This is a genomic window from Methylophaga sp. SB9B (assembly GCF_004832235.1).
Taxonomy (GTDB): Bacteria; Pseudomonadota; Gammaproteobacteria; order Nitrosococcales; family Methylophagaceae; genus Methylophaga; species Methylophaga muralis.
Genome location: NZ_SSXS01000013.1, coordinates 27705 through 85375 on the forward strand (window position 1 = coordinate 27705; position 57671 = coordinate 85375).

General features: G+C 43.7%; 60 protein-coding genes and 3 pseudogenes. 14 read left to right on the top strand and 49 right to left on the bottom strand.

Annotation, left to right across the window (positions count from 1 at the left end; translation table 11 throughout):
* Window positions 1–272: hypothetical protein (locus E8Q33_RS15735; RefSeq protein WP_211116174.1), on the top strand; the 272-nt coding region annotated here is incomplete at its 5' end.
* 63 nt (window positions 273–335) lie between these two features.
* Here the strand turns inward: E8Q33_RS15735 and E8Q33_RS12880 are convergent.
* The 4 genes and pseudogenes from E8Q33_RS12880 to E8Q33_RS12895 all read right to left on the bottom strand — a co-directional run bounded on the left by E8Q33_RS12880 (window position 336) and on the right by E8Q33_RS12895 (window position 3300).
* Window positions 336–776, bottom strand: coding sequence for a YqaA family protein (locus tag E8Q33_RS12880; protein WP_136555227.1), 441 nt, complete (start codon window positions 774–776; stop codon window positions 336–338).
* Window positions 777–788: 12 nt separating this feature from the next.
* Window positions 789–1984, bottom strand: a pseudogene (locus E8Q33_RS12885) (NAD(P)/FAD-dependent oxidoreductase).
* Between the two features lie 56 nt (window positions 1985–2040).
* Window positions 2041–2703 (bottom strand): toluene tolerance protein, encoded by a 663-nt coding sequence (locus E8Q33_RS12890; RefSeq protein ID WP_069295073.1) that lies wholly within the window; start codon window positions 2701–2703, stop codon window positions 2041–2043.
* A gap of 21 nt (window positions 2704–2724) precedes the next feature.
* A complete protein-coding gene (locus E8Q33_RS12895; RefSeq protein WP_069295074.1) occupies window positions 2725–3300 on the bottom strand; it encodes an isoprenylcysteine carboxylmethyltransferase family protein in 576 nt (191 codons plus the stop codon).
* 300 nt (window positions 3301–3600) lie between these two features.
* On the opposite strand from E8Q33_RS12895, the gene E8Q33_RS12900 reads away from it, so the two are divergent.
* Entirely contained in the window at window positions 3601–4131 is a 531-nt protein-coding gene (locus tag E8Q33_RS12900; RefSeq protein WP_211116175.1) for an NlpC/P60 family protein, read from the top strand.
* A 121-nt stretch (window positions 4132–4252) separates the two neighbouring features.
* Complete coding sequence (locus tag E8Q33_RS12905; RefSeq protein ID WP_136555229.1) at window positions 4253–4750, top strand: tetratricopeptide repeat protein; 498 nt, start codon at window positions 4253–4255, stop codon at window positions 4748–4750.
* A gap of 21 nt (window positions 4751–4771) precedes the next feature.
* Here E8Q33_RS12905 and E8Q33_RS12910 read toward each other — a convergent pair whose 3' ends face one another.
* Window positions 4772–5077, bottom strand: a complete 306-nt coding sequence (locus E8Q33_RS12910; RefSeq protein ID WP_136555231.1) for an MGMT family protein — start codon at window positions 5075–5077, stop codon at window positions 4772–4774.
* A 138-nt stretch (window positions 5078–5215) separates the two neighbouring features.
* Here E8Q33_RS12910 and E8Q33_RS12915 point away from each other — a divergent pair, with 138 nt between their 5' ends.
* The 3 genes from E8Q33_RS12915 to E8Q33_RS12925 all read left to right on the top strand — a co-directional run bounded on the left by E8Q33_RS12915 (window position 5216) and on the right by E8Q33_RS12925 (window position 7398).
* On the top strand, window positions 5216–5653 hold the full coding sequence (locus E8Q33_RS12915; RefSeq protein WP_069297070.1) for a DUF3617 family protein: 438 nt from the start codon (window positions 5216–5218) through the stop codon (window positions 5651–5653).
* A 269-nt stretch (window positions 5654–5922) separates the two neighbouring features.
* A complete protein-coding gene (locus tag E8Q33_RS12920; RefSeq protein ID WP_069297071.1) occupies window positions 5923–6870 on the top strand; it encodes a trypsin in 948 nt (315 codons plus the stop codon).
* Between the two features lie 102 nt (window positions 6871–6972).
* Window positions 6973–7398 (top strand): MAPEG family protein, encoded by a 426-nt coding sequence (locus tag E8Q33_RS12925; protein ID WP_069297072.1) that lies wholly within the window; start codon window positions 6973–6975, stop codon window positions 7396–7398.
* 6 nt (window positions 7399–7404) lie between these two features.
* Here E8Q33_RS12925 and E8Q33_RS12930 read toward each other — a convergent pair whose 3' ends face one another.
* Window positions 7405–7959, bottom strand: coding sequence for a hypothetical protein (locus E8Q33_RS12930; RefSeq protein WP_136555233.1), 555 nt, complete (start codon window positions 7957–7959; stop codon window positions 7405–7407).
* 174 nt (window positions 7960–8133) lie between these two features.
* Between E8Q33_RS12930 and E8Q33_RS12935 the strand changes: the two genes are divergently transcribed.
* Complete coding sequence (locus E8Q33_RS12935; protein WP_211116176.1) at window positions 8134–8667, top strand: gamma carbonic anhydrase family protein; 534 nt, start codon at window positions 8134–8136, stop codon at window positions 8665–8667.
* On the opposite strand, the gene E8Q33_RS12940 is transcribed toward E8Q33_RS12935, so the two are convergent.
* A complete protein-coding gene (locus E8Q33_RS12940; protein WP_136555234.1) occupies window positions 8664–9509 on the bottom strand; it encodes an HDOD domain-containing protein in 846 nt (281 codons plus the stop codon). The genes E8Q33_RS12935 and E8Q33_RS12940 overlap by 4 nt on opposite strands.
* Before the next feature lie 421 nt (window positions 9510–9930).
* Between E8Q33_RS12940 and E8Q33_RS12945 the strand changes: the two genes are divergently transcribed.
* Window positions 9931–11154, top strand: coding sequence for an HD-GYP domain-containing protein (locus E8Q33_RS12945; RefSeq protein ID WP_136555236.1), 1224 nt, complete (start codon window positions 9931–9933; stop codon window positions 11152–11154).
* 43 nt (window positions 11155–11197) lie between these two features.
* Here the strand turns inward: E8Q33_RS12945 and E8Q33_RS12950 are convergent, their stop codons facing one another.
* From E8Q33_RS12950 to E8Q33_RS12970, 5 genes are all read right to left on the bottom strand, one after another.
* On the bottom strand, window positions 11198–11959 hold the full coding sequence (locus E8Q33_RS12950) for an ABC transporter permease (protein ID WP_136555238.1): 762 nt from the start codon (window positions 11957–11959) through the stop codon (window positions 11198–11200).
* Complete coding sequence (locus tag E8Q33_RS12955) at window positions 11956–12903, bottom strand: ABC transporter ATP-binding protein (protein ID WP_245652162.1); 948 nt, start codon at window positions 12901–12903, stop codon at window positions 11956–11958. Before E8Q33_RS12955 ends, E8Q33_RS12950 begins: the two co-directional genes overlap by 4 nt.
* A 156-nt stretch (window positions 12904–13059) precedes the next feature.
* Window positions 13060–13911: a hypothetical protein gene (locus E8Q33_RS12960; protein WP_136555240.1), complete on the bottom strand. Its 852-nt coding sequence runs from the start codon at window positions 13909–13911 to the stop codon at window positions 13060–13062.
* A 4-nt stretch (window positions 13912–13915) separates the two neighbouring features.
* Window positions 13916–14293, bottom strand: coding sequence for a hypothetical protein (locus E8Q33_RS12965; RefSeq protein WP_136555242.1), 378 nt, complete (start codon window positions 14291–14293; stop codon window positions 13916–13918).
* A 174-nt stretch (window positions 14294–14467) separates the two neighbouring features.
* A complete protein-coding gene (locus tag E8Q33_RS12970) occupies window positions 14468–14758 on the bottom strand; it encodes a hypothetical protein (RefSeq protein ID WP_069296961.1) in 291 nt (96 codons plus the stop codon).
* Window positions 14759–15070: 312 nt separating this feature from the next.
* Here E8Q33_RS12970 and E8Q33_RS12975 point away from each other — a divergent pair, with 312 nt between their 5' ends.
* Window positions 15071–15841: a DeoR/GlpR family DNA-binding transcription regulator gene (locus E8Q33_RS12975; RefSeq protein ID WP_136555244.1), complete on the top strand. Its 771-nt coding sequence runs from the start codon at window positions 15071–15073 to the stop codon at window positions 15839–15841.
* A gap of 29 nt (window positions 15842–15870) precedes the next feature.
* Here E8Q33_RS12975 and E8Q33_RS12980 read toward each other — a convergent pair whose 3' ends face one another.
* The gene (locus tag E8Q33_RS12980; protein WP_247870096.1) at window positions 15871–18189 is read right to left on the bottom strand and encodes an aminotransferase class III-fold pyridoxal phosphate-dependent enzyme; all 2319 of its coding nucleotides are present in this window, start codon (window positions 18187–18189) and stop codon (window positions 15871–15873) included.
* A gap of 132 nt (window positions 18190–18321) precedes the next feature.
* Between E8Q33_RS12980 and fabG the strand changes: the two are divergent.
* Window positions 18322–19100: pseudogene (gene fabG, locus E8Q33_RS16210) on the top strand (3-oxoacyl-ACP reductase FabG).
* A 54-nt stretch (window positions 19101–19154) separates the two neighbouring features.
* Here the strand turns inward: fabG and E8Q33_RS12990 are convergent.
* From E8Q33_RS12990 to E8Q33_RS13040, 11 genes are all read right to left on the bottom strand, one after another.
* Window positions 19155–19463 (bottom strand): DUF3144 domain-containing protein, encoded by a 309-nt coding sequence (locus E8Q33_RS12990; RefSeq protein WP_136555246.1) that lies wholly within the window; start codon window positions 19461–19463, stop codon window positions 19155–19157.
* 151 nt (window positions 19464–19614) lie between these two features.
* The gene (locus E8Q33_RS12995; protein WP_136555248.1) at window positions 19615–20931 is read right to left on the bottom strand and encodes a type II toxin-antitoxin system HipA family toxin; all 1317 of its coding nucleotides are present in this window, start codon (window positions 20929–20931) and stop codon (window positions 19615–19617) included.
* Window positions 20925–21254 carry a helix-turn-helix transcriptional regulator gene (locus E8Q33_RS13000; protein ID WP_069296955.1) on the bottom strand — a complete coding sequence of 110 codons (330 nt, stop codon included), beginning with the start codon at window positions 21252–21254 and terminating at the stop codon, window positions 20925–20927. The genes E8Q33_RS12995 and E8Q33_RS13000 overlap by 7 nt, the downstream gene beginning before the upstream one ends.
* 260 nt (window positions 21255–21514) lie before the next feature.
* Window positions 21515–21937: a GFA family protein gene (locus E8Q33_RS13005; RefSeq protein WP_136555250.1), complete on the bottom strand. Its 423-nt coding sequence runs from the start codon at window positions 21935–21937 to the stop codon at window positions 21515–21517.
* A gap of 166 nt (window positions 21938–22103) precedes the next feature.
* Window positions 22104–22475, bottom strand: coding sequence for a glyoxalase/bleomycin resistance/extradiol dioxygenase family protein (locus E8Q33_RS13010; RefSeq protein ID WP_136555251.1), 372 nt, complete (start codon window positions 22473–22475; stop codon window positions 22104–22106).
* Window positions 22476–22786: 311 nt separating this feature from the next.
* Window positions 22787–23674: a CHAD domain-containing protein gene (locus tag E8Q33_RS13015; protein WP_168800212.1), complete on the bottom strand. Its 888-nt coding sequence runs from the start codon at window positions 23672–23674 to the stop codon at window positions 22787–22789.
* A 189-nt stretch (window positions 23675–23863) separates the two neighbouring features.
* Window positions 23864–25198, bottom strand: coding sequence for a diguanylate cyclase domain-containing protein (locus E8Q33_RS13020; RefSeq protein WP_136555255.1), 1335 nt, complete (start codon window positions 25196–25198; stop codon window positions 23864–23866).
* A gap of 209 nt (window positions 25199–25407) precedes the next feature.
* The gene (locus E8Q33_RS13025; protein ID WP_136555257.1) at window positions 25408–25701 is read right to left on the bottom strand and encodes a hypothetical protein; all 294 of its coding nucleotides are present in this window, start codon (window positions 25699–25701) and stop codon (window positions 25408–25410) included.
* Between the two features lie 11 nt (window positions 25702–25712).
* A complete protein-coding gene (locus E8Q33_RS13030; RefSeq protein WP_136555259.1) occupies window positions 25713–26402 on the bottom strand; it encodes an NAD(P)H-binding protein in 690 nt (229 codons plus the stop codon).
* Window positions 26403–26455: 53 nt separating this feature from the next.
* Complete coding sequence (locus tag E8Q33_RS13035; protein ID WP_136555261.1) at window positions 26456–27352, bottom strand: DMT family transporter; 897 nt, start codon at window positions 27350–27352, stop codon at window positions 26456–26458.
* Window positions 27353–27681: 329 nt separating this feature from the next.
* Window positions 27682–28290 (bottom strand): phosphatidylglycerophosphatase A, encoded by a 609-nt coding sequence (locus E8Q33_RS13040; RefSeq protein ID WP_084003077.1) that lies wholly within the window; start codon window positions 28288–28290, stop codon window positions 27682–27684.
* Window positions 28291–28340: 50 nt separating this feature from the next.
* Here E8Q33_RS13040 and E8Q33_RS13045 point away from each other — a divergent pair, with 50 nt between their 5' ends.
* Window positions 28341–28724 (top strand): aldo/keto reductase, encoded by a 384-nt coding sequence (locus E8Q33_RS13045; protein ID WP_256369467.1) that lies wholly within the window; start codon window positions 28341–28343, stop codon window positions 28722–28724.
* 9 nt (window positions 28725–28733) lie between these two features.
* Here E8Q33_RS13045 and E8Q33_RS13050 read toward each other — a convergent pair whose 3' ends face one another.
* The 6 genes from E8Q33_RS13050 to E8Q33_RS13075 all read right to left on the bottom strand — a co-directional run bounded on the left by E8Q33_RS13050 (window position 28734) and on the right by E8Q33_RS13075 (window position 34033).
* A complete protein-coding gene (locus tag E8Q33_RS13050) occupies window positions 28734–29864 on the bottom strand; it encodes a phage tail sheath subtilisin-like domain-containing protein (RefSeq protein WP_136555265.1) in 1131 nt (376 codons plus the stop codon).
* Window positions 29865–29971: 107 nt separating this feature from the next.
* The gene (locus tag E8Q33_RS13055) at window positions 29972–30967 is read right to left on the bottom strand and encodes a GGDEF domain-containing protein (RefSeq protein ID WP_136555267.1); all 996 of its coding nucleotides are present in this window, start codon (window positions 30965–30967) and stop codon (window positions 29972–29974) included.
* 264 nt (window positions 30968–31231) lie between these two features.
* Entirely contained in the window at window positions 31232–31375 is a 144-nt protein-coding gene (locus E8Q33_RS16815; protein ID WP_136555269.1) for a methylated-DNA--[protein]-cysteine S-methyltransferase, read from the bottom strand.
* A 44-nt stretch (window positions 31376–31419) separates the two neighbouring features.
* Window positions 31420–32235 carry an outer membrane protein gene (locus E8Q33_RS13065; RefSeq protein WP_136555271.1) on the bottom strand — a complete coding sequence of 272 codons (816 nt, stop codon included), beginning with the start codon at window positions 32233–32235 and terminating at the stop codon, window positions 31420–31422.
* A 255-nt stretch (window positions 32236–32490) separates the two neighbouring features.
* The gene (locus E8Q33_RS16585) at window positions 32491–33168 is read right to left on the bottom strand and encodes a PAS domain-containing methyl-accepting chemotaxis protein (protein WP_069296865.1); all 678 of its coding nucleotides are present in this window, start codon (window positions 33166–33168) and stop codon (window positions 32491–32493) included.
* A 289-nt stretch (window positions 33169–33457) separates the two neighbouring features.
* Window positions 33458–34033, bottom strand: coding sequence for a CatB-related O-acetyltransferase (locus tag E8Q33_RS13075; protein ID WP_069296866.1), 576 nt, complete (start codon window positions 34031–34033; stop codon window positions 33458–33460).
* A gap of 770 nt (window positions 34034–34803) precedes the next feature.
* Here E8Q33_RS13075 and E8Q33_RS13080 point away from each other — a divergent pair.
* A complete protein-coding gene (locus E8Q33_RS13080; RefSeq protein ID WP_069296867.1) occupies window positions 34804–35172 on the top strand; it encodes a hypothetical protein in 369 nt (122 codons plus the stop codon).
* A gap of 146 nt (window positions 35173–35318) precedes the next feature.
* Here the strand turns inward: E8Q33_RS13080 and E8Q33_RS13085 are convergent, their stop codons facing one another.
* Both E8Q33_RS13085 and E8Q33_RS13090 read right to left on the bottom strand, forming a co-directional pair.
* Window positions 35319–36170: a PA4780 family RIO1-like protein kinase gene (locus E8Q33_RS13085; RefSeq protein WP_136555275.1), complete on the bottom strand. Its 852-nt coding sequence runs from the start codon at window positions 36168–36170 to the stop codon at window positions 35319–35321.
* Between the two features lie 125 nt (window positions 36171–36295).
* Window positions 36296–36637, bottom strand: a complete 342-nt coding sequence (locus E8Q33_RS13090; RefSeq protein WP_069296869.1) for a Fis family transcriptional regulator — start codon at window positions 36635–36637, stop codon at window positions 36296–36298.
* A gap of 63 nt (window positions 36638–36700) precedes the next feature.
* Between E8Q33_RS13090 and E8Q33_RS13095 the strand changes: the two genes are divergently transcribed.
* Window positions 36701–37069 (top strand): DUF3144 domain-containing protein, encoded by a 369-nt coding sequence (locus tag E8Q33_RS13095; protein WP_247870098.1) that lies wholly within the window; start codon window positions 36701–36703, stop codon window positions 37067–37069.
* A 117-nt stretch (window positions 37070–37186) separates the two neighbouring features.
* Here E8Q33_RS13095 and E8Q33_RS13100 read toward each other — a convergent pair whose 3' ends face one another.
* The 5 genes from E8Q33_RS13100 to E8Q33_RS16235 form a co-directional block, all read right to left on the bottom strand.
* Window positions 37187–38608 (bottom strand): diguanylate cyclase domain-containing protein, encoded by a 1422-nt coding sequence (locus tag E8Q33_RS13100; protein ID WP_136555277.1) that lies wholly within the window; start codon window positions 38606–38608, stop codon window positions 37187–37189.
* A gap of 232 nt (window positions 38609–38840) precedes the next feature.
* Window positions 38841–39359: a lytic transglycosylase domain-containing protein gene (locus E8Q33_RS16225; RefSeq protein WP_247870099.1), complete on the bottom strand. Its 519-nt coding sequence runs from the start codon at window positions 39357–39359 to the stop codon at window positions 38841–38843.
* A gap of 47 nt (window positions 39360–39406) precedes the next feature.
* Complete coding sequence (locus E8Q33_RS13105) at window positions 39407–40687, bottom strand: hypothetical protein (RefSeq protein WP_247870100.1); 1281 nt, start codon at window positions 40685–40687, stop codon at window positions 39407–39409.
* An 82-nt stretch (window positions 40688–40769) separates the two neighbouring features.
* Complete coding sequence (locus E8Q33_RS16230) at window positions 40770–40967, bottom strand: thioredoxin family protein (RefSeq protein WP_247870110.1); 198 nt, start codon at window positions 40965–40967, stop codon at window positions 40770–40772.
* On the bottom strand, window positions 40964–41107 hold the full coding sequence (locus E8Q33_RS16235; RefSeq protein WP_247870101.1) for a hypothetical protein: 144 nt from the start codon (window positions 41105–41107) through the stop codon (window positions 40964–40966). Before E8Q33_RS16235 ends, E8Q33_RS16230 begins: the two co-directional genes overlap by 4 nt.
* Before the next feature lie 166 nt (window positions 41108–41273).
* On the opposite strand from E8Q33_RS16235, the gene E8Q33_RS13115 reads away from it, so the two are divergent.
* On the top strand, window positions 41274–41804 hold the full coding sequence (locus E8Q33_RS13115; protein WP_247870102.1) for a cupin domain-containing protein: 531 nt from the start codon (window positions 41274–41276) through the stop codon (window positions 41802–41804).
* Between the two features lie 420 nt (window positions 41805–42224).
* Here the strand turns inward: E8Q33_RS13115 and E8Q33_RS13120 are convergent, their stop codons facing one another.
* The 12 genes and pseudogenes from E8Q33_RS13120 to E8Q33_RS13175 all read right to left on the bottom strand — a co-directional run bounded on the left by E8Q33_RS13120 (window position 42225) and on the right by E8Q33_RS13175 (window position 57377).
* On the bottom strand, window positions 42225–42542 hold the full coding sequence (locus tag E8Q33_RS13120; protein ID WP_211116180.1) for a TIGR02450 family Trp-rich protein: 318 nt from the start codon (window positions 42540–42542) through the stop codon (window positions 42225–42227).
* A gap of 126 nt (window positions 42543–42668) precedes the next feature.
* Window positions 42669–43433 (bottom strand): hypothetical protein, encoded by a 765-nt coding sequence (locus E8Q33_RS13125; protein WP_136555279.1) that lies wholly within the window; start codon window positions 43431–43433, stop codon window positions 42669–42671.
* A 145-nt stretch (window positions 43434–43578) separates the two neighbouring features.
* Entirely contained in the window at window positions 43579–45063 is a 1485-nt protein-coding gene (locus tag E8Q33_RS13130; RefSeq protein ID WP_136555281.1) for a restriction endonuclease subunit S, read from the bottom strand.
* Complete coding sequence (locus E8Q33_RS13135) at window positions 45057–47078, bottom strand: N-6 DNA methylase (protein ID WP_136555283.1); 2022 nt, start codon at window positions 47076–47078, stop codon at window positions 45057–45059. Before E8Q33_RS13135 ends, E8Q33_RS13130 begins: the two co-directional genes overlap by 7 nt.
* A gap of 180 nt (window positions 47079–47258) precedes the next feature.
* Window positions 47259–48752, bottom strand: coding sequence for a lysine--tRNA ligase (lysS, locus tag E8Q33_RS13140; protein WP_069296144.1), 1494 nt, complete (start codon window positions 48750–48752; stop codon window positions 47259–47261).
* Between the two features lie 11 nt (window positions 48753–48763).
* Window positions 48764–49840: pseudogene (prfB, locus tag E8Q33_RS13145) on the bottom strand (peptide chain release factor 2).
* 87 nt (window positions 49841–49927) lie between these two features.
* The gene (locus E8Q33_RS13150) at window positions 49928–50770 is read right to left on the bottom strand and encodes a peptidoglycan DD-metalloendopeptidase family protein (RefSeq protein WP_136555285.1); all 843 of its coding nucleotides are present in this window, start codon (window positions 50768–50770) and stop codon (window positions 49928–49930) included.
* Window position 50771: 1 nt separating this feature from the next.
* Window positions 50772–51347, bottom strand: a complete 576-nt coding sequence (locus tag E8Q33_RS13155; protein WP_069296142.1) for a YqaA family protein — start codon at window positions 51345–51347, stop codon at window positions 50772–50774.
* Complete coding sequence (locus tag E8Q33_RS13160; RefSeq protein WP_136555287.1) at window positions 51344–52006, bottom strand: protein-L-isoaspartate(D-aspartate) O-methyltransferase; 663 nt, start codon at window positions 52004–52006, stop codon at window positions 51344–51346. Before E8Q33_RS13160 ends, E8Q33_RS13155 begins: the two co-directional genes overlap by 4 nt.
* Window positions 52003–52755: a 5'/3'-nucleotidase SurE gene (surE, locus tag E8Q33_RS13165; protein ID WP_136555288.1), complete on the bottom strand. Its 753-nt coding sequence runs from the start codon at window positions 52753–52755 to the stop codon at window positions 52003–52005. Before surE ends, E8Q33_RS13160 begins: the two co-directional genes overlap by 4 nt.
* Window positions 52756–52878: 123 nt before the next feature.
* Window positions 52879–55680 (bottom strand): formate dehydrogenase subunit alpha, encoded by a 2802-nt coding sequence (fdhF, locus tag E8Q33_RS13170; protein ID WP_136555290.1) that lies wholly within the window; start codon window positions 55678–55680, stop codon window positions 52879–52881.
* Window positions 55680–57377 carry an NAD(P)H-dependent oxidoreductase subunit E gene (locus tag E8Q33_RS13175; protein ID WP_136555292.1) on the bottom strand — a complete coding sequence of 566 codons (1698 nt, stop codon included), beginning with the start codon at window positions 57375–57377 and terminating at the stop codon, window positions 55680–55682. Before E8Q33_RS13175 ends, fdhF begins: the two co-directional genes overlap by 1 nt.
* Window positions 57378–57671: the final 294 nt, after the last annotated feature.

Sequence of the window (57671 nt, forward strand, 5' to 3'; positions counted from 1 at the left end):
CTAAAACGTGGATTCACATTGATCCACATAACGGGGCGGTCATTGAAAGCCTTGATCAAAACCGTCGAATAGCACGCTGGCTATTTAATCTTTTGCATAGCTGGGATTGGCAGCCGTTACTGGAGCGCCCGATTTTACGGGAAAGTCTAATTACCCTATTCAGTCTTGGTGGACTGATTATTTGTATCAGCGGTACTCTGATAGGCTGGCGCAGACTAAGAAGAAAAACACGAAAATACCAAGATAAATCAAAGTCGTTTAATACAACGTAATTTAGATCGCGCGTGGCAAAAATCCTTCCAAGCTTGCGCTATCAGGAATACAGCAAAGTCTTTTCAACCAACTTGCAGAGCAAGATAACTAATCACCACATAACGTAATAACTTGCCTGCGCTAACAATAATGACAAACCACAGTAGCCGGATTCGTAAAATACCGGCTATCACTGTCAAGGGATCTCCAATTATTGGTAACCATGCGAAAAACAACGATAACAATCCATATTTTTTAAAGCGTAATTCTGCTCGCACAAAATCATCTTCAGACATTCTCAGCCATTTTTTTATCACACCTATACTGGCCCAATAGCCGAGTGCATAGTTTGTCAGTGATCCCAACACATTGCCTATCGTGGCAATGACAACAATATTCGTTGGAGAAAACCCGCGGATTAATAACGCTGTGAGCACCACTTCAGAACTCAGTGGCAAAATCGTTGCGGCTAAAAAAGCTGAGACGAAAAGCCCCGTGTAGCCGAGGTTAGTAAAAAAATCCATTGGTATTATAAATCAAACAAACTGTCCGGCGGCATGGCCTGAAGCCCATGCCCACTGAAAATTGTGCCCACCCAAATGCCCTGTGACATCGACGACTTCACCAATGAAATACAAGCCCGGATGCTCCTTGCTTTCCATGGTTTTGGAAGATAACGCATTGGTATCAATGCTCCCAGAGTCACTTCGGCGGTTCGATAACCTTCAGTACCCGAAGGTTTAACTGTCCAGGGCTGGCAATGCGAGACGATCTGTTCAATATCACTATCAGAAAGCTGACCCACAGGTTTGTCTTCAATCCATTGTTCACACCAAAGCTGTGCAACGCGGCGGGTCAGTTTCTCGGCCAGTATGGTTTTCAGAGCAGTCTTGGATTTTTCACGGCGCATTTCAGCTAAGTACGCGGTTAGATCAATTCCGGGAAACATATCAATTTTCAGCGACTCTCCGGGCTGCCAATAACTGGATGCCTGAAGTATGGCCGGACCACTTAAACCGCGATGGGTAAACAGAATATTCTCACGAAATGAACATGTATCCGTTTCGGTAATGCTATCCAACGAAATACCACTTAACTCTGCAAGCGGTTTGAGTTTGTGATCATCCAATACCACAGGGACTAACCCCGCCCGAGTTGGTAATAATGGAATATTTAACTTTCTTGCCAGTTCAAAACCAAAACCGGTAGCACCCATTTTTGGAATAGACAGTCCACCAGTTGCAATCACCAGCGAGTCACACTGCAATTTCCCTTGAGGTGTTTGCAGCAATTTGTATTCGCCGGTTTCCAATACTTGAACCGGCGTATCAGTTTGAATGGTGACACCTGCCGACTCACACTCGGCAAGCAACATTTGTACAATTTCTTTCGATGATTCGTCACAAAATAATTGGCCTAACTTCTTTTCGTGATAGGCAATCTGATGACGTTCAACCATTTCGATAAAATGCCAGGGGGTATATCGGCTTAAAGCAGATTTAACAAAATGCGGATTGCTGCAAATAAAGTTTTCCGGCCCAGAGTACATATTGGTGAAGTTACAACGTCCACCACCAGACATCAGGATTTTTTTACCGACCTTATTAGCATGATCGAGTACCAACACGCTTCGACCTCGCTGACCGGCAGCTATTGCACACATTAATCCGGCTGCACCAGCACCAAGGATAATTACGTCGTATTGATTGGAAGGTTTATTTAAGGTCGTCATGTGTGGGCATTTTACGCAAAAATGCCCAATCAGACTGAGAAGTTGAGCTTAAGAAACTAGGTGGAGATCACTTTACCGATAATACGATCGATCCAACTCAGTTCACGCAGCGGTAAATCAGCAGAATGTCGATAGCCTTTGATAAGCGCCTCGATCAAATCCCCATGATTTACCCACTCTTGCGGATAACGGAAAAAATGCCGCCAATTGCGCCGTCTCGCCCAACGACTTAAAGACCAGGAATGAAAACGCATATCAAGAATATCAATCAAACCAAATTCCATTCCGCTGACGATAATATTGCCAGGATGAATTGAGCGGAAATAAATGCCCCGTCGCTGAACTCTCGCCAAAAATACGCCTAAGCGGTACATCAAATTGGCATCCGCTTCGTTAGAGTTGACGATATCGCGTAAAGTGCGACCAGGCAAAGGTGAATAAATTGCTACTGTATGGCCTTCGCCAACAATGCGGTGCAAAGATTTTACTTTGAGCGTTGGAATATCAAGTTGTTCCAACTGATAAGCATTCCGAGCAAATTTAACCGCTGCTGGCGCGATAAGCTCTCTATTAAAAAAACGTTTGCGATAAAAATACTTTAAGTATTCACCATCAGACAATACCGCCACTTTGGGACCTTTTTTGTCTTTCTCGATCACCGTGGCTGTTTCCATCATGGAAACTAAGGCTTCACGAGAAAGTGGGCGGATATTAAGCATTATTAGTTTCCAAACCGTCTTTTATTGCTGATGTTTTAAACGAAAGCGCGGCAATATATCACCTGTTTGGGACATATACTCAAGATAATGTTCCCCATATTTCTCCAGACCTTCTTCTTCATCGCGTGGCACCCTTAAGCTATAAACCAACGCAAAGGTAACCAGACCTGCCAAACCCGCTAACCAATTCTGCGATAACAATAACTGCGCTAATGCCAGAACTAATAACGCTGTATAGAACGGATATCTTATAAACCGGTATATACCTCGGCCAACAAATTTTTTCTGTTGCTGAGCAATGCCGCGATAATCACGTGCAGCCCTGTAAAGCAGCCATACTCCGAGAAGGCCACAAATAGTACCTAACCATGCAATTTCATCGTAATAAGCCAGATCAGCAAACTCCATCCATGGCAGTGTCGCATCAATCAACGGAATACTTACCATTGAAACCAGTGTAATAATCGTCAGGGTAAGAACTTCCCCATCCCATTGATTATTATTTAAAAAGCGCCAGCGACTATTGTTTGAAAATAATGCAAGCGCCGCCCCGGCGATGAAGATTATTAATACTAATTCAGAAAGTTGATCAGTCATTTCCCTACCTTTAATTTTGTCAGTAACCCGTAAACTACTGCTGCGTATGAACAACAAACAGAGTCTCGCAGTTAATAACTTATCTAAAGCTTATGGCAATATTATTACCATAGTATCTATACAGACCAAAATATGTGCATATTTCTCCGAAATTAAACCTTCATTTGGTGTAATTAAAGTGCATATCTTTTCTTCGATATCTTGGATAAAGCGGTTAATTCATGAAAATAATCTTTAATTTTAGAACTTTATAGTTTTTAATCTGTTTTGAATTAAGTGAGAAAAAAAGCCATATAACCAATGACTGAAACATATCGTTTATTTTTTATTACGCCACACTGGCGTTTTTTATTGTTGTCATTGCTGGCCGTCATGACGGGCTGTAGTACAACTCCGCCAGTTCAGACTACTACAACAGACCGTGCCCAGCTCCCCAAACCGACAGTTGAAGCTTTTTATTACGATGAAATCCAGGCCATGCTGCTGCTTTATCAACAACATGAAGCTTGGCAAGGCACACCTTATCGCCTTGGTGGAGTGAGTCGTTCTGGGATTGATTGTTCCGCTTTTGTGCAAATCACCTTCCGCGAATTGTTTAGCGTGGATTTACCTCGAACCACCGATCAGCAATTAAGAGTGGGTCAACCGATTAATCGAGCTCAACTACAATCCGGCGATCTGGTGTTCTTTCGTAATGGGCGACATGTCGGTATTTATGTGGAAGATCACAAATTTTTACATGCTTCCACCACTCGCGGGGTAATGATTTCCAGTTTAAAAAACACTTATTGGTCTCGAAACTTCTGGCAGGCGGTCACAGTACGTCGTTGAGATAGCTTCGCTAACTACTGGTTGCTGATATCATAAGCACGATTTCGCATTCGATAGCCGAAAATTTCAACTGGTTTAAACGGCTTTATATGCGATCACTCATTATCAGCGGAAAACAACTGTGACCAAAACTGCAGCATTGTCTCAAAAAGAGTATCTGGAAAAATGTAAAAGCGCTGCCAGCAAGGGCAATGCAATTGCACAAAACACTTTAGGTTTTCTTTATCTCAACGGACAAAGCGTTGAACAGGATTATCAGCAAGCAGCAAAATGGTTTCGTCACGCTGCCGACAATCACTATGCACCTGCCCAGTTTAACCTTGCCATCATGTACAAACTTGGCCAGGGTGTTGAGCAAAATCACACTGAATCGATTAGATGGATGCAGCTTGCTGCCAACCAAGGTTATGCAGAAGCACAAAGTAATCTTGGCAATATGTATTACCAAGGTTTAGCAGTGATGCAGGATTATCAAATGGCTTATATGTGGTGGTCTTTAGCTGAACAAAATGGTGTTGAAGATCTTCAACATATCAAAGCCGTTTTAATCAAAAAAATGACCGAAGCCGAAATTAATCAGGCCGAACAATCTATTAAACAATGGCGAAACAAGCAATAATCACCAAGCCAAAATCGTTAATTACCAACGATACTTCGACAGATTGATTTTATTGCTATTAAATTCAATCCCTTCTGTTTGCAGTAAGCTTTTTTGCCGTTGAAAAGCTGCACTTCCAACCGGAAAAGCAATTTCACCTTTGGCATTAATCACCCGATGCCAAGGCAATTCAGAATCATCGGGAAGTTGTTTTAATGTCGTGCCCACGTAACGCGCATGACTTGGATAGCCACAAAGTATGGCAATTTGACCGTAGGTCGCGACTTTTCCCTCAGGAATTAATGCCACCACCTGCCAGATAATTTCGTTAAGTGTTAACTGATTCAAATGACTTTTCTCACTCTCTATCGTTTAACTGCAAGCTTAAAATCTTTCTCATTGAGCTGTTGTCTATTGAACTCAACGACAAGTTTCATCACACTGACAGCTACGCCAGTCTCCGCACTACGTTAAGGAATATTAATCATGCTAAATGTTTTTCGTTCATCCATGTTTTTTGTCAGTGTCGTGCTGTTTAGCAGCAACGCTTTGGCAGAGAAGCCTAATTTGCAACCCGGACTTTGGGCATACACCAGCAGTACGACCATTGAGGGCCCGATGAATATGCCACCGCAAAAGAACAGTAATCAGGAATGTCTGACACAGGCACAACTGGATAAAGGCATCGATGTGTTGAATATTCCGAAAAGTTGTAATGTGACACAGGCTGATATCAAACGTGACCGGGTTGATTATGCCGCGTCCTGCAACATGGAAGGCATGACAACGTTGTTTAAAGGCTATGCCACCTTCCATGGAAATCGTCTCGACGGCAAAATGAGCAGCGATATGAATACGCCGCTCGGCCCGATGGTCATGAAGACCGACTATCAAGGTGAACGAGTTGGTGAATGTTCACCTTAAGCTATAGATAAATAAAACGAATGTTTTAGCCATTCTGATTTTATTGTCAGGACAAACACCCCATTTTCAACACAATCTGCTTGAAATGGGGTGTTTTATTATCCGCATGGCAAACTATTTAACAGGCCATTATCGATAGCTTAAATAAACTCTTCCGTCGTTTCCTCTTCGTATTAAAATCACTCAACCCATTGAACTTTTTGCTAAAACAAATGCCTTTTGCTATAGCTGGTTGAATTCCAACTTTCCGGTTTCAGGGAGGTGGTTTGATGTGGCGTTTACTGTCGATATTGTTTGGCTGCATTTTCATGATGCCAGTTCACGGCGTTATCCATGGTGAACCTATGCCCATTGAGCAGGTTTCAACAGGCCAACTTCATGTTGAGCAACTCAAATGGTACGGCGGCACCAACACTCAGGTGACTGAACATGATGAATGTAGTTCGGTTGTGGTTGGCACTCACCCCCTCACTGTTTTAACTGTTTCCCATTGTTTACGTGATTCAAAAATAAACCCGATTACCCGAACTCCCGTGGTCAAAATCTTTTTAGGTAGACCCGTTCCGGCTATACGTGCTGCACTTTATAATCGGTTTAATGATGTTGAAAACAATCTCGCTGCCGATCTGGCTGTTTTGATATTTGATGGTGATGCACCCGAAGGCATTGAGGCGATTCCTGTCGTTAATTCGCTAAGTGCTTCTCAAGCTTTGTTATGCGGCTATGGTCGTGGTATTGATGATCATCAGATTGAGAATCCACGTTGCGCCGTCAAACCGCTGTTATCCGCTGAAGAAGACTTTTATCAGTTTGTCCCACAATTTTATGAACAACTCGATCCACTATTACACCTGCAATTTCGTGCCCAGTTTTTAGCTAAACACGCGATGATAAGCTCCCCCTCAGCATTGCTAGCAGTAAGTCGGGTGCAAAATGAGCGCTATCAATTTGAGTTACCGATGCCAACTCGAGGAGATTCCGGCGGGCCGTGGATCGTTAATCTGCAAAATGGCCAGCAAGGCGTAATCGCTCTGACCAGCTTTGTCGAAACCTTCTATCGTAAAAATAAACAATGGCCTTTTTTTAACGAAAATCGTGCTCCGCTGATGGATTTTCCTTATGCCGCCTTTGGGGTTCGCTTGGATACCGTGGAAGCTCAAGCCTTATTTACTCGGGCGCGACTTGAAGGCGCAGATATCCATATGTTGTCAGAGTGACATTGCCAACCAGACAATATCTTGCAGGCTATTAAGGCTTACAGCCTTGCGCCAAAAATCAATGCTAAGCTATCACTAAACTTACCGTAAAGAGAGTAAAAAATGACACTCGCAAATATCTATCAGCTGACTTTTTCCGGCTTGTTTTTCATCTTGCTGACCTTACTGGTGCAATGGTTTATTGCCAGTAAAACCAAAGCCTCACAAGCCGGTGCCATACCTGGCAAGATTGCTGAAAATCTTAGTCATGATTCGTTTGTGTTCAGAGCTCACCGCACTTTTATGAACTCATTGGAAAATTTGCCACTGATGTTGGGCACCACCTTTATGGCTATTTTAATCGGCACTAATGCATTATGGACCGGCGTGTTTATCTGGATTTTTGCCATTGCCCGAATTATGCATATGGCTTTGTATTACGCCATTGCTACCGAAAAAAATCCCAGTCCAAGAACCGTGTTTTTTATGATTGGCCTGCTGGCTAATGTAGCCTTATTACTGCTATGTGGGTTTGAACTGTTTAGCTAAATTCACTTAGTTAATATTGCCTTCGCCAGGACTGTACTTCGTAGAAACCACACTATTGGCAATAAGCGTGTCACATTTCAAAACACCGGAAACATCAGTCAATGGTGTATCTACTTTTAGATTAGATGCCGCCAAACTTAATCGATTGGCTTGCAGCGATATTTTGCTAGCTGAAATACTGATTCCACCATCTGCGGTGAAAGTCACTTGTTGCCCAAAGCTGGTGACAAAAGTTAACGAATTATTCTCCAATGCGAGTGTGATCTCAGTTTCGGCATTTAAGGCAATTTTTAATGAACTATTCTGCTGTTCGGCATCGAATGTCGCTGACTTTTTCCGATGTATCAGCAGCGCGTCAATCTTTGAATCATCTGCTAAATACATCACTTCATCACCTATCAAATGAATAGCTTTTATTTCCACAGCACCCAGCAGAAGATTATTTACCTTGGCCCATAATTGTTCACCGGTGGTAATTGTTTGGACTAGTACGCGTCCTTGTTGTAATGGGTCATCGATAGATACCACCAAACCGCGATGTAACGCTAAACTGCTTGCCATATCAGACTCCTAGTTTTGATAATCCAGTTATCGTGAATCATAGGCTTTTTCAGATAAAAGCAAAGACATCACCCAAGCTTTTTCGATTGAATCCATAAGCTCCATTTTTTATCAGCAGACAATCGCATAGGGTTTGAAATAGAATTTTCATAACACTTAACAGTGAGAAATGCAGTGATACGAACTTTTCGAGGTAAACAACCCAAATTAGGCGAACGTGTTTGGGTCGATGACAGTGCTGTCATTATTGGTGATGTTGAAATCGGTGATGACAGCTCGGTGTGGCCACTGGTATCTATTCGTGGCGATATGCATCAAATCCGCATTGGCGCTCGTACCAGTATTCAGGATAACTCGTGTTTGCATATTACTCATGCCAGTGAGTTTAATCCGCAAGGACATCCTTTAACCATCGGTGATGATGTCACGGTGGGTCATATGGTGATGTTGCACGGTTGCACCATTGGTAGTCAGGTGTTGGTGGGAATGTCGTCGACCATTTTGGATGGTGTAACAGTTGAAGATAAAGTGGTTATAGGTGCCGGCTCATTAGTGCCGCCGGGAAAAAAACTTGAATCCGGATATCTTTATCTTGGCTCTCCGGTTAAACAAGTTCGGCCGTTAACTGAGGCCGAACTAAATTATTTTCACTATGCTTGCCAGAATTATGTGAAGTTAAAAAACGAATATCTGAATAAAGATGATTAAGCCGCCAGCTGTTGGAGTCGTTCGCTGATTTGCCCTTTCTTAGTTAATAGTTTCTGGATATCTGTCGATTCGAACTCAACAATCTCGATGCATGACTGAGGGAAGTTATCTGCCAAATCATCATTCAGCATGGCATCAGCAGCATACCTGGCCATATTTATCACTGCTGCCAATTGACCTGCCTCCTTGTCAGTCGATGGTGTTTCAAGATGCTGGATTGTTTCAATGACCAGGGCCGGCATACGCCAGCGAATAACAATCATCTGCGAAACTGTCAGCCAATATTTATCTTCCAGTTGATGAACAATGGCATCATCCAAAGTTATTGTTTGTTGCGCAGCAACATCAATCAGTGTTTGTAGCACCGCTGGGCGACCAATTGAATGAATCAATCCCGCCAGAAAAGCGACTTCAACGTTCACGTTACAATGACTGGCAATCTCTTTTGCCCACAATGATGTCGCTAATGCCTGCTGCCAGATGTCAGCTGCATACTTCTCATAGCCCGGGGTATTAAATAATTTCGCATTGAGTACGGCGCTAATGGCGATTTCACTGATAGTTGTCATACCCAGTCGGGCAATGGCTTGTTGTAGTGAGGTCAGATTTGCCATCGGGGTATAAGCCACCGAGTTGGCAATGCGCATCACATGGCCAGCGAGTGACGGATCACTTTGAATCAACTGTGCCATTTGACTAGCATCAGATTCTTTATCATTTGCCAGCATAAAAGCTCTATTTGCTACTTCAGGAAGAACAGGAACCTCTACAAAGCCCTCTGCAATTGCCTGATTTAATAGATCTTCCAGTTCCGGTTCTACGTGCTGATTATCTTCTTGCATTTCTCTATCCATATCTAATTGATAAATATTGTTATTTTTGTCGACCTATCTTTTTTTATTGTTTTAACTCTTCGTCATTCAGACTAATTAGCGATCCGGTGACATCAATAAAGTCCACTCAATGCGTCACCACCCAAAGTAGCACCATCATTGCTTTGCGTCTATTTTGAATAATACAAGTTGCTGATTTCAGCTTACAATAAAAAACCCTATTCTTGATTCAAATTCCAATCGCTCAACACTCTGAGTTTAGCCAGATAGAGCTCTGTTTTTTCCACAAATCTCAGATTTAGCCGAAGAAAGCGCCAAGGATTTTCCTGAATTTAAAGCTAAAACCACAAATTTTGTGCTGAAATACATTTTTTTCACATGTTAGCTATATACAATATCAGGAAAAATTCACACTAAAAGGTAACCAACTTTGACTCGACGCATTGCCTCTACAGAGCTCCGACTGGGCATGTATATACAAAAGCTGGGTGGTTCATGGTTGAAGCATCCGTTTTTACGCAGTAGTTTTTTATTAACCGATGCCGATGATATTAAAAGTATTGTTGAAGCAGGCATCGAAGATGTCTGGATCGATGAGGAAAAAGGCGAAGCTATACAAAATTCACACCCCGTAACGCCCTCTAAGCAACCAGCTGTTGAAGACTTCTCAGACACTCAAATCGTTACTAAGCAAAGCATCGAAGATAAAAAAACTGTGCTCCAAACCTCAATGGAAGACGATATCAATCAAGCACGTAAGGTTTTTCATGAAGCTAAACCTCAGGTTATGGCAATGTATAAAGATGCCCGACTAGGTAAAGCAATTGATCCGCAAACCACCTTACCGCTAGTGAATGAAATTGATTTGATGGTACAACGAAACTCAGCCGCTATACTCAGTGTAGCTCGACTGAAAACCCACGATGACTATACATACATGCATTCATTGGCTGTTTGTGCATTGATGATATCAATGGCACGCCAACTCAATCTCGATGAAGAACAGGTTAAGCTGGCTGGTGTAGGTGGATTGATGCACGATCTTGGTAAATCCTTGATGCCATTGGAAGTACTGAACAAACCCGGAAAGCTTTCCGAAGCAGAATACGACATTATGAAAAAGCATCCAGCTGCCGGCGCCAAGCTCTTGGAAAACTCAGGTGCAGCGCCAGAGGTCGTCGATATCGCTTTACATCATCATGAAAAAATAAATGGTTTGGGCTACCCGAATCGACTGCAGGGCGACGAAATATCATTGTTTTCTCGTATGGCAGCCATTTGTGATGTCTATGATGCCGTTACCTCTGAACGCGCTTATAAACAAGCCTGGGATCCTGCTGGAACCATTCGCGAAATGGCTCAGTGGGAGGGGCACTTTGATAAACAACTGTTCAATGCCTTTGTCAAAATGGTCGGCATATATCCGGTTGGCTCATTAGTACGTTTGACCTCACAGCGACTGGCTGTGGTGATTGAACCCGGCGTGACATCACTGGTAAAACCCAAGGTGAAAGTCTTTTTTTCGTTACGTTCAAAAGCGCCCATCCAAATACAAGTAGTCGATCTCGCTCTACCCAGTTGCAAGGAAACCATAGAGGGCCCTGAAGATCCCTCAAAATGGCATTTCAAACATCTGGAAAAACTATGGCAGTAATCGCTCTTTGGCTAACATTAAGTTAGGGTTATTGAACCATTGATCAAATTTTCACCTTATAACCGGTTTTAAATATCCACCAGATAAACAACATAAAAATAATCAGAAAAGTAGAAATCATCACTAAACTCAATGTCAGGCTGACATCAGCTGTGCCATAAAAACTCCAGCGGAAACCACTGACCAGATACACCACGGGGTTGAATAAAGTCACTTTCTGCCAGAACTCTGGCAGCATGCTGATCGAATAAAACGTACCGCCGAGAAAGGCCAGTGGTGTGACCACCATCAATGGAATAACCTGTAACTTTTCAAAACCATCGGCCACCACACCAAGGATAAAGCCCAGCATACTAAAGGTGACGCAGGTCAATACCAGAAACAGCATCATCCACAGCGGATGCAAAATAGAGTAATCCACAAACAACTTGGCGGTGAGCAAAATCAACATCGCCAGAATAATCGATTTGGTCGCTGCCGCACCAACATATCCCACTACAATCTCAAATGCTGAAACCGGGGCGGACAATACTTCATAAATAGCGCCGGACCACTTGGGCATATAAATACCAAATGAGGCATTGGATGTTGATTCGGTTAATACCATCAACATAATCAGACCAGGAATTATAAATGCCCCGTAACTGACGCCACCAATCTCTGTCATTGCCGAGCCAATCGCCGAACCGAATACAATGAAATAAAGCGAGGTGGACAACACTGGCGAAGCAATGCTTTGCAAAGGTGTCCGCCAGCTGCGGTGAAGTTCGGATAAATAAATGGCTTTTATGGCATACCAATTCATTTTGATTCCTCCACCAGGCTGACAAAAATTTGTTCGAGTGTGCTTTGCTTGGTTTGCACATCACTCAGCTCAATCCCAGAACGATGGATCGCCGCCAGCACCTCCGTCACATGATTGGTCGGTTGATTATCAACATAGTCGTAAGTGAGGGTTTTACCATCTTCACCAAGTTGCAATACAAAGCCGTTCAGTTCACTGGGGATCTGCGTAATCGGGTGTTGTAACTGCAGAATAAGTTGCTTGCGTCCCAGCTTTTTCATTAACTCACGTTTGTTTTCGACCAGCAGAATCTCACCATGATTAATAATGCCTATCCGATCGGCAATCTCTTCGGCTTCTTCAATGTAATGGGTGGTGAGAATAATAGTAGTGCCGCGTTGACGTAATTTTTCTACCAGACGCCACATATCACGGCGCAATTCCACATCGACACCGGCTGTCGGTTCATCAAGAAACAACACTTCCGGTTCATGTGCCAAGGCCTTGGCAATCAACACCCGGCGTTTCATGCCACCTGAAAGGAACTGAATTTTGGCATGGCGTTTATCCCATAAAGACAATGCCTTTAGAATTTCTTCCAAATACGCATCATCACGCGGTTTACCAAATACGCCGCGACTAAACACCATGGTATTCCACACAAAGGCAAACACATCAATGGCCAATTCTTGTGGCACCAAACCAATTTGTTTGCGGGCTTGCCGATAATCTTTGACGACATCATAGCCGCCGACCAGAACCTGCCCTTCTCCCACATTGACCAGCCCACAAATAATGCTAATCAGAGTGGTTTTACCTGCGCCATTTGGGCCTAACAGGGCAAATATTTCGCCGCGTTTGATTTGCAGATTGACTTGATTTAATGCCTGAAATCCAGATGGATACTTCTTACTGAGATTGCGCACATCGATGATGTGATCTTCCATCACTTGCGTTTCCATCATTAGAACCTGTTTTTAGAGAAAACAACACCCGATATTAACGGGTGAGATACAGCTGGTTTAACTGGCGTCATGCTGACACTGTCACATTAAATAACGGTTAAGTCACAAAACACAGACCATTTTAATTCTGTTCGGCAAATTTACAGCTTATCAAGGTCACGGGCGTCGAGCAGGCGATGCTGTTGCCGGTGCGGGTTGCATGGCTGATTCGTCAAAAGCTTTATTAATTCTAAACGCAACAGTTGTCACCTTATCAGGCACATCCCCGCCAGGTTGTTGTTGCAGAATAATGCTTCTGAACAATTCATAGTGCTGTGCATCCAATACCGAAACAATTTTGAAAGATCGTGGTTCAAAGCCCCATTGCATTCCTCCCGCCCAGGTACAGGCGATAGCACCTTTGTTGCCGGGAATAGGTTTCTCAACACATGGCTGCCCAGCAACCGTTTGCAGTCTATCTGCAGGTGTGGTCTCTGTTCTAGCTGGGGAGCGTAAAAGCAGAGTTGCATCGGCACCAGTCAATGGACTGACTTTAAATGGCTGATTATCATTTAAATCGATACCACGAAGCCCCTCTGGTTCAATTAAAACATGTCGACCACTGCTGACCAGTTGGAATTCACAGCGAGGTTTCTTTTGCGGTTCAGCCATCTGGTAGTCCCAAAACTCCAGCCGATATGCAGTCCTTCCCTCGTCCAACCATCGCTGCAGACGAATTGTGCCTATCTTCAGGGCTTCACTTTCTAATAAGGCTTTGGTCGGAATACCCTCCTCCCGACAGAGTTCCAATAAATCCCGATATAAGCCTCTACGGTTTTCCGCTGAAGTTGGGACGATATTTTGATCAATATAAATTTTTGGCATAGGCGCTGGCTGCTCAACTACTTCTGCTGGACTTGTGTCAGGGACAGAAGTATTTGAATCTGACTCGCCACTGCAAGCAATCAACATTAAACCCAGTGTCATAGTTATAAAACTGCTTTGCAGTGTGTGAAAGATGTTCTTCATTGATTTATTCCACGACTTCACATTGAACAATTTCATAGCCTGTGCCTTGATCAATATTGACCAACTCTGCCACTTCTTCAAAGCCCGCTTGGCGAGCAGAAGGTAGATCTTGCTGTGCTATTTCATGAATTAATATCGTGCCTGTGCCCATGCCGCAGGCGGCTGGATACATAACACCGGTTCTATTTCCGCAATCAGTTTTGCTAACGGCTATCCCGGCAGCAGTTAGTTTGGCAACACTATCTGACGGCGAAATACCTGCGCTCTCACATTGCAGAGCATTTCGATTTTCATAAACTAACACCAGCTCTGATATTGAATCCTGCTTGCTGCAGCCGATCAGAAAAACCTGTGACAGGATCAGGATGCTAAAGATTTTCATGAGAACGCCTTGTATGAATACATACCAATGAGACCAAAAGATCGGTTGAATGTTAATGATATTTCAAATGATATAAAGACTTGATGAGGATGTAGCTATTACACCAACAAAACTGACGGGTATTGTACCCGCCAGCTTGATGGTTAATACAGTAATGATGACAACAAATTCTGCCTATTTCTTACAGTAGACTCCCACATACCCGCCATCCAGGCAGCCATCTTTTCTGATTGTCATGGGGTTTTGGTCTCCCCCGATAGCCACCATGACCTTATCGCCCTCAACGGTGAATATGCCCAAAGCGGTCTCATCACCATCAATTGCTCTCACTTTATCATCAGGACCGAATACCAATTTATCGACCCAAGAGTTTTCCTGACCAATATACTCACCCGAAACCGAACCACCATCACCACAAGCAGTTAAGGTAAAAAACATGGCTATCAACAGCATTTTTTTAATCATTTTCAGCATCCTTTATAAGAATCCAAATCGAAAAAAACCACCACTAACACCCTACTTTCTTTCATATTTCCGAAACCCGGAAATGACGCACAACATACTGTAATTGAAGAATTTTTCTTCATCGCGATTATTATCCTGTTGCACAAATAAAGCTAGACTAACCAGAATTAATATCGAAACTTATCTGAAGTGGATTGAAAAGAAATCGGCTTTAAGCAAAAGCGACTGCTTAACAACTTGGCATTTGCTTGGGTATGCTAAATCACTAATGAGTATGGTACCTTTCAAGCCATCAACTGCGAGTTTAACCACATGTCACGGAAAAAAGCGGCCCGTCATAAGTCAATTATTGATGAACTGACCATTCATCCCTCAATGCGCGTCAATGAATTAGCTTCGGCTTTAAATGTCACCACCGAAACCATCCGCCGTGATCTGGAAGAACTGGCTGAACAAAACCTAATTAGCCGCACTTACGGTGGTGCATTATTACGTCAAGCTGTTGAACCAGTGCTCAATGAACGTCATAAGACAAATATTACTGAACGGGTGGCTATTGCTAAAAAAGCAGCTCCAATGCTCAAAGAGGCAAAAGTTTTGATGATAGGCTCCGGCGTAACAACGGTTGAAGTCGCCAAACGGATTGCCTATGAAATGAATAACATCACGGTTATCACCCATTCATTTGGTGTTGCCACGGTATTGTCGTTAAATCCAACCATTAAGGTCATCATGGCGCCAGGGCTTTATCATGCAGAAGAAGGTTCAACTCATGGCTCGGTGACCTGTCAGTTTCTCACCAATTACACTGTTGATTGGACGATTTTAGGCGCCAGTGGTCTTGCTCCCACCGGACCATCAGATGCATTAGTTGATGCAGCGGATGTGTACAAACAAATGATTCGTCAAAGTACACACAATATGATCGTCGCAGACCACAGCAAGTTTGATCGGCTTGCCACCGCTCGTTATGCAAAGTGGGATGAGATTGATAATTTAATTACCGATAAAAAGCCAAGCGGCCCGCTCAAAAAAGCCTTATCTAAAGCAGAGGTGCAGATCATTGTGGCAACAGTTCAATAGGCATCGCTATAGTCGATTTAATGAACCATTTATACCTGCTGAACAAATGCGTCTAAAAAAAAGTCGGCCTCGGATTGGGTCAACGTCAATAAAGGCCGTAATTTCAAGGTAGCGCCAAACCGCCCTGCTGCGCCAATCAACACCCCAGCCGCCTTTAACCCATTGATGACTTGTTTGGTTTTGAGCGGATCAGGAATCTGTTTATTGTCGGCTTTACCGATATCAATTCCCATAAACAATCCCTGCCCTCTTACTTCAGCAACATAAGCTGATTGGCTGGCAATAGATTGCAATCGGGTTTTTAAATAATGTCCCATCACTAGTGCATTAGTTTGCAGATTTTCCTGCTGAATCGTGTCCAACACAGCCTGCCCTGCCGCAGCGGCAACTGGATTACCCCCAAAGGTATTGAAATAGCCAACGTCAGCACAAAAACTCGCCAGATATTCTGATCGGGTTGCCACTGCCGCCATCGGAAAACCATTGCCCATTGGTTTACCCATGGTCACGATATCCGGTGTGACCCCATGAAAATCAAACCCCCAGAAGGCTTCACCCAGTCGGGCAAAACCCGGTTGCACTTCATCGGCGATAAATACACCACCTGCGTTATGCACGACATCAACAGCTTTTTTTAAAAAACCTCTCGGTTCAGTATAAATACCGTCTGATGAAAAAATGGTATCGACTAATAAAGCCGCGACACTAAATCCTCGTTCCCACAAAAGCTCAATGGCTTCAGTGACTTTTGCAGCAAAGCCAGTAGCGATATCTTCACCATAAACAGCAGAAGATGGTGGAGGAATAGCTACAACATGAGCCGGTAATTTTCCTTGTTTGATAATTGATGGCGATACTTCGGTGACCAGACTGGTATTACCGTGATAGGCATCTTCGGTCACGATAAAACCTTCACCACCCGTAGCCTGTTTTGCCAGACGCATCGCCAGATCATTGGCCTCACTGCCCGAACAGGTCATCACAATATTGGTAATCGATTCGGGCAATGTTGCTTTCAACGAATCAAGATAATCGTCCACTGCTGACACTAGATAACGGGTATGCACATTCAACGTACCAATTTGTCTGGAAACCGCCTGCACCACGCTGGGATGGCAATGTCCCAGACATGGCACATTATTGTAGAAATCGAGATAGCGTTTGCCATCAGCAGCCTGCATCCAGGCACCCTGGGCCGAAACCATTTCAATTGGCTCTTGATAAAACAACACCGAGGCAGCACCCAGATTATTCAAACGACGCGCCACATTTTCTGCATGCCCCCCGTGCTTGGCCTCAAACGCATTCATATCCAAAATACGTTTTTCCGTTAAATCATTCCCTTCTTCAGCTTGTTGTTGCAGATATTTTTTTGCCAACTCGATAGTGCCAAAGGTGAATTGTTCAAAGCCGGCTTCCGCAGCGGTTGGTGTTTCCGGATGACTTGCCACCCATGCAGTCAGCAATAATCGACGAAACATCACCAACGTTGAAATCATTGCTTCATCTTCGGCAGACAGTGCTGCTATTGATTTGTAACCTCGCACCCATGCCCGTTGCAACTCAGGCAGTAAAGGTGAGGTTTCCAGAAACGAAACTGCCGAAGCAAAATCATAGATAAACCAGCTAAAACCACAGTCATCAAAATCAATCACACTTAACTGTTTGTCATCGACTAACAAATTCGCTAGCCGTAGATCAGCATGCACCAAGCCAAATCGATCCGGGGTTTCACCATAGTGATGTAATTTCGCTTCCAGAACCTCACATAATTGCTCTAATATCGCCTGCCCTGAGTCATCGAGTCCCGGAGCTTCACGCCAGTCTCCCCATAACGGTTTAGCACCGAATGCACTATCAAAATTCCATTTTTTACGGCTAAATCCTTTCGGCAAAGACCATTGTCGCGCTTGTTGGTGCAATCTGGCAGAGGTCGCACCCAATATTTCAAAACCGACAATCAGTGATTCATCTTCATTTGGCTGTTTGCCGGGCATAAACTCAAACGCCACCAGATACCGTTCAACACCATCATCTTCAAATGCAGCAATCAGCGATCCATCACGCATGGTCAACGGTTCCGGAGTATTCAACAACGCTTGCTGTCGCAGCGATTTAATCCACAGTAACTCGGAATGGATTTCATGCTTTGAATGATATTCAGGCCGGTGAACACGAATGATAAATCGCTGATCATTATTTTCATCAGTCACAAGAAAAGTGGCATTTTCAGAGACCGTTAACAGTGAGACGCTAGCAGCTTCATCAATATTCCACTGCCCGAGTAATTCCTGTATTTGCCCAGCCAATCGCTGCAAATATTCCTCGTTGTATAAACCTGCCATCATTCTGTACCTAATAAACCCGGTTAAACATGTTTATATCGCCAAAATGTCCGACTTGCAATATTTTTGTTGCAAAGAAAAAGATTTATGCTAAAAATGCATTTAACGTGTCAATTCATATTCCGGAGGTAATTCATGCTGACATCTATTCAAGACAAGACCGTCATTGTTACTGGTGGCTCAAAAGGTATTGGCAAAGGCATTGCCAGTGTATTTGCCAGACAAGGAGCCAAGGTGATGATTGCTGCACGCGGTGAATCCGCAGCACAACAGTCGGTCGATGAAATTAAGGCTGCAGGTGGAACGGCAGCTTATTTCTTATGTGATGTCGCCAGTTGGGAACAGGTTCAGGCGCTGGTCGAACACACAGAAAATACCTTCGGACCAGTCGATATTCTCTGCGCCAATGCTGGGAGCTTCCCGCAAAAGAAAATTATCGATCTTTCACCGGAAGAGTGGGACGACATGATGTCGACCAACCTGAAAAGCACTTTTCTGTGTGTCAAAGCCTGTATTCCACATTTTGAAAAACTCGGGGCAGGCCGTGTGGTGATCACCTCATCTATAACCGGGCCTATTACAGGCTATCCCGGTTGGCACATTACGGGGCGACCAAGGCCGGCCAACTGGGTTTTATGAGAACAGCAGCGATGGAACTGGCACGTTACAACACCACCATTAATGCGGTGATGCCCGGCAATATTGTTACCGAAGGACTGGCGAGTTTGGGTGAAGATTATCTTAATAGTATGGCAGCGGCGATCCCGCTGAAACGACTGGGTGATGTGGAAGATATTGCCAATGCGGCGTTATTTCTGGCGTCGAAAGAGGCGGCCTATATCACTGGCCAACAAATAGTAGTGGATGGTGGACAAACCTTACCTGAGTGTATGGAAGCGGTCGCCGAAATTTAGCCGTTTTGAGTTTACTGGTGGAAAGTGTGCAGATAAAAAAAGGGTAAGCAACGCTTACCCTTTGTTTTGTAGCTGTTCAGAAGCCTGAACATAATTATCGAAATTCTGAATATAGTCTTCCATATTCAATTCCAACATCCGCCGAAATTCACTGACAAAGAATTTGACGGTTTCATCTTTTGCATCCGCCATATCTTGGGCATTTGTCCAACCAGAAGCCGTAAACCAAGCACTATATCTGGCAAGACCATACATAAAAGACGGACTTACTTCTCCTGCCTGAATGCCTTTTTCCATTTGGGTATTCGCTAATTTGATATAGGCATCCGCTCTATCAAAAAAGCCGTTATCTCTCTCGCTCATATAAGGTTTCGCTTTTTTATTATTTATTTTGGCAAGACACCAAAACAAGTGAGCAGGATAAACCTCAATAATGCGGCATTGATATGGAATAAATCACAATCCGCTACGGGAAAACATCAATTTATGTTCGTTATAAGACCAGCAGATTCGGCTACAACGACAATCGAATATTGGATTCGACTTCATCGATCAATGTCTTTGGTACAGCGTGTTGAGTTGCCAGTTTTCGCCATTCGGCAACATGGCTAATGGTTTGATCGATAAACTGATTTATCTTTCTACGAGTAAATAACGGGCTCAGTTTTTCTAAAGAATAAAAATCTTCACGGTTAAAATCATCTCGTTTGCCGTTCAAACTCATCCAATGCTGACTCACCCATTTACTACCTGGTTTATAGCTATAGGCCAGATCGTATGCAGGGGCTAACGTCCACTTGTTGTCATTCAGCATGAAGGCAATATTTTTTGAATGATCATCGTGATTTCTGGCAACGATGTTGAAAACCATACGTTTAAAAAGTTGCTCAGCCTCAATGGCAGATAAGCCTAATTTTCGGGCTACCCCGAATAATTCAGCATAAGAAAAACTGCCCGGTTGTTTGTAATTGACATGGGCTAACCCATTCAAGGTTTGGATATGTCTTTTTTGATTACCGACACGATCAAAGCGCTGCGTTAAAAAATGCCGACGCTGTCCTTCATCGAGTAAACGACACGGCATCATCTCAATGCCACAGGCGGTAGCCATTAAATAATACACATACTCCATGGCGCCGAACCCCATAGGATCGCCAAAGGTTTGCTGATTTTTATTATGTTCGCTGACCCCGTCAAACTTCATCAGATAATGCTTAAAGCCTTGCGGCACATTAACCTGTCCAGAACGTACCTGAGTAAAGTCATCGTTAAAAGCCAAAACGGCTTTGGGCCGTGCTCCGCCAGCACTGGTGCCCACAGACAATAACGCCATCATTGCTTCGCGATCTGTCTGAGCTTCATTAGCTAACTCCACAGCAAAGTTAGCACGACTGTCCAATATTTCCTGGGCAATATTGACTAACGCTGCAACATCGACTTGTTGAGTTGCATTCAGATCTTTCAGTCTGGTCGCGGGGGTATATTCCAACGCGCCCATACCTCGAGTACCGGTGTACTGTAAACGTTGCAGTGGAGAAATATCCTCCGGTGACTTACCTCGGCTGGCCACCCAGGCATTTAGTACTGCATTGCCAAAATCATCCGGTAGCGAGTCGGCAATTAAGCCTGGCAAGCCTTTATAGGTCTCAAAATCCAGTTCTGGAAATGTATAAATCTGCCGACCCAGTGGCATCGTCAATGGCGCGAGTTCAATACCACGCTCAATAAAAGCCGCTTCATATTCAAAAGCACCTCGACCTGTTTCAGTATCAAAGCTGACCGCGCCAACATCGTAGTCCTGATAATGAACCCGAATAACCTCCATTACCATTCGCTGCCGTCCTCATCTTGGGTTTTGCCTTGCCCTGAGGCTCTTTGACGTTGTTTTCCCTGAAGCTTGGCTAATTGGATGGGGGATAACGCTTGCTTGGGTAAAAAGTTATCCAGTTGTTGTGTCAAACCTAGAACCTGCATCATGGCGACCAAAGCATGTAACTGAACTTTGCCTTTTTCAGCGTTTAGCACCACTTTTCGTGACACACCGGCTTGTTCGGCCAGCGCTAATTGGGTCAAATTGGCATTAAGCCTGGCTTGTTTCAGACGTTCCCCAAGCTCTTCGGTGATTGCATTGGCTGATTTATCTTTAAGATTCATAATGTATCCAAAATAGAACACAAAAAGGCTTTAAGGCTTATTAGGTATCTAAAATAGCACATTATTAAACTTGTAAATAGTTTTTATAAAGTCCTAAATATGGAACTTAGATGCACAAAAAATGGTATAAAGTCCAAAAATACGGACTTTATTTACAATTAGTTATACTTGATAAAGCTAAGTGCTAGCGAAAATCCTCCAAACGTATCAAGCTAAGAAACCTGAAACTGCATGAAAACCCTGGCCCGGCTGCTTCGAATTTATTCTTCGGAAAACTGAGCAAACAGTTCTGCACCAGTGAGGTTTCGAGTGTGTTCAGCAAAGGAATAAAAACCCGGCTTACTTTCAATAAATACCTGATCGGTTAATTCCCATTGCTCATTAGCATCGAACAAACCAACTGGAATAGCGTACATCTCACCCTGCTTCAAACGATAAAACAGATGGGTGCCACACTGCTGACAGAAGCCCCGTTCTGCCCACTCTGAAGAATTGTAAACCGAGATATTTTTGGCACCATCGAACCGAACATCACCACCACATTCCACCGCCAACAACGGACCACCACCCCACTTCCGGCAAGTCTCGCAATGACACGCCCCAACATGAAAACTCTTGGGCGTTGCTAGCAGACTGACGGAACCACACAAACAACTTCCACTTTGTTCAGTTATCGCGTTCATGGTTTTCTCCTTCTAAAGTTCACACACTGATTTGGGCTAGGGCTTGGAAACGTTTCGCTAATTTATACCGAATTTTTTCCTGCATACCTCTACTTAATTGATTTAACTATCAAATATTGAAGTATCCATCAAGCCGCAGTGTGGAAATCCATTGAGAAATATCTTTCTATGATTGAGCCAGCATCAACACATAACCGTCTGGATCCTCAAGCCTGAATTCACCATCAGCCATGTAAAACGGATAGTTAATGGCACCCGGCTTATGGCCCAGTTCGGCCATTATATTGTGGGTTTGCTTAATATCGTCGAAGTACAGATAGAAGAGAATAGCTTGTTGAGTCGAATCAATCGGCGCCGACGCTAACCCAAGCATCAGATTAGCTTGTTCGCTTTGTAAATAAGCCCAGCTTGGATCAGTTTCTCCGTCAGGAACAATACTGTTAGTCACTACAAAACCAAGATCAGCATAGAAATTGATGCTTTGTTCTACATTATTGACATGAACATACGCTACCAATGATTTGGTTTGAGCTTTCATATTATCTCCATGAACATACAAGCCGATATTTTGATGACTCAATTTCTAACTGCTAACAAATTGATCAAAGTTAGTTGCTCTAACCTCATATAAAAACTGATTAGTAAGAGTCAGCGTTAAAAAATGAACTATCTTTAGCAAAAAATCATACTGTTTGGAAATTAAGACTATTTGAGACATACAATCCTGACGGCTTTGTGAATTCGGCTAAAGCAAAATTATTTAAGGCGAGGAACTAGATTAATAAACCACCTCAAACGCCTCGCACCAAATCTGCAACATTTCACACACAGTTTCGGTACTTGTCCAAATCAAACATTCAAGTTTGCTGAGTTTTGCTTTGTCCTAAGCTTGTGCAGCATTCCTAGATAATTATCCCGCTCGTCCAGCCAGTTAAGCCATTGACGCTGCAGCTCCTGATCTTGCCAGCCGGACAAGGCAATCACGGGCTCACGGGCATTGGCAAAAACCTTGGTAATGGCTTGAGACTGTTTGCCGGTTAATAGGGCAATTTCTGACAGCTCGGAATCAATAACCCAACGAGCGAATTCCGGCAGATGACTACGAAAAACCTGCATGTCATGGAAATCACCCAGCAGTTCTTGGACCTCTTTGCACCAGCCCACCAGCTCTTTTGAGTTATGAACTATGCTGGTGAAGGGTTCGAGTAGATAACGCAGATATTTAATCTCAATGCGAGCAACATGTGTTTCTTCCATGCCTGCATGCAAAAGTTGATTAATATGCTCAATACGTTGATCAACCGTTCTATCCAGCCATTGGCCTAAACCAATACCCATTTTTTGTTTAACCTGGGGTTCAAGTCCCTGCTTTGTAGAAAATTTTAACTGCGTGGATTGCTGATAAACCTGTTTGCCGTATTCAATCAACTTATCTAGAGCAGGCATCTCGCCAATCTGTTTTTGAGCCACTGCCAACCAAGCCAGTGTCACTTCGTGATCACGCACGGGATTGCTTGCCTTAGCCAATACCTTCAATCGTTTGCAAGTAGGTTTATTCGTTTTGACTTCATCGCGGGCAAGCTTTACCCACACTCGTAACCGACGCAGCTCAACACGCATATCGTGTAATGCTTCAGGATCATCTTCTGCCGTTTGATAATGCGTCCAGGCAGCACGAAATGCTGTTTCTTTTTCCCGAATGACTTCTACCAGCACCCTACCCGCCGGTTTTAGCAAAATCTTATTGCCATCGGCAATCATCTCAGTCTGTGTTTTTTTGCTTTTTTTTAGTCATAAAGATATCAGCAGTGCCTGACTTAGTTTTCTAACTATATCTGTGAAGCAATAAAGCAAATCTTCTATATTTAATATTGAGTATATTGTCTGCCAACAAAGCTGGTTAAACGATTAAATTATTGGCTTGGCTTATTCTATCTCTGGTTGCTCCGAAGTATCGTAAAAATAGATTCTGTTCGTACTGGATTTTTTGGCGCTATACATCGCATGATCTGCGGCTTCTAACATCTCGACAGCTGAAATGGTATTTTCTGTAAAGAGCGAGATGCCAATGCTGGCAGAAATCTGTACAGACTTTTTCTCCAGATCAAAAGGCAGTGAGATTGCATCAATAATTGTCTGAGCTACAACTTCGATATCTTGTTGCTGCTCAGCACCGATGAGAATTACAGTAAATTCATCACCACCCAATCGAGCAACCGTATCTTCTTCGCGTACACATTTAGTAAGACGTTCTGCCACCAATTGCAAAACGCGATCACCGGCCTCATGACCGAGCGTATCGTTTACACCCTTAAAGCCGTCAAGGTCTAAAAATAATAAGGCTAACGAAAGATTGCTGCGGTTGGCATGTTTGAGCTCTTGCTCCAGCCGATCCAGAAAAAGTCGACGATTAGGCAGCCCGGTCAACAGGTCATGGTGTGCGTTATGCCAAATTTTTTCTTCAGCAAGTGCCTGCTCAGTGATATCTCTGGATATGCAGACTGTTGCTTCGGTTTTTTGTTGCTCGTCCAGAACCGGTGCGAGTAGATACTCAAATCTTTCGCCTAAACCAGAACTAAAAGTGTGCACAAACTTTCCACGGTAGGTCGACTGTTCTGCTATTACTTTTTCAATATTGTGCTGAAAATCTGCTGCGAACGGAAACCCGAGATCAAAGGTGGATTTTCCCATTATTTCCTCGGGTGCCAGAGCAAAAAGATCGGCTGTGGCTTTATTGGCATAAATAAATTTACCCTCAAGATCTAGCACATAAATTGGATCTGGCGAAGCTAACAACACAGCTCCGAACAGCCGGGTTTCCATCTCTTTAAGTGTCGCATATTGTTCTAGCGATTCAGCAACAGCTTGATCTATGGCTTCATGGAATCGGGTGAGATCTTCAAGATGGTCAAATGGAATCGTTTTGTATGATTTGGTCCAATGTGCGACTACGCTTGCTCGAAGGGCCCTGAATTCGGAAACCGTCTCAATTACAGTAAATCCGCTGGTTTGTCTGTCACCTCCATGAACTTCTGCCCAGGACTCTTCGCCAGCCGACGCACATCCTTTCGATTTAGCGGCCTGTTCTGTTTCACTTTGGGGGGTATCAATATCGTCAGCAATTTCCAGCAGCATATGTCTGGCATGATCGCGAAGTCCGGTTTTGCTCATATGCTTGGCGCTGAGGATAGTTTTCGCAAACGCTTCCCAGTCCTGCAGAATAGGTTCAATCTCTGTTCTAATAAAATCAGCTAACCGCATTGTTCATCTGCATTTGTTTGACTCACGTTGAGGACGGAAACAACAAAATCTGAACATTTGGTTCAGAGCAGGATTTTCTCACATATAGGGTCAGTACATTTTAAATTTGAGTTGATGTAAGAATGCTCAGCGACATGGAGTGATCGTCTTACATTTTAGAACTTCTTAGAAAGTATACTCCGCTCGGCATATCCAATAATCTTCAGAATTTATGCTTGTGGGGAACGCTGTTTTGATACGTGATCACGGCAACGCAAACCACCTAACAGTGCAATAGCAATAACGCATCCAGCAGTTATTAACGGATCCTCATTTATCAGCATAATTTTGCCAAAGTACAAACTAACCGCAACAATGGTGACCAGCGCCAGTAACAAACAAGCGGCTGCCCCCACCCGAAATGCTAAAGCTTTAGAGATATTATTATTTCGACACCATTTTCCTACAGCAGCCATATAAGCGTAGTAAATGATTATCCCGATTATTGCTGCTACCAATTGCACGATTTAATTCCTCAGTATTTAACATTTCGCTGATGCATCTCCGCGTTCGAAAGCACGAAAGAGTCGCTTTTAAACTCATTATAAGCCACATCAATCATTGCAGCCGCAACACATTTTGTGGAAATAGGCCGTATAGATTTTGGTAAAAACGATGCAATAGGTCCTAGCAATCCATCAGCCAATTTTTCTGCAAATCGACCATCATCAGGTCGGCCCAAAAGTAGCGAAGGACGAGCAAAAAACACACTCGTCAAACCGAGCGATTGAATATCACGCTCCACCTCGCCTTTGACGCGATTATAAAAACTGACTGATCGAAGATTGGCCCCGTGAGCTGTTACCACACCCAATCTATTAACAACGGCAGACTTACATGCTCGTGCAAACGCAAACACCAAATCATGGTCGATGTGGCGAAAAGCCGCTTTACTACCCGCTTGTTTTTGTGTGGTACCCAACGCAATAAAGGCAACTGAGTTCGTAGGAATAAGTGGTTTGCTGTGTTGTTCCAACTGCTCAAAATCAACAACATGGTTTTTGATTTTTGAGATGATTGCCTCAGGAAAACTGAGCAACACATCCACCTCACGACGAGATATCAAAATGATATTAGTAACATCATCTCGTTGACTTAGCTGTGTAACTAACTGCGTTCCAATAGCGCCCGTTGCACCTAAAACAATTGCTGTATCAGACTTCATGAACGTCTAAAACTGCGGTTTGTGTATCGGAATTAATGTCCATTGATTCCTCATTAACTCTGCATCATCACAATACCAACCAATGCAGCAGCTACGCCAGTCATTTGAACCCATGTGGCTCGCTCTTTCAATATTAGAAAAGCGAGAATGGCCGTTGGAACCGGCGATAACGCACCGGCAACACCAGCCACAGAAAGCATACCTAAATTGGCAGCAATGACGAATGTGAGTGTGCCAAAAGTTTGAAACAGGCCAACCACTACTACTATCGGCAAATTGCTCCTGTCAAAAAACAAATCAGGTTTAAGTACCGGGATCAAAATCGCGACAATCAATGCTGATGCAATAGTTGCTGACGCTGCTGGCCATAACGGAGAACCAGACTGGGCCTGCCCAAGAAAAACAAAGAAAAGCCCAAACCATAAACCCGCGCCCGTGGCTTGCAGAATGCTGCGATCATAAGCCAGGAATCCGCGTTGCAATGCATAAAAGGAAAGTGATTTTCCCGGTCGCTTAAATTGTTGCGAGACATTTTCAATTGTCGATTTTTCACCGCTACTGACCAAGGCAATTGCGATAACCACCAGCATTATCCCAAGTATTGCCATCGTCGAAGGGCGTTCTCCCAGCCAATAACCCACCACAAAAGGAATAATGGCTGTCCAAACACCGGTAACAGCAGCCACCCCCCCCATCCTTCCATTGGATAAAGCACGATAATAGAGAATAAAGCCTGACCCGAGCGTAGCGCCTGCCGCCGCTCCCCAGGCAAGATCGGAAATATTTGGTGTCCCTCCAAACATCACTGCCAGCACAGTAATGACCACCGATCCGATGGATTGTGAGTACAGGGTCAATGTCAGTGGAGACATTTTTCTGCCCACCAAACCACCGAGAAAATCGGCGATACCAAAACTTAAAGCGGTCAACAGACCGAAAAACAGCAGCATAAACTCCTCTCCAAACCGTTAAAAGGCAGTAAAGCTTTCAACCATCATTGGATAAAGCTATGGATGTATTTTGGGTGTAACGGCAGACTAACACATTGGTCTAAAGAACGATGTCAGACTTAATGAGTACTACTTTCGTGTCTGGTCGAAAGAGGCGGATCCAGCAATGACGTGTTTTGACATACACATCTCAATAGACGTGGCTAGACATGCCAAGCTTATCCAATAAATAACTCATATGAGACTTTACCGTTTTCTGGGTGATACCTAACTACTCGGCAATTGAAGCATTACGTTCATCCTTATACAGTTTCAATCCTCCGGCAATTTCAATCATCGTTTGTAAAAGTGTCTCGCTTAACTGAAGCTCTTCTATACCAACGCCAACCAATACTGAATAGAAGCAATGTCCACAATGATGCGACCACATCATCAAGCACTACTCCCACACCTCCTGGTAGTGATTCTGCTGCCCGCGCAGGTGGTGGTTTAGTCCAGTCAATAATCCTGTTGGTCATAAAAATACCTGCCAGCATTACAGGATATTGATGGATGGGCAGACCAATGGTTGCCACCGGAAAGGTAAACAGTTCATCCGCCACAATCTGTGAAGCATCTTTGCCATCAAAGTAAGTTTCACCATAGTCACATATTGGAATAGCGACCAGAATCAGTAAAGTCACCGCTATCAATTGTTTTCTGATAGACAAACGACAAATCATTAAACTCAGAATGATGCCACCCAGAGCACCGGCAGTACCGGGAATTAAAGGCACACAGCCCAGACCGAAACTAATGGCAAGCATGCCCATCAGATCATCGGCTGGCACACCGCAAAGAGATTGTCCTGATAAGATAAAACTTACAACAATGACTACTGCAGCAATGCCCAATATGGTCACAGTAATAATCATTTTTTTGCTGAGAAGAGTTTTCATTATTTACCAATGAGTGATGCAGTGTTACCAGCAGATTACAACAAATTATCCTGAATAAGCATGATGATGCACTCAATCAACTCTTTCCTTTAGCAGATTGCCGTGATGTCTCTTTTGTGTTGGGAGCACCACTAAACTCAGGCTATTTAGCGGGGAATGATTATCACAACTACAAGAAGGGCGCGCCGGATCACATTCATCAAAAGCGCGAGCAATATCGCAAACTGGCGAAAGATCTTGATGTGGACTTACACACAGCTGCATTACAGTTTTGCAACGCCCCAAACGTAGTGAGCGCCATATTGCCAGGGGCCAGCAAACCTGAACATATTCGTGAAAATGTGTCCTCCCTTTCTACCCGCATTCCCACAGAATTTTGGGAAGCAGCTAATCGGCAAGGAGTGATAGAAGAAAACGCTCCGGTTCCAAGTTAGTTCGGAAAATTAAGCAGCATTGAGTTCCACCCGAAACACCATAAACTCAGCCGGCTTGATAACGGCCACGCCGACTAAGCACACCACTCGTTGGTTATCGATGTCTAGCTGTGTCATAGTGCTGCGGTCACACCGAACAAAGAATGCCTCTTCTACTTTGTTGCCAACCAAACTGCCTTTGCGCCATTCATTGAACAAAAAGTCACTGATGAGCTGCTGAATATTGGCCCACAAGATCTCGCCGTTAGGCGTTGATTCGGCCCACGGCGTTCCACGATCGATAGAGGCTTGCAGATAATTGAAAAAGCGGCGAACGTTGACGTATTTCCACTCAGGCTCACGTGAGAGTGTTCGGGCACCCCACACTTGGTGACCTCTGCCCTCGAAGAAACGCAAGCAGTTGATACCTTCGGGATTGAGGTTTTCCTGATCAATGCGAGTTATATTGTGTTCAAAGCCAACCACCCCACGCAGCTCCTCATTCGCGGGAGCATGATGCACACCACGTTGAACATCGGTTCGTGCATAAATTCCACAAATGAAACCTGATGGCGGCAGCAAGATCTCTTCATCCTCTTTGCTGCTAGCCACCACCCACGGGTAATACATCGCTGCATATTTGGAATCGAACTGACCTCGATATTCGAGCACTTCAGCAGAGGTGAGACCGGGCGGTGGATCAATCACTGCAAAGCTTTGAGTGCCGGGACGTTCGGCATAAGCAATTAAAGCGTGAGCAACTTCAACTGAAGTATTGCCTGGCGTAGCCACAATAGCTATATCTTGCAGTGGTTCAATAGCGGCAAGTGCTCGTTGATAGCTGGCAAGTGACGAAAAATCTGATGTACGGGATATATAAAGATACTGTCCACCTTCATCGAAAAAGGCACGTGCCGCATACGCTACGAAGTTGGTGGCTGAAGACTGGCATTCATCTGCAGGCAGATCATCCAGGCTGCCATAGATCTGCTCAAATTCGGCGAAGCTGGTGAGTAATTCTGGAGCACTATCAACTGAAGCATCCGGCCCTTGTAATGTCGGGCCAAGAAAGACGGTGGCATGGGTATTTACCCCATCAATGGTCTTTCTGCGTGAGCTTGTTTCCTGAACATAGACACCGGGTACAGTGTATTCGGGCATACAGCATCCTCCCTCTCTCTATTCAACGCAGTTGAGAGCTAACTATCGATATTTAATTGCCTAAGCATCGTCCCTTTCACTGACTTTTAGTCACGTTAAACCAGCATTTAACTTGGATAAGTTTCTGAATACCCATTCACCACGACTTTATTTCGGCCTGCATTTTTGGCGCTGTATAACATGCGATCCACTGTTTGCAGTAAGCTGGTTTGAGATTGATCAGCTTGAAACTCTGCCACACCAATACTACAGGTGAGAGAAATTTCTACGTCATCATCCTGACAAAAACGGTGCTGTTCAAAATCAACCCTGATGCGTTCTGCAAGTAGTCTGGCGCTCTCTGTATCCGTCTCTGGCAGTAATAAAAGAAATTCCTCACCACCATAACGACCCAATACATCTGTACTTCGACAGGCTTGTGACAAAATATTCGCCGATTCAATTAAAACAGCATCCCCAGTGAGATGCCCATATTCATCATTAACGTATTTAAAATGATCAAGATCGACCATTAATAAACTTAACTTGTGTTGATAACGCTCAGCCCGGTCAATTTCTACCGTTAAACTATCCATAAGTCCACGACGATTCGTTATACCAGTGAGTGAATCAGTATGGGCGATTCGTTCTAGCTCTTTGGTGCGGTCTAAAACACGCAGTTCAAGTGATTGGTTAGCTTCCAGTAACTCATGTTGAACTCGAAGTAACGCCTCATTTTTACTCCTAAATTCTTCATTACTCGGAATAGCCAATGCTTTAGGCATTAAACGCCAAATCATGATGGCGGTGAAAATAGATACCAGCCCGGTTGTGAACTTCGCGATACCTTCAATGTAATAAAACCCCTGCCAAATATTTATCAGTGAGGTTAAGTGAGTAACGCCACACAGAAAAATAAAAGCGGCAAACATGATAAATATCCAGTTAAACCCCAGATCGTTTCTTTTTTTTACTAAATAAATAAGTGCTAGCGGAATAACAAAATAAGCAATAGCTGTTAACACATCACCCGTTACGTGGAGGAATAGGAGATCTGGGAGCCACCGCAAACAATGACCATGCGGCATAAAGCTGCCATCAAATAACTTATCGACAAACCCCATATAAATCTCCGCTGAGAAAAGATTCTAAATATTTACAAATCGTTTTAAAAAATGACTTCCATTGAATCAACGAAGCACAAAGAGCTGCCTTAACAAAAATTAAAACAACAAATATCACAGAGCAGAAAGTTTGATAAGAATAATTTTAGAAATATAAATAAAACAAGTTAGATTCAGGTATGACCGCTACTAATCATTGAATGAGATGTTAGTAAAATTTTGTCCTCTGTTTTTTTACAGATGGAGTCGCTGGTGTTCCAGCAATCAATGTTTGCGTTCCAGACAGCCGTCAAAAGCCGTTAACATCCCATTTTTTCTGATCATCTTATGACAGGGAATGATAATGGAAACACGATTACAACCATTTGCAGAGGCAGCTGACCGCCTGCTTTTGGGTTTGCGACCCACTCGGCCCGTACCGGGTAACTAATTTTGATGATATTGAATGCTGCCTAGAACCGGTAAGCAACGCCAACCGAAAGGATCTGGGTTTTAAGATCGACAGAACTCTTCAAATCATTAGCAAGCGTCGGGTAATTAGAATTGGTTACAACTGCTGTGGTGTTAGCTTTTCCATAATCCGCGTAAAGATACTCTGCTCGAATGATCCAACTCTCGCTAAGAGCATATTCCCCACCTAGCCCAATTATCCAGCCTAATTTGGTGTCATTGTCTGAAGCACTACCAAAAGCACCTGTAGCTAAATTATCTGAAAATGTTGCATCCATCCTGATTCGAGAAGCGGCTAAACCACCCGTCAGATACGCTAGCCAGCGTTTCTCGGTCCACCCTACTCGAGCTCGTAGTGAGGCTTGCCAGTCAGATTTCACCGAAACTTCATTAGTAAAGCTTGCCGTTGTATTGGACTCATAGATCCCGCCTGATGAAGATGATTCATCAAAGCTTAAACTGTTTAAGCCAGCTTCAAGCCCGAGATATAAACGATCAAACTGCTGACCATAGCCTCCAAACAGACCAGCGCTAAGTCGTGATCGCGAAGCACTTTTATCGGCTTCTCCAGCAATTTGCTCAGGATCGGGCGGAGTAAAATAAGACCCCACAAAACCATCAGAAGTTGAAGCATCAAATGATGCACGATTATGAGCAGCCCCAAGGCTTGCCCCAATGTATGGGCCTGACCAATCATAATCCTGAAGAGTTTGCGCTTGCGCGCTACTCATTAGGTTTAGAGCACCAAAGATGCCAAAGGCAGCCAGCGAATAGTTAGAGATAAATTGACTCTTCAACTTCATTTTGTTCTTTAACACGCAATATTTCCTCCCTGGAAAATCAATCTAATCGACTTTGCTTTTTATTTCTTTGTCGAATTATATAAAGAGTTTGAATAAATCGCTTAATGTTTTTTCAGCACGAAATAAGGTTCAAAGCAACGACCTTTAATTAATCCCCACGAAATTTTTTGATGTAAGACAACAAGGTGTTTTGCCATCAATCTTTGCATTATTTGGTAAGTCGCTTACCACTCGATTTTATATGGTTCTACTTTTTGCCAAGTTGAAAGATTACTTAAGCAGTGCGTCCAGTTCTTTTGTTAATCTGGTGATTTCGGTAGTGGCATGACCAGTATTCTCGGCCAGTTTTTTGACCTCGGATGCAACAACAGCAAAACCTCGACCGGCGTCCCCGGCCCGAGCGGCTTCAATACTGGCATTCAAGCTAAGCAAGCGCAGGGTTTTCAACATATCCAAAATAGTTTGGGTTTGTTTGACGATGTCTGAGCTATGACCTTCGACCTCTTCCATTCTGGATTGCCGTTCCAATTCCTGCACTTTCCTGGCCTGGATCGTAGTCACCACACCTTCAAGAAATGTTACTTGGTTATTGTCGTCAAAGACTGGGCCGCCCTTCTCATTAACCCAAATAGGCTCTCCCATTTTGCATTTTAAACGGTAGTCCACGTCCCAGTTCTTGTGTTGTTCGATAGCTGCCGCCACGGCATCATCGACAGCTTGTCCATCATCTTCGTGGATCAGGTTTACGTATGAGGTAAATTTGTTACCAATCAACTCATGGTGTTTATACCCAGTAAGCTCCTCCACATTGCCAAACATGTTAAGCATTGTGTAATCATTATCCATGCGGCAACGATACAAAAAGCCAGACATTCGGCTGGAAATACTTTCAAAGATGTTTTGGTCATCAGCTGGAATTACGTTGGGAAAGGCATTAATGCTGCTCATAGGATCTCTTCTATTAATAGAGGTTGATAACGCTCGCATAAAGCGTGCGAAGTATGAGCGTCGCCTTTGACGCGTTTGTTAGGATTTATTCTGATGCAGAAATCATGGAGTCAACCACTGACCGATCTCCACGAAAAAAGCTAATTAAACAATAAATGAAGTTAATAAAGAAAGAAACTCACATCACAAAATCATGAATCAAGTTGGCTGCCCCTTTATTTCTCGCCAAATCAGGCTCGACGTCATATTAGAACAACAGCTTTGAAGTTGCACCGACCATCAATCATTATCAGGCTCTAAAAGAAGCAACCAGAGACTTAAGTAAATCCACCGATGGCTCAGATGATAAGGTTTGGCTTAGCTCCTTTATTATGCTGATGGGCAAATCCCACCATCTCAGCTCCAAAAGTAACTCTCTTATTTCCTCATCGAACCGGTATCTAATGTGTTTTGCAGGATTTCCACCGACAATTTCATAGGGAGCAACATCTTTTACAACGTGTGCGTTGGCAGCAATAACAGCTCCGCTTCCAATTGTTACGCCAGATACAATAGTTGAGCCATATCCAATCCAAACATCATGGCCGATGACGACGTCGCCATTACTAGCCGGATGCCCTTTTATTTCACGGCCTCCTAACTCATCAGCCATTTGATGACCAAATGGAAAAGTAGTGATCCAATCAGTTCGATGGTTTGAGCCAAGAAATATGGTGGTTTTCATTGCAATTGAACAGAAACTGCCTATCGTCAACGAAACGCCTTCGGCGCCGAAGACTTGCAAGTATTCATAACCATAGGTACATGGTCCAATTGTGACCTTGCTGTTTTCAATAATCCCTTGCTGAGTATCCAAACTCGCCATAATAATTTTTATCCTGTAGATATTCAGGCCATTCAAATAACCCGCGCCGAAATTAAAACATAAATAATGAATAATCCAAGAGCATTGTTTAAATTTGTTCTTAGTCTAAAAGGCGATGATTCCCTTTTATTATCCATCAAGCAATACACCAAAACCGTTACCTGATGTTTTTACAATAATCAGTGGGCCATGCCATACAGCCTTGCTTGTCATCATCATGAAAAAATACATGTCAGGCTCTTATGGGCACGGCAAGAGCCTAAAATATTAATCCATTAATGGGAAGCGCCCCCTTATATTGTTCTTGCCACATAAGTTAATTATTCAGATCCCAAATATCGTTTTACAGCTATGTACTCCAGCGAACAGACTCGATGATCAAGGAAATCTATTCTGAATTTAAATCAGTTTGCTAGGAGGGGTATTAACTGGCCGTACGAAAGGTCGTGTAACCTCGATTCCAGATTTGTAAAAAGAATGCGTTTGTTTTAAACAATATCATCTACATAGACGGTCCAATAGAAATCATCTTAGTGATTCTTTCTTTTCTTGGTTTGCGTTAGAACTTCATTCGTAAACGTTTCTCCTGAGCGATATTTTGCAGTACCTGTCTTCAAATATTACTTTCTCCACGCCGTATTGTCTGGCTGAGTAAGTCACTGCTCACTGGCCTCCTAAAGCATCCCAAGCGCTACGTTTTTAAGCATATCAAGCTCCATCAAACAGATATATCAGAGAATTCTCAATCAATTATTCAAGGAACAATTTCAATGAACAATTATTTAATAAAGTCTGGAGCAAACATTAGTCTTTTTCTTCTCGCATTAACTGGCTGTGCTGGCAACACTACGACAGCTGATCTTATGAGAGATAACGCGTCAACTGGGCAAACTCAAGTAGACCTGAAGAATCAAATCGCGAAAGATTGGGAAAGAGGTACAAAATTGATTACTACGGGTGAAAAGCGTGTCGAAAATGGCGAAAAGCAAGTGGAATCGGCAGAACGCGATCTTAGAAGTGGCCAGGATGACATTGCACGTGGTCGAGGCGAGATCGCTGAAGGGCAAAAACTAGTCACAGAAAGCGAAAGAGTATTTCGATTAGATTACCCAGAGGTAGATCTCAATCAAACGAATTAAGTAATTTCTTATTTGCCAATCTATTTACAGTAGCTTTTAACTCTCAGAGCCTTTCCCAGGCTAGACAAAGCTGCTCTAACACTACTTTAATGCTCCAGGTCGGGGGCAGCCAGCTTGATTTTTCAGCAAATTAATATGGTTACCCCTTAATCATCCTTTTCACGTAACCATAATTGTCTTGCTTGTTCTTCTTCCAGAATCGCTTTGATTTCAAGCATCACCCCATCCACATCAGCGGCTTGCGTGTCTTCTTCAAATTGGCCGGTGAGTTCTGTATCGGGCATTAACTCACCATTCTCGAATAGCGACCATATTTCTTTTTCGAAATGTGTGTTGCGTAATTCTGGTGCAAATTGGGCATAGTAACGTGTCATATTCTGCACATCACGCGTTAACATGGCTTGTGCATTATTATTTGCCACCGCATTCACCGCTTGGGGCAGATCGATAATCACCGGACCATGCGCGTCGACCAGCACATTAAACTCTGACAAATCACCATGAACTAACCCCGCACAAAGCATTTTTTTCACCGAATGCATCACCATCATGTGATCTTCGATGGCTTGCTCGGCAGACATAGTTACATCGTTGAGGCGCGGTGCAACATCACCTTCCTCATCAGTAATCAACTCCATCAATAACACGCCGTTCATGCAATCGTATGGTTGAGGCACTCTCACACCGGCACTAGCAAGCAAATACAGGGCATCGACTTCGGCATTTTGCCAGGTTTCTTCTTGCTGCTGACGACCAAATTTAGAGCCTTTTTCCATCGCCCGGCCTCGGCGACTATTACGTACTTTTCGTCCTTCCTGATATTGAACGGCTTTTTTAAAACTACGCTTGACGGCGTCTTTATAGACCTTGGCACAGCGTATTTCATCACCACATCTTACGACATAGACATCGGCTTCTTTGCCACTCATTAAGCGACTAATCACCTCATCCACAAGGCCATCATCAACTAGTGGTTGGATTTGTTTTGGTATTTTCATTGTTCGATTTTTATCGCTCAAACGTATCCAGTAAAAGATACCGTGCAGTATAGACTACCGTCGCTTGTTTAGAACGGGCGAGGCCTCATCAATGCATGTTTTACAAAGCACAATTGAAGTTTCCGTTAACCCAATCTGAGTGCCCAATTACCATTGTGATATTGATTACAGTTTTCTTCAGAATCGTATGCGATATGATCACCAAGACGTTTGAGCTTGATATCCATAGTTTTAAATTCAGCTTGAATAAGGGATATCAACGCTTGGCTGTCATCTGATTGAAGATAATTTTTCAAATTCTCGTTTGTATCAAACACACAAACAACCATTAAGCTATTCGGAAAATCCTCATAGTTAACCAAGTGCGTTAGCCACTGAAAACCAGTGATATCTTTTAATGCTTGTTCACATACCTCGGTCAATTTTAGCCGAAGTTCATTATCAATTTTTCTGTCTGTTTTACGCATAGTTCATATTTTCACTGGCTTTGGTAAACCTAAAACGGCTCGGGTTTTTCTATCTGATAGTATATGTTGCGTTCAATCAGCTTATATAGCCTCATCACGGCTGCCATCAAATTTCAAATCAATAACATTAATGAGAGAGAAAGAATGAGTGAAAATTCACCAACAAAAACATTTCAACAACGTGTCGATGAGTTCATTGCCGTTGCTAATCAACAAGCAGCAGACAGTAGTGTAGACGACGTCAATACATCAATTCTATTTTCAGCCGCCCGATTTAATGCTTTCAGCGTCGCCCGTTCTGTTGAGAGTGCAGAGAACCTACAAGCTGAAAAACAAGCCGCAATTGAATTCTTCACCCAACGTTTCGCAGAAATGCTAAACCAAAACCTAGAAGAACATATTGCCCGTTTTGATAGCTTTAGACAGAAATAATTAATTACTAAATTGCTGAACACAAAGTTCTGTTTAATGTAATCAGGGCTTTGTGTTCATTCATGGGTCAAAATAGAAACGGTACATTGCGTCGTTGTATTGTTCCAAATGGTCAAACTACGGTTCTTCATAAAAGAAATATTGGTTTTTACCTGATAACTTGGCTTTATACATAGCCATATCAGCTTGCTTTATCATTTCTTCCGCAGTAATTGAATTCATTCGACTCACTGAAATACCAATGCTCGCTGAAATCATGATATCTGAACCCCGGATTGATATTTTTTCCTGAAGCAATTTAAGAATTTTTTCAGCCACTGCAATAGCGTCTGTTTTATTTTGTAGATTAGCCAGGATAATCGTAAATTCATCTCCGCCAAGGCGCGATACTGTATCAATACCCTCCCGAATACACGATGTCAGACGTTGAGCAACATTGAGTAACAAGTCATCGCCGATATCATGTCCAAAGGTGTCATTAACATTTTTGAAACCATCCAGATCGATGAACAAAACAGCTGTCATAGCTTGATACCGTGATGATGCTTTTATAGCTTGCTCTAGTCGGTCCATACCTAAAAGGCGGTTAGGTAATGCTGTTACGGTATCGTAATGCGCCAACTTCTGTAGCTCATCTCGATTGTTTTCTAACTCTTTCGCTGCAAATAACGTAAGTCTTATATATCGATTGAAATGGAGACAAAACAACACTGAAACGATAGCTAAAAAGACAATAATCAGGCTAGTCATTGGCATAATTTCGCCTAAATAACGCTTACCCGGTAAATCGGGTTTCCAGACGATATCAGCAATGTGTTCTCCCAAAGGGTTCATCACCTTAAAAGCGGTAAAGCCGTTTTTAAGAGGCAAACCTTTAGGCTGAACGCTCAAACTATACAAATGAAATTGGCTCTCCCACTTATACAACAATGGTTTATTAACTGGCCGAGTCATGACTAATACACCATAGAGTTTTCCCAGTGACACAGTGTCAGATTCAATACTGGGTACAATGGCGCTAGCGGCGATAAAGTGTAGTTGACCAGAAATGTTGATAAACGATGTCACCGGGGTCGGCGATTTATAATTAACTTTTGTCGCTTTTTCGACAAGAGCTTGCAAGGCAGGCTGGGTATAAAGAGGAATCTCAGTAAGATTTTGTTCGCCATTGGCAAAGCTGATAAAGACTTTGCCATCAGCGTTATAAACGATAACTTGATTTATATGAAAGGTATTTAATAAGTAGTCACCATCTAGGCTTTCTTCAAAATAGAGTGAATCGGTTTTGCCTGATAATGCTTCGGCGGCTTCATTCCAGTAACTGTAGTCATAAACCACCTTTCCTAGATTTTCACGCTCATTCTCAAACACACTTTTCGATACTATTCGCGATGACTCTATTGAGTTCGCATTTAAGTGATTAAACGATTCAGTAGTCAAATACAGAAAATAGATGCCCAGACAGAACAGCATGAAAAACAAGCAATAGAGACTTGTTCTCATATATTTCAAAATACTATCTATCTGTTTATTACTCATCAAACTTCTCTGACCCTAACCGTTCACAGACTAAAGTAACAGAGTCATCTTAAAGTCTTTATGAGCTTCATAAGCATTTTTTAATCAATCAGTTCAAATACTTACACTATCATTTCTATATGGGGAACGAACCTTAACTATAGCTTCAATATCACATTTCCAGCAGCATCATTATAGTGAGTCTACGCTGGCTGACTATGGAGTAGTCCCCCCCCCCCTTGCTCTCTGGTCGTTAACCACCGACCGAGTAGCAGCTTGATATATCCGGCCATTTATCGGCCTTGATGGTCGTGTAATGTTGCCAGAAAGCATTGTCGATGGCTTTCAAGCTGGCGGCGGTTTCTTCTCGTCGGTATCGTGCCAAGTGTGACGGACCGCCGTTATATGCGGCATAGGTTGCCTTTATCAAATTGTCATCACCGCCGGGCTGTTCGTGCTCGCCTTTACGGATCGCATGATCAATCATGTAATAGGTCAAAATTTCGATGCCGGCGTTCACGTTGTAGTCGACCTCATTAACCAGGCGGTCAAGATCGTAGATCTTGCGCCAAACCCGTCCGTTTATCTGCATCATGCCAACTGCTCCACCGGATGAACGCAGCACTTGGGGCTCGCTACTCGAACCGACGAACTGACGCCAGCAGGATTCTTTCCATGCTGTGGCACGAACCAAAGGATCGAGTCGCTCTGTCATTCTGTCCGGCAAGCGATCGTTTTCAGCCAGCCAGGCGTTGGACTGTTCTTCCAGCAAGCTGGCGACCAGATCAAGGTATTCATTAAGGTTATCCCGTTGCGGGACTAGCCCTTTAAAGCCTCAGCCGGAGGGATACTGTCGGCATGAGCGTCCGGAAAAAACCAAGACCCTAGTCGGCTAAAACCATCGGAGATCTGTCCCGCCAATTCTACTGGTGAAAATACACCCTCGTCTCGGCCATTTAATCCAAACAAATCGCGAAACTCCGGATCGACCTCCAGTGGCAACGGTGTAAAACTCGGCGGCGCCGATTCAGCGAGCAGCAAGCGGGCAAGCCTGCGCAGACCGTCACGGGTGATTTCAAATCCATACTCAGGCCCGAGGGCGTCAAGAGCACGCAGTGCGTCACCACCCGCAATAAACGTAGCAAGCTTGAAATCAGCCTCCAAGCCTGGGGTCTTCAGACGTTCAAGTTCGTTCATCAGTGGCCGCAACCGATCCCATGTCGTCAGGAAAAGTTCTCGAACCGGATCATATTCGGGATCATCGATCGTCAGCGCCTCAGCAATCGCGTGTCGCGCGTCCAGCAGCACGCCGAGTAACTCAAGACGTAAGATACGGGACTCCGTCGAGTAGGCCAGCGCCGAAATAATGGTAGTCAGAAAGCCGTCTAACTCATCTTCAAGAGTTTGCCACTGAGCCAACTCGCTGTCGTCAAAAGTTGGCTCGGGCGCTAGAACGTCGGGTTCAGGAGCACGAACCTGGAAAGCCAGCCAAGCCCTGATGCCTGTTTCTTCAGTCTGGAGGCGGGTAATATGAGTTCGCTGAATCAGGGACTGCTCACCACCTTGCGCACTACCCTGACCCAGCATTTGCACGATCAATCCATCAAGGCCATTCAGTGGTCCGGCCAGGTCAATTTGTACCCTTCTCATGCGCGGCAGCACCAGCGCATCGGCAATGAGCTGAGCTGGTTTGGTCAAAATGCCGGGGGTACTATCCGGGCGCGACAATTCGATCGAATCAGGTACAAACTCTATGGCCTGTCCCGATGCCATAACATTGGGAGTCATTTTCAATGCAAGACGGCCCTGCCATGGTTTAGGTCCCCGGCATGCACCGAGCACGAAACCACCGGTAGTGGCAGTCAATGCCATGCCCACAGACAATTGGTCACCATCGGTCACCACCACCATATCAGACAACTCAACCCGGTTGCATGGGTCGTTGCTAATTGTGCTTTGGCCATTCTCATCGAAATCAAGGACGCGACTGATCGCCGTCTGGAGATGAGCGGTTTCAGCCAGCAAAGGGATTTCAACTTCACCCGCTGACAGCGCGTTCGAACTGTACAAGACGAAAAGCAGCCACCCAATATGTTTCATTCGATGTTCCAATGGTTAAAAGCGAGATGATTTAAGGTCAGAGCCCAATCCAAATGCTGACCTGTAATATTATGCCGCGCTTTTAGTTGAGTTTAGAAATTAATTGGCGAACCTCGTCAGAGCGTAATGGCCTCACGAGGCGAGCCACTTCATTACCATCGCGCAAGAGTATCAATGTCGACCAAAGCTTTACCTTGAACATACGCCCCAGTCGTTTGCCTTTTCCGTCATAGATTTTAATATGACGCAGTTCTGAATGTTCAGATACGACTTCTTCTATCGCCGAACTTGCCGCCTGACAGTGTCCACACCAAGCGCGCCAAACTCAAGTAAAGCGTAACCGAACAATTCGTTAATTTGTTCAAATGTAAATGCTTCTTCTGCGTAATCAGAGTTAGAACCAATATCACTGGTTTTCATTCCTTTTACTCCCCACTGTAAATTACAAGAATAATCAAAAAGGCCAGAATCTGACCTTTTGATTTGAGACGGATACGGAAGCTTTGCTGGTTATTTATTTAGAACGACTACAAAAATACCAAGAGCGTTTTTAAACGCAAGCCTCGAATGAGTGAGATATACAGCGATGTATATCACAAACTGTATTCCTCGCGCCTTGATTGGTGTATTTTCAGTGACAACAACGGCGGCTATGGAAAAAACCTGGTTTCCATATTCTGTATCGATAGGTGGAGAGTTTCGCATGCTGAGATTTAATGGTTGGTTGGGGATAGTATTGTTGGCTGTTACGGGCTATACAATAGCGGATGATCAGGCCTACAAAGGTCAGAATCTGTTGCAGAGCGGAGTTGATGTGTTGGGCCAGCCGCTGGTCTACCCAAGCGGAACACCTCGTGTTACCTCAGATATCATTACTCTGGCACCGGGCGAAGCTGGCAAGCCGCATATTCATCAGATCCCGATGTTTGCCTATGTGTTGTCCGGCATAATTTCAGTGGATTATGGCGACCACGGCGTGCGCACTTACCAGCAGGGCGAGGCATTGATGGAGGCTCAGAATGTGGTGCATTTTGGTTTTAACCCCGGCAGCGAACCTGTAAGTCTGCTGGTGGTTTATATCGGCAGTACCGAATTGTCTAACGCTGAATTACCGTGAAGCTGGTTTGGCTTGTGGAATCAAAAGAGAATTAAATCAGATTGGCTGACCCTTGATTCATACTAATTTCTTTTGATTACATCTCGCCAAACAGCCCGCAAAAACGAAGTAGAACCTTACTCGTTGTGGAAGGTACAAGTTAACTGATGTTATGGCTCACAATTTGAGAAGTATGCAAATATGGGCTGTCCGTGAACCAGACAAAATCGGTCCACATCCATTGAAAACAACGAGGAGATATTCATGTTTAAATTTTTAGGCAGTGTAGTAGGTATTATTTTTATTATCGGATTGCTCGTCGTCATCGGCCTTTTAGCGTTGATTTTTTAACCCTGTTTTATTCTCAGCTTTCAAGGTATCAAGGGTAAAGTATCTCAAAACCAAAAACTCTGCCCCTTTTGGTTCCGCCCCTGCCAATAGCTATTTCCAACCCTGAATCCATTTTTCCTGGTTTTTTAATTCTGTCCAGTCGATTGAGTAGAGTTTTTTAGAAATAATCGCTTCCAATTTACATGAAGTAACCGAGCCAGCTTCGTCAAACTCTATGTCTGATACCAAGAAATGCTTTTCTCGATTTATCGGATTCACCGCGGTCCATTTACTGTTATGTAGCTTAGCTGGGTTTATTCGATTCATGGCAATGCCTGGGGCAATATTATCTACTTCAAGATTAACATGACACGATTGTTGATAAACTCCCATCCTAAATAATGCCTGAGCGTTTTCAGGTAGCGTCAAAATACCTCATATAACGACTTTTCATCGGCTTCATAAATAGTGGCTTAGAGTAAAAATCAAACACTCTGGCCTCATTGATTCATTGATTTGCGTAGACCCCAAATATCTATTTGCTTGTTGGGCGATTCATGGATCTTCGTTATCCGAGTTCTGATTTGATCCCTGCTGTTCCGGAAAATCGAAAGTGGAAAGCATGCGTTCATGGCTATTCTCAAAAACCGCTTCAATTGCCATCTGCAAATTTTCTTCAAACAGTTTGTCAATGACTTTCTTATCTACAGCATAAGGGTTTGTAATGCAATCAATGCAAACTGCATCGAATGACCGCTCGCCGAAATCCCAATCGTGTGGGCTAGCAGGCTTTCTCACTCTATCCTTTATTGGATAACGCCCATAACCCAAGAAGATATCTACAAGTTTAGATAAGAGTCTGTTTTGCTGGGCAGACAAGCTCAAAGAAATGTCGCTAGCTAGGCGAGGCAAATCATGTGTTCTTAGTATGTTTGGCAACTTATCAAAGCCTATCTGCTCTGGAAATTTATCTAGCCAAACCCCCTTTAATACATTCTCAAGTGAGAGGTGCATCAAAAGGTAGTAGCTATCAAAATCAGGTAAAAAGATATCTTCGTTTTTCTCAAGGATAGAATTGATGCCTTCCTGTAGTTCCCATCGGTAAAATCGCGAAAAGTTGAAATTTTTCTTTTCAAGCTGAGACACTATAAATGATCTGGTAGATTCGCTCGCTTCATAAAACAGAGAAGCGTCCCTTTTCAGGCGCATGCCTTTTCCCACCCAGCTCTTTGGTTGCTGGCTAAGCCTAAACATCTTCTGGTTTATATCCGCTGTGTCGGAACCACCAGAAAGTAGATAGTGATATGAATTGTCCGCCATTCTAATTTCAAAGACTTGTATTAAGGGGCCAGCCGACTTGCTTTAGCTTAAAATCAAGGACAGATCAAGGGGTCAGCCACTGACCCTTTTGGTTTGACCCATTTGATTTAGTTGAATTTTACTAAATGAGCTATGTTAGTTAGCTTCAATATGTATTATTTATTATTTCTTCCATTTTTCTAATTGCTTCTTGCTCTTTCAAATGAGCTTCGTATCTCAATTCATTGGCATTTAAAACCAAATCGTTAATTTCTTTCTGCTTTTGTTGGTTCTTCAGTATTGGTAAAGGAATATCACCGACATGATTTGTATCAATTTCATCAACCACAGCACCGTAAGTGTGCTTTTTAATCATTTCTTTTCCATAATCAGAATTGAGCCAACAGAAGAGATACCCTGCAATTTCTTTGTTTTTAGGAAAAACTCTTATTATATGTTCGTTAGCTGCCCAATTTTCCCAATGCTTTGGAACCAGTGAAACTTTACCAATAGTTCCACTTCTTGTTATGAGAATACAATTTTCAAGCAAAAGAAGTTCTTTACCTAATCGAGTATCATGAATTAATTTTGATAGAAATTTTTCTGAAGACGGATTTAAGTCAAGTATTTGTTTTCCTCCTATAAATTTTATTCCATATTCTTCAGAATCGACATACGTTCTTTTAAATCTACCGGGCAAAATAATTGATTTTGAAATATCTTTATTTTTCAAATACTTTATCTCAGACCCAAATTTTTCTATATGAGATTGAATGCTTTTAAAAATGGGCAAGTGATAAGAGCCATCTAACCGAAATCCTAAATCACTTAGTTTCGAAGTGTAGCTTCTAAGTCCAACCGTGTTTTCAAAATATTCAGTTTCTAACTCCTCAATTGGTTTAAGTTGAAGTTCTTCATAAAGTATTTTTTCTGCCTGGTCAATTAAACCATTTGATTTGTCACGTAAATCATATGATTCAATTATAGTTTCATGTATTTCTTTTTTTAATATGTCAGGTGCATTTGGTATTATGATATTTTTCAAATGTTCAGGTTCAATGTGTTTAATTACTGCACCGTAATTATTTGACTGTAAAATATGTTGGCCCGCTTCTGTTAAAAAATAACAGTAGATATAACCTGTATCATATTTTCCTTTACCTGTTACTCTTAAAAGATCATGACTAAAAACTTGATTATTTAATTTATTACCAGCAATGGCAACTTTTCCAATAGTGCCTGAAACAGTCATCAAAAGCATGCCTTTTTTGACTCTAAGACTTTCAAGATTAGTTTCTGTTTTAGCAGAAATAAACTTAGTAGGTTTTGGATAAACTTCTGTAATTGATGACGGTTGAAAAAAAGGAATTTCTTTCGGGACAACGTAAATACGCTTAAACCTTGGTCTATGAAAAGCTCTTTCAATAAGCCCATGTTCTGACCACAATTTCACAGTTCCATATTTGTTGGCTAAGATTTTTTCTTTGGCGACTTTTGCTTTTAAGTTGAAAGCATTGGCTTCTAGGCGAAGACTATTCTTGAAGATATCTGCAAGCGAAACTGAAGTGTATTTAAGCTGGTCGGGTAAATAGGTGTAATCTATTTCCTGTTCAACTTTTTGAAACTTATATGCTAAATTACTATCTACCATGCTATACCCTGCTTGGCTTTCCATTTTGAAAAAACATCTGCAACATGAATAGTTTGATCGTTAACAATTTTTTCTTGGGTTATCTCCTTACGAGCAGTCAAATTTCCATGAGCATCTTTTTCTTTTACAATTTCTGAAACTTCAATCATCACGATATTTCCTTTATCATCTCGCTTAAAGATTTTTCCACCTCTTTTATCATGACCGATGTGGTCAATCATGGTCATGAAAATATCGTAATCAATGATTTGTCTGGACTTTTCTTCATCAAAAATTTCTGTTTTAGTTTTCTTCTGTAAAAAGAGAATAGAGCATTGCGTTCCATTTCTTGGTTGGAAAGCATCCGCGTGTAAATCTACACTTGCAATAATTTTGGTATTTTTTATTAACCAATAACGTATGTATTCAAGTCCAGGAGACCCTAAAATTGAATCAGGCAAAACAATGGCAGTTCTACCACCTTCTTTTAAAAGTTGAATAATACGTTCTATAAAAAGTTGCTCTGGCGGTACGCTTGATTGTAAACGGTCTGTTTTAAACCAATTACCATTTTCGTCTTTATTCCAGATATAAGCGATATCAAATTGTTCAAGAATTTGTTGATCTTTAATTGGGATCTTAGCTCCAAAAGGCGGATTTGTTACGATAATGTCAAAATATTCTAAACTTTTGTGATTACGAATATCACTTGCCGAAATACCTAAGGCTTTGGCAAGTTTCTTTTTGGTCTCTTCTTCCCACTCTTGTGGTGGTAAAAGTGAATTGAGTTGCAGAATATTCCCACTACCATCATTATTCATTACCATGTTCATCTTAGTGGCTTTAACTAAATCAGGGTTTATATCAAAGCCAAAATAATTTTCAGAAGCAATTTCGGAAATTTTATCGTTGAAAGCATTTCTTACGTCAGTATTCCAACCTTCTTCTTCACCGTATTGTTCTTCCATTCTTTCACGCAAAGAATCAATTACAACAGTCATAGCAGTAACTACAAAGCCGCCAGTTCCACAACTACTATCCAAAACGCGTTCATTCTCTTTTGGGTTAATCATGGCAACAGCCATTTTCATAACATTTCTTGGCGTAAAGAATTCGCCTCTATCGCCTCTTAAATTAGCTCCTACAATTTCTTCGTAGGCTTTTCCTTTTATATCAATATTAGTGCTTAGAAGAGCATATTTTTGAAGTTCTGCAACTAAATAAGTAACGGATCTAGGAAGTAATTTAATTTCATCATTTTTATCAAAAATTTGTCCATGTCGTTTTTTAACATCTTCAAATATTTTTGAAATCCTTTTGTAAACACTGGCTTGTCCATCTTTATAATTCCTTTCTTTTGAAGTTGTATAAAACTCAATTGGTTCAAGCAAATTTCGCTCATCATGAATTTTACAAAATATTATCTTTAGAAATTCAAAGAAAGCAGGTTGTTTTTGTAAACCTTCGTTTACATAAATAATGTTATGGCAAGTTTTAAAAGTGAAAAGTAGATTATCTTCGTATGCTTTTATCAAAGTGTTTCTGTTAGGTCGCTCATCTTCATCAGTTGATCCATCGGCCGAAGGAATATCATTAAACTCCTCATAGATATATTTTCCTTGTTCGTTTCTTATCTTTCGCCAAACTTCTTTATGCATTCCGTTAGTCCACATGCCCCACTCACAATTTCCGCAAGCAGCCATGTATGACTTTAATTGTTCGACACCATTGTTTTTGTCAGTAGCTTTAATAGACTCTTTTTTGCACTCAATGACTAACCATATATTATCTTGGTCTTTCATTTCTTCTTCTGTTGAATCTTTAGGAAAAATAACAATGTCAGCTCTTTTTTTCCCAGACCCCATTTGAACACCATATTCAATTTTTATTTGCTCTTTGGAATATTTATGTTCGTTAATTAATCTTTTTTGAACTGTCTGTCTAACGTATTCCTCTGGAGTATCTATACGTATTACTCCGTCGATATAATCCCTTAACTTACCTTCGGGAATTGATATTATTATTGCTTCTGCCATTTTTATTTCACATATTTATTAACTGATAAAAATTTATTGAATCGTATTTATCTTCAATTACCCAAAAGCTTGAAACAATTTACGATCCCCAAAAACCTGTCTTCTATTGTGAAAAACATTTAAAAATTCTACATGTTGAAAAACGATTAATTCTTAAAATTTGATTTAGGGACATTAGATTTACTCTGGCCGCATATGGGGGAAAAGCAACACGTCTCTAATCGATGGTGAATCAGTCAACAACATCACCAACCGATCAATACCAATCCCCTCACCTGCTGTTGGTGGCATACCGTATTCCAGAGCACGGATATAGTCAGCGTCGTAATGCATAGCTTCGATATCACCGGCATCTTTTTCAGCGACCTGGGCTTTGAAGCGTTCGGCCTGGTCTTCGGCGTCGTTTAATTCCGAGAAACCATTGGCGATTTCACGGCCACCGACGAAGAATTCAAAGCGGTCAGTGACAAACGGATCGTTATCACTGCGTCTTGCCAATGGCGAGACTTCGGTTGGATAGGCAGTGATAAAGGTCGGTTGCATCAGTTGATGTTCGACGGTTTTCTCGAAGATTTCGATTTGTACTTTGCCAAGACCATAGCTGTCTTTCAGTGGTATTCCCAAGCCTTGGGCCACTTCTCTGGCCGCTTCGATACTGTCGAGTTGTTCGGCTTTCAGATCCGGGTTGAAATGCAGGATGGAATCTTTGACGGTCATGCGATCAAATGGCTGGGCAAAATCAATATCCAGCCCTTGGTAATGTACCTGGCTGCTGCCCAATACATTTTGGGTCACAGTACGCAGCATATCTTCGGTGAGATCCATCAGATCATTGAAATCGGCATAGGCCTGATAAAACTCGACCATGGTGAATTCAGGATTATGACGAGTGGACAGACCTTCATTACGGAAATTACGGTTGATTTCAAACACCCGTTCGAAGCCACCGACAATTAGTCGTTTCAGATACAGTTCCGGTGCGATACGTAGGAAAAGGTCCATATCTAACGCATTGTGATAAGTGGTGAAGGGTCGGGCTGTGGCACCGCCGGGAATGGCTTGCATCATCGGCGTTTCGACTTCGAGGTAGTCTTTATCCATCAGGTAACGACGCACGCCATCGATCACTTTGGTGCGAATCCGGAAGGTTTCACGGCTGGCTTCGTTCATGATCAGATCGACATAACGCTGGCGATAGCGGGTTTCCATATCGGACAGACCGTGGAATTTTTCCGGTAATGGACGTAGTGATTTGGTCAGTAATTTGATGGTTTCGACATGTATCGACAATTCACCCTTTTGGGTACGAAACAAGGTACCTTCGGCGGCGATGATATCGCCGTTATCCCAGGTTTTGAATTGTGGATAGACGCCTTCTGGCAATTCATCACGAGCGACATACAGCTGGATATCACCGGACATATCACGCACGGTGGCAAAGCTGGCTTTACCCATAACCCGTTTGGTCATCATCCGACCGGCAATGGCGACGCGGCGTGGTGTGGCTTTGAGTTGATCGCCATCCCACTCGGCATATTCAGTTTGTAACTCGCCGTTCATCACATTGCGACGGAAGTCATTGGGGAAGGCATTGCCTTGCTCACGAATGGTCGCCAGTTTTTCACGACGTTGGGCAATCAGTCGGTTTTCGTCAAATTCTGTTTCTTGGGTCATGTTGGATTCGCTTATAAACCTGATTTGAGTGAGGCTTCAATGAATTGATCCAGATCGCCATCCAGAACCGCCTGCGTGTTTCCGGTTTCGACACCGGTACGTAAATCTTTGATGCGTGATTGATCGAGTACATAGGAGCGGATTTGACTGCCCCAGCCGATATCCGATTTGGATTCTTCGGCGGCTTGTTTGACTTCGTTTTGCTTTTGTAATTCCAGCTCATACAGTTTGGCGCGTAACTGGCTCATCGCCTGGTCACGGTTTTTATGCTGTGAGCGTTCCATCTGACATTGAACCACGGTGTTGGTGGGTACGTGGGTAATACGTACCGCAGAATCGGTGGTGTTAACGTGCTGACCACCGGCACGCTTGAGCGGTAGGTATCAATACGTAAATCAGACGGATTAATGTCGATTTCAATGGTGTCATCAACTTCCGGATAGACAAACACCGAGGCAAATGAAGTATGACGACGGGCACCGGAATCGAACGGTGATTTACGTACCAGACGATGTACACCGGTTTCGGTACGTAACATGCCAAAGGCGTATTCGCCTTCAAAGCGAACGGTAGCGCTCTTGATACCGGCAACCTCACCTGCGGAGACTTCCATCAGCGTGACATTGTAACCTTGAGCTTCGCCCCAACGCAGATACATTCGCAGAATGATATTGGCCCAGTCTTGTGCCTCTGTACCCCCAGAGCCGGATTGAATATCGAGATAGGCACTGTTGGCGTCAAGCTTGCCGGAGAACATGCGTTGGAATTCAAGTTTTTCCAGACCTTTTTCCAGCTCGTCCAGATCAGCATTCACCGCATTGAAGGTGTCTTCGTCATTTTCTTCAACAGCGAGTTCGAGCAGGTCTTTTGCATCGTCTAAAACTTCACTGTGCGAAGACAGGGTTTTAACGATTCGCTCTAGGCTTGAGCGTTCTTGTCCGAGTTTCTGGGCGTTTTCTGGATTATTCCATACGGCTGGATCTTCCAGCTCGCGGGTGACTTCAACTAGGCGTTCTGCCTTGGTATCGAAGTCAAAGATACCCCCTGAGATCGTCACTGCGATCGCGGAGAGTTTTAATTCGTTGCATCGTCGCGCCGAGTTCCACGCTAATACCTCATTGATATTGATTGATAATGTTGCCTAGCAAACCCGGTATTGTAACGGAATACGGGGTTTATTGTTTAGGTAGAAAACGTAATGGATCGACCGGTTTACCGTTACGGCGGATTTCAAAATGCAGTTGATCGGTCTGAGTACCAGAGCGACCTAAGGTGGCAATCCGCTGACCACTTTTCACCTTATCGCCTTCTTTTACCAGCAAGGTATCGTTGTGTGCATAGGCACTTAAATATGTGTCATTGTGTTTGATAATCAACAAATTACCGTAACGTGGCAAGCCATCGCCACTATAAACCACGGTGCCATCAGCAGCGGCTGTTATCGCTTGACCGGGTTTGCCAACGATATTAATGCCTTTTCTACCGGGGCCAGATTCAGAAAAGGTTGAGACCACACGACCATCCGTTGGCCAGCGCCAAACCATACTTTCATTAGCACCAGTCACTGCTGGAGCCGTGGTGACAGTCGGTGTCGAAGGTCGAGCCTGCGGTGTTTGTGTGGCGGTAGAAGGTCTTGTTGCCTGTGAAGGCGTTGAAGGCCGTGTTACCGACGGTGTAGAAGGTTGGCTTGGCCTTGTTTGTGCTGGGGCTGGACGGGTTGCAGTGGTAGTCGTCGGCGCACCAGCGAATTTAATTTGTTGCCCGACATAAATGGTATATGGCGCACGAATACCGTTAATACGCGCCACATCACGATAGTCCATGCCATAACGGAAACTGATCGAATACAGGGTATCACCGCGTTTCACGGTGTAGCTATTCGGGGCCGGAGTCGGGGCTGCCTGAGACTGAGGCCGAGGTTGCGTACGGCTTTCACCTTCACGGCCGATCGGTGCTAATGCACTGCCACCACTACATGCCGTCAATAAAAGTATTAATAAGCTCGTTAAAAACTTCATATTACATAAAAATAAAGTAGGCCAGGACTAATAACCCCACCGTTAACCAACCAAGACGATCCACCCACAAATGCAATTTTTCTTCGAAGGGTTTGCCGCCCCACTTCATTAAGCCCGCCACCAGGAAAAACCGCATGCCGCGACCGATTAATGAGCCGAGAATAAATGGCAGTAACAACATGCCAACGGCACCGGCAGCAATAGTAAATATCTTGTAGGGAATTGGCGTAAATCCCGCTAAAAATATGGCCCAGAAGCCATAATCAGCAAACCATTGTTGGGCTGTCTCATAGGCTTCGACATAACCAAACTGAATGATCCATGGCTCAACCATTTGCAAAGCAAATAAGCCAATCAGGTAACCTAGTAATCCGCCTAATACTGAAGCTACAGTGGTCAGGCCAGCATAAAACCAGGCTTTATCTGGTCTGGCCAAGGACATAGGTGCCAACATGACATCCGGTGGAATTAGAAAAAATGAGGACTCAGTAAAGCTGACCAGTGCTAACCAATAGGTGGCATATTTATGCCTCGCCCATTGCATGACTCTTGCGTAAAGCCCGGAAAATAATTTCATCCAATCTGTCCACTTAACAGTGGGACAAAACTAACGGCGTCCCATTCCGTTTCTTCAAATTTACCGCCAACGCGATCAATCACTTTTAAAATTTGTCCTTTGCTGCCACCGACAGGGATAACCAATCGTCCTCCCGGAGCCAGTTGTTCCAGCAAGGTTGGTGGAATCTGCTCTGCACCACAAGTGACAATAATGCCATCGTAAGGACCATTTTCCGGCCAACCCCAACTGCCATCACTGTGTTTTAGGCGAATATTATTGAGCTTTAACTCATAGAAACGTTCCCTTGCCTGCTTCAGTAAAGGGGCAATACGTTCTACGCTGAACACTCTGGGCACTAATGCTGAAAGCACCGCTGTCTGATAGCCCGACCCTGTACCGATTTCCAATACCTTATTTCTCGGACCATCCTGCAATAGAATTTCGGTCATACGCGCCACAATGTAGGGCTGCGAAATAGTCTGGCCCAGGCCAATCGGCAATGCCGTGTCTTCATATGCTCTGCTGGCTAAGGCTTCATCAACAAATAAATGCCTTGGGCACTGGCGCATCACTGCCAATAAATGAATATTTTTGATACCTCGCTCTTGCAGTCGCTGGATCAAACGATCCCGCGTCCGCTGCGATGTCATCCCTATTCCGCGAGGATCGGCAGTCATGGCAAAGTGCTTTCCAACCACCGTGCAACGCCATCAATGGCATCATATCGAGTCAAATCAATTTGCAATGGCGTGACTGATACGGCACCGCGACGAACTGCATCAAAATCAGTACCGGGACCGGCATCTTCTTCTTGCCCTGCGGGACCAATCCAATACATCGGTCTGCCGCGCGGATCAAATTCTTTTATAACCGGTTCGGCTTTATGCCGATGTCCCAGCCGGGTGCTTTCAAACCCGATGATTTCTTCAATCGGTAAATCAGGCACGTTTACATTCAAAATAGTATCGGCGGGTAATGCTACAGATTTAAGTCGTTCGACTAATTGTTGTGCGACCCAACCAGCTGTTTCGTAATGTTTGCCTTCAAAACTTGCCAGCGAAATGGCAATTGCCGGTAATCCGAGAAAGCGCCCTTCCATCGCCGCAGCCACGGTACCGGAATACAGTACGTCATCGCCCAAATTAGCGCCGGCATTAATGCCTGAAACCACCATATCAGGTTCATCTTCCAGCAAGCCGGTGATCGCCAAATGCACACAGTCTGTGGGCGTGCCTTCTACGCGGTAAACACCGTCTTCCATGCGATCCAGTCTTAATGGATTTTCCAATGTCAGCGAGTTACTGGCACCACTGCGGTTACGGTCTGGAGCGACCACGGTAATTTCCCCCAAACCGGCAAGCGAACGCGCCAATGTGCGGATACCCTTTGCCATGTAGCCGTCATCGTTACTAATGAGGATTTTCATTTATGTTTTTGACCTGTTGCGTCAAGAGATTATTCGTCCGCTATCTTAGCAAGAATGCGCGGTTATGACATAAAAAAGGGCATGAAATCATGCCCTTTTGTGATGTAAGCCACCGAGGCCGTTTCAATGCCTTAATTTATTTTGCGACTGACCGCCACCGTAGCTATGAAACTTCAGTGGTACACCGCCTGGTGTTACCTTCACGGCGCAATATTTGAACTCTGGAATTTTGGCCGCTGGGTCCAAAGCCGCATTAGACAGCTTGTTTACCGCCGCTTCGTAATAACAGAAGGCCATAAATATCGCACCAGTTGGTACGGCTTCATCAACCCGCGCCACCACAGATACTTCACCGCGTCGTGTTGATAAAGTCACCATTTCACCCGGTCTGACATTCATCTCTTCCAATGTCAGTGGATGGATAGTTGCCACCGCTTCTGGTTCCAGTGCATCAAGAACATTCGAACGACGCGTCATCGAGCCGGTATGCCAATGTTCCAGCATACGACCAGTAATTAATATATACGGATATTCATCATCTGGGCGCTCATCCGGCTCAACAATATCTGCCGGAACAAATAGGCCACGTCCATCAGTTGTCGGGAAGCGATCCGTAAAGATAATTGGCTCACCCGGATCACCTTCCTGCTCACATGGATAGACCACACCATGTTCACGTTCAAGACGCTCCCAGGTAATACCGCCCATCGATGGAACCGCTTTACGGATTTCATCAAAGACTTCCTTGGGCCCATCGTAATTCCAGTCGAGCTCCATACGTTGGGCGATCTGTTGAATGATCCATAAATCCTGACGTGCATCACCGGGCATTGGGATAGCTGTGCGTCCCATTTGCACCAGTCGATCAGTGTTGGTGAAAGTACCGGTTTTTTCCGGGAATCCTGACGCTGGCAAAATAACATCCGCCAGATAAGCCGTTTCGGTCAGGAAGATATCTTGCACCACCAGAATATCCAGCTCAGACAATGCCTGACGGGCATGGTTGGCATCCGGATCCGACATCGCCGGGTTTTCACCCATGATATATAGACCGTTTAACTTGCCCTCATGAATTGCATCCATGATTTCAACAACCGTCAAACCAGGTTTGGAATCAATTTCTGAACCCCATAATTGTTCAAGCTTGTGGCGTGCTGAGTCATCTTGCACTTTGTAATAATCCGGCAGGCGCATAGGAATCAGCCCCATATCCGAAGCACCCTGAACATTATTTTGCCCACGCAGTGGATGCAGACCGGTTCCCGGACGGCCAATCTGTCCGGTCATTAATGACAAGGAGATCAGGCAGCGAGCATTGTCCGTTCCATGAACGTGTTGTGATACGCCCATTCCCCACAAAATCATTGCCGTATTGGCTGTGGCATAGAGCCGCGCCACTTCACGCAAGGTTTGTGCAGGAATACCGCATATTGGTTCCATCAGTTCTGGAGAGTATTTCTGCAGATGTTTTTTCATTGCTTCAAAGCCCAGCGTACGATCGGCGACGAAGCTTTGATCAACCAGATTTTCTTCAACAATGACATGCATGATAGCGTTGAGCATCGGTACGTCACTGCCCGGTTTAAATGCCAGATGATGTGTCGCCATCCGCGATAATTCTGTTGTACGTGGATCCAGCAGAATCAGTTTGGTACCAGCACGTAGTGCATTTTTCATCCACGTTGCACCCACCGGATGATTAACAGTTGGATTGGCACCAATCAACACGATGACATCGGCTTTATCCACATCAGCCACCGGATTGGATACTGCGCCGGAGCCCAGACATTCAAGTAATGCCACTACAGAAGAGGCATGGCAAAGACGGGTACAGTGATCAACGTTATTGGTTTTGAAGCCGGTACGGATCAGCTTCTGGAAAAGATACGCTTCTTCGTTGCTGCCTTTGGCACTGCCAAAACCAGCTAATGCATTTGGACCTTTTTCATCGCGGATGTTGAGGAAGCCTTTTGCTGCCATATCCAGCGCTTCTTCCCAAGTCGCTTCACGGAAGATTTTATCAATATCGTTGGGTTCCATCGTAAAGTCACCAGTTTTTGGTGCACCTTCACGGCGGATAAGCGGTTTGGTTAAACGGTGTGGATGATGCACATAGTCAAAACCATACCGTCCTTTAACACATAGACGCCCATGGTTGGCCGGGCCATCACGACCTTCAACATATAAAATCTTGTCGTCTTTAATGTTGTAGGTCAGCTGACAACCGACACCACAATATGGACAAACTGATTCAACCTGACGATCCGGTTCAACCATCGCCACTTCATTGGCTGGCATCAACGCACCGGTCGGGCAAGCCTGCACACATTCACCGCAAGCAACACAGGTGCTTTCACCCATTGGATCAGCAAGATCAAAGACTATTTCGGTATGACTGCCACGCATGGCCAAGCCGATGACATCGTTATTTTGTTCATCACGGCAGGCACGTAAACAGCGGGTGCATTGAATACAGGCATCCATATTCACTGCGATACCAGGATGCGATAAATCCGGTGCGACTTGCTTACGGGGTTTGAAACGCGGCGTACTGACTTCTAATTTACTGGCCCAATAATCCAGTTCGGAATGCAGTGTATGCGGCTTTTCGGAAACATCGGATTTAAGCAGTTCGATTACCATGCGTTGTGAATGCAAAGCCCGTTCGCTATTGGTTTGCACTTTCATATCATTGCCAGGATAACGGCAGCATGAAGGGGCTAACACGCGCTCCCCATCAATCTCGACCATACAGGCACGACAGTTACCGTCTTGGCCTTCACGCTCGGAATAACATAAATGTGGGATTTCGATACCTTCACGCTCGGCGGCTTTTAAGATGGTTTCATCAGCGCGTGCACTGATTTTCTGGCCGTTAAGCGTAAATTCGACCATTTCTACGCTGTCTTGTAATTGAGTGGCCATTATTTCAACTCCTCAGGGAAATACTTGACGACGCAGCGCAGTGGGTTTGGAGCAGCTTGCCCCAGACCGCAAATTGATGCATCTACCATTACTTGAGACAACTCTTCGAGCAATGGTTCGTCCCATTTAGCCTGTTTCATTAAGGTGACTGCTTTGGCTGTTCCGACGCGGCAAGGCGTACATTGGCCGCAGGACTCATCTTCGAAGAAATGCATGGCATTAACAGCCAAATCGCGGGCTCTGTCTTTATCAGAGAAAACAATCACCGCAGCTGAGCCGATAAAACAACCATATTCGTGCAAGGTATCAAAATCTAACGGCACATCACCCAGTGAGGCTGGCAAAATTCCGCCCGACGCACCGCCTGGAAAATAGCCATAAAACTCATGCCCTTCCAGCATACCGCCACAATATTCATCAATTAACTCTCGCATAGTGATGCCGGCTGGTGCGAGGTGCACGCCGGGTTTATTAACTCGACCACTAACAGAGAAGGAACGCAGCCCCTTACGGCCATGACGCCCATGGTCAGTGAAACATTGCGGACCTTTTTCGAGAATATCGCGAACCCAATATAGTGATTCCATATTGTGTTCCAACGTTGGCCGACCGAATAAACCCACTTGAGCTACAAACGGTGGACGCAAGCGTGGCATGCCGCGTTTTCCTTCTATGGATTCAATCATCGCTGACTCTTCACCACAGATGTAAGCTCCGGCACCGCGACGTAAATAAATCGTTGGTAATTTTTGAACAGGAGGATGTGCACGCAGCTTGGCAAGTTCTTGTTCCAGCATGACGCGAATAGCCGCATATTCATCACGCAGATAAATATAGATTTCATCGATACCGACAGCCCAGGCGGCGATCAACATGCCTTCCAGGAAACAGTGCGGATCACGATCCAGATAATATTTGTCTTTAAAAGTGCCAGGCTCGCCTTCGTCAATATTGACGGCCATTAATCTTGGTGCAGGTTGATCACGCACGATGCGCCATTTACGACCTACTGGGAAACCCGCACCACCTAAACCACGCAGCCCAGAGTCATCCATCATATCGAGCACATTATTCACATCATGCTGTCCGGCCATACATTGCTGATAAATGGTGTAACCACCGTTTGCCAGATATTGTTCAAACAAAATCGGTGCCAGGGTTTCCGGTTCAGTTATGCCCTTTTCAACCAACTCATCGACTTTTTGAACATCAGCAAATTCAACCGGATGCATACCGACAACGGCGACGGGTGCTTTGTCACAACGACCGATACACGGAACCCGCTGTACACGTACTTTTTCACCCATTGCCGATTCAAGAGAACTGACCAGTTCTTCGGCTCCAGCCATGCCACAGCTCATTGAGTCACAGACGCGCACAGTTAAATCGGCAGGAATGGCATCGCCTTCTTTAATCACATCAAAATGATGATAAAACGTGGCAACTTCGTAAACTTCAGCCCGTGATAATTTCATTTCATAGGCTAAAGCCACCAGATGATTGGCCGAAATATGTTTGTAAAAATCCTGAATTTTATGCAGATGTTCTATCAGTAAATCTTTTTGTCTGGATGCATCGCCAAGTAACTGCCGTACTTCCGCCAGTGCTTTTGGATCTATCTGCCGACCTTTACTGGTGACTCTTGCCAGCTTGATTGGTTTTCCAGTTTTTTGAGCACTGATTGGTTGATCGATCATGTACTGCCCTCTCTCTCACTTCGTAGCCTACTTTGGCTTTTATATTAAAAAATATCCAGTCAAAACTATCATGGCTAAGAGTTGATGTGAAGTATGGAGATGAGCAAAAAGTAAAGCCAAATCAGGCTTTTGAATATTGTTCTGCAGGCAGGGATTTGGTGAAGGTCAAAAATGCACTAAATAGTGGCAGATTGAGTGGATGGGGATAAGAAAACTGTCGGATGAATAGCAACCCTGATCCAAATTGGATCATAAATATGTATTGTTAAGAATCCTGAAAATGAAAACAGCCGA

What these genes read in the sequence shown, in the direction of transcription:
- E8Q33_RS12880 (WP_136555227.1), bottom strand. Translation starts at nt 776, where the DNA reads ATGGATTTTTTTACTAACCTCGGCTACACGGGGCTTTTCGTCTCAGCT.
- E8Q33_RS12890 (WP_069295073.1), bottom strand. Translation starts at nt 2,703, where the DNA reads ATGCTTAATATCCGCCCACTTTCTCGTGAAGCCTTAGTTTCCATGATG.
- E8Q33_RS12895 (WP_069295074.1), bottom strand. Translation starts at nt 3,300, where the DNA reads ATGACTGATCAACTTTCTGAATTAGTATTAATAATCTTCATCGCCGGG.
- E8Q33_RS12900 (WP_211116175.1), top strand. Translation starts at nt 3,601, where the DNA reads ATGACTGAAACATATCGTTTATTTTTTATTACGCCACACTGGCGTTTT.
- E8Q33_RS12915 (WP_069297070.1), top strand. Translation starts at nt 5,216, where the DNA reads ATGCTAAATGTTTTTCGTTCATCCATGTTTTTTGTCAGTGTCGTGCTG.
- E8Q33_RS12920 (WP_069297071.1), top strand. Translation starts at nt 5,923, where the DNA reads ATGTGGCGTTTACTGTCGATATTGTTTGGCTGCATTTTCATGATGCCA.
- E8Q33_RS12925 (WP_069297072.1), top strand. Translation starts at nt 6,973, where the DNA reads ATGACACTCGCAAATATCTATCAGCTGACTTTTTCCGGCTTGTTTTTC.
- E8Q33_RS12930 (WP_136555233.1), bottom strand. Translation starts at nt 7,959, where the DNA reads ATGGCAAGCAGTTTAGCGTTACATCGCGGTTTGGTGGTATCTATCGAT.
- E8Q33_RS12940 (WP_136555234.1), bottom strand. Translation starts at nt 9,509, where the DNA reads ATGCAAGAAGATAATCAGCACGTAGAACCGGAACTGGAAGATCTATTA.
- E8Q33_RS12950 (WP_136555238.1), bottom strand. Translation starts at nt 11,959, where the DNA reads ATGAATTGGTATGCCATAAAAGCCATTTATTTATCCGAACTTCACCGC.
- E8Q33_RS12955 (WP_245652162.1), bottom strand. Translation starts at nt 12,903, where the DNA reads ATGATGGAAACGCAAGTGATGGAAGATCACATCATCGATGTGCGCAAT.
- E8Q33_RS12960 (WP_136555240.1), bottom strand. Translation starts at nt 13,911, where the DNA reads ATGAAGAACATCTTTCACACACTGCAAAGCAGTTTTATAACTATGACA.
- E8Q33_RS12965 (WP_136555242.1), bottom strand. Translation starts at nt 14,293, where the DNA reads ATGAAAATCTTTAGCATCCTGATCCTGTCACAGGTTTTTCTGATCGGC.
- E8Q33_RS12970 (WP_069296961.1), bottom strand. Translation starts at nt 14,758, where the DNA reads ATGATTAAAAAAATGCTGTTGATAGCCATGTTTTTTACCTTAACTGCT.
- E8Q33_RS12975 (WP_136555244.1), top strand. Translation starts at nt 15,071, where the DNA reads ATGTCACGGAAAAAAGCGGCCCGTCATAAGTCAATTATTGATGAACTG.
- E8Q33_RS12980 (WP_247870096.1), bottom strand. Translation starts at nt 18,189, where the DNA reads ATGATGGCAGGTTTATACAACGAGGAATATTTGCAGCGATTGGCTGGG.
- E8Q33_RS12990 (WP_136555246.1), bottom strand. Translation starts at nt 19,463, where the DNA reads ATGAGCGAGAGAGATAACGGCTTTTTTGATAGAGCGGATGCCTATATC.
- E8Q33_RS12995 (WP_136555248.1), bottom strand. Translation starts at nt 20,931, where the DNA reads ATGGTAATGGAGGTTATTCGGGTTCATTATCAGGACTACGATGTTGGC.
- E8Q33_RS13000 (WP_069296955.1), bottom strand. Translation starts at nt 21,254, where the DNA reads ATGAATCTTAAAGATAAATCAGCCAATGCAATCACCGAAGAGCTTGGG.
- E8Q33_RS13005 (WP_136555250.1), bottom strand. Translation starts at nt 21,937, where the DNA reads ATGAACGCGATAACTGAACAAAGTGGAAGTTGTTTGTGTGGTTCCGTC.
- E8Q33_RS13010 (WP_136555251.1), bottom strand. Translation starts at nt 22,475, where the DNA reads ATGAAAGCTCAAACCAAATCATTGGTAGCGTATGTTCATGTCAATAAT.
- E8Q33_RS13020 (WP_136555255.1), bottom strand. Translation starts at nt 25,198, where the DNA reads ATGCGGTTAGCTGATTTTATTAGAACAGAGATTGAACCTATTCTGCAG.
- E8Q33_RS13030 (WP_136555259.1), bottom strand. Translation starts at nt 26,402, where the DNA reads ATGAAGTCTGATACAGCAATTGTTTTAGGTGCAACGGGCGCTATTGGA.
- E8Q33_RS13035 (WP_136555261.1), bottom strand. Translation starts at nt 27,352, where the DNA reads ATGCTGCTGTTTTTCGGTCTGTTGACCGCTTTAAGTTTTGGTATCGCC.
- E8Q33_RS13040 (WP_084003077.1), bottom strand. Translation starts at nt 28,290, where the DNA reads ATGAAAACTCTTCTCAGCAAAAAAATGATTATTACTGTGACCATATTG.
- E8Q33_RS13050 (WP_136555265.1), bottom strand. Translation starts at nt 29,864, where the DNA reads ATGCCCGAATACACTGTACCCGGTGTCTATGTTCAGGAAACAAGCTCA.
- E8Q33_RS13055 (WP_136555267.1), bottom strand. Translation starts at nt 30,967, where the DNA reads ATGGGGTTTGTCGATAAGTTATTTGATGGCAGCTTTATGCCGCATGGT.
- E8Q33_RS16585 (WP_069296865.1), bottom strand. Translation starts at nt 33,168, where the DNA reads ATGAGCAGCATTAATGCCTTTCCCAACGTAATTCCAGCTGATGACCAA.
- E8Q33_RS13075 (WP_069296866.1), bottom strand. Translation starts at nt 34,033, where the DNA reads ATGGCGAGTTTGGATACTCAGCAAGGGATTATTGAAAACAGCAAGGTC.
- E8Q33_RS13080 (WP_069296867.1), top strand. Translation starts at nt 34,804, where the DNA reads ATGAACAATTATTTAATAAAGTCTGGAGCAAACATTAGTCTTTTTCTT.
- E8Q33_RS13085 (WP_136555275.1), bottom strand. Translation starts at nt 36,170, where the DNA reads ATGAAAATACCAAAACAAATCCAACCACTAGTTGATGATGGCCTTGTG.
- E8Q33_RS13090 (WP_069296869.1), bottom strand. Translation starts at nt 36,637, where the DNA reads ATGCGTAAAACAGACAGAAAAATTGATAATGAACTTCGGCTAAAATTG.
- E8Q33_RS13095 (WP_247870098.1), top strand. Translation starts at nt 36,701, where the DNA reads ATGTTGCGTTCAATCAGCTTATATAGCCTCATCACGGCTGCCATCAAA.
- E8Q33_RS13100 (WP_136555277.1), bottom strand. Translation starts at nt 38,608, where the DNA reads ATGAGTAATAAACAGATAGATAGTATTTTGAAATATATGAGAACAAGT.
- E8Q33_RS13105 (WP_247870100.1), bottom strand. Translation starts at nt 40,687, where the DNA reads ATGAAACATATTGGGTGGCTGCTTTTCGTCTTGTACAGTTCGAACGCG.
- E8Q33_RS16235 (WP_247870101.1), bottom strand. Translation starts at nt 41,107, where the DNA reads ATGAAAACCAGTGATATTGGTTCTAACTCTGATTACGCAGAAGAAGCA.
- E8Q33_RS13115 (WP_247870102.1), top strand. Translation starts at nt 41,274, where the DNA reads ATGTATATCACAAACTGTATTCCTCGCGCCTTGATTGGTGTATTTTCA.
- E8Q33_RS13125 (WP_136555279.1), bottom strand. Translation starts at nt 43,433, where the DNA reads ATGGCGGACAATTCATATCACTATCTACTTTCTGGTGGTTCCGACACA.
- E8Q33_RS13130 (WP_136555281.1), bottom strand. Translation starts at nt 45,063, where the DNA reads ATGGTAGATAGTAATTTAGCATATAAGTTTCAAAAAGTTGAACAGGAA.
- E8Q33_RS13135 (WP_136555283.1), bottom strand. Translation starts at nt 47,078, where the DNA reads ATGGCAGAAGCAATAATAATATCAATTCCCGAAGGTAAGTTAAGGGAT.
- lysS (WP_069296144.1), bottom strand. Translation starts at nt 48,752, where the DNA reads ATGACCCAAGAAACAGAATTTGACGAAAACCGACTGATTGCCCAACGT.
- E8Q33_RS13150 (WP_136555285.1), bottom strand. Translation starts at nt 50,770, where the DNA reads ATGAAGTTTTTAACGAGCTTATTAATACTTTTATTGACGGCATGTAGT.
- E8Q33_RS13155 (WP_069296142.1), bottom strand. Translation starts at nt 51,347, where the DNA reads ATGAAATTATTTTCCGGGCTTTACGCAAGAGTCATGCAATGGGCGAGG.
- E8Q33_RS13160 (WP_136555287.1), bottom strand. Translation starts at nt 52,006, where the DNA reads ATGACTGCCGATCCTCGCGGAATAGGGATGACATCGCAGCGGACGCGG.
- surE (WP_136555288.1), bottom strand. Translation starts at nt 52,755, where the DNA reads ATGAAAATCCTCATTAGTAACGATGACGGCTACATGGCAAAGGGTATC.
- fdhF (WP_136555290.1), bottom strand. Translation starts at nt 55,680, where the DNA reads ATGGCCACTCAATTACAAGACAGCGTAGAAATGGTCGAATTTACGCTT.
- E8Q33_RS13175 (WP_136555292.1), bottom strand. Translation starts at nt 57,377, where the DNA reads ATGATCGATCAACCAATCAGTGCTCAAAAAACTGGAAAACCAATCAAG.